The organism is Allobosea sp., assembly GCF_036675845.1.
GTDB lineage: Bacteria > Pseudomonadota > Alphaproteobacteria > Rhizobiales > Beijerinckiaceae > Allobosea.
In genome coordinates, this window is the sequence record NZ_JAKFED010000148.1 from 1 (window position 1) to 41,251 (window position 41,251).

Annotated in this window: 38 protein-coding genes; 21 read left to right on the top strand and 17 right to left on the bottom strand. The window is 68.1% G+C overall.

The window, feature by feature from the left end; genetic code table 11:
- The coding region (locus V6M56_RS16450; protein ID WP_332685233.1) for a tripartite tricarboxylate transporter substrate-binding protein at nucleotides 1-252 on the top strand (252 nt) is incomplete at its 5' end.
- Nucleotides 253-294: 42 nt separating this feature from the next.
- Here V6M56_RS16450 and V6M56_RS16455 read toward each other — a convergent pair.
- Together V6M56_RS16455 and arfB are read right to left on the bottom strand one after the other, a co-directional pair.
- Nucleotides 295-867, bottom strand: coding sequence for a regulatory protein RecX (locus tag V6M56_RS16455; protein WP_332685234.1), 573 nt, complete (start codon nucleotides 865-867; stop codon nucleotides 295-297).
- Entirely contained in the window at nucleotides 860-1,279 is a 420-nt protein-coding gene (gene arfB / locus V6M56_RS16460) for an alternative ribosome rescue aminoacyl-tRNA hydrolase ArfB (RefSeq protein WP_332685235.1), read from the bottom strand. Before arfB ends, V6M56_RS16455 begins: the two co-directional genes overlap by 8 nt.
- Before the next feature lie 159 nt (nucleotides 1,280-1,438).
- On the opposite strand from arfB, the gene mazG reads away from it, so the two are divergent.
- On the top strand, nucleotides 1,439-2,278 hold the full coding sequence (gene mazG / locus V6M56_RS16465) for a nucleoside triphosphate pyrophosphohydrolase (protein ID WP_332685236.1): 840 nt from the start codon (nucleotides 1,439-1,441) through the stop codon (nucleotides 2,276-2,278).
- 80 nt (nucleotides 2,279-2,358) lie between these two features.
- Here the strand turns inward: mazG and V6M56_RS16470 are convergent, their stop codons facing one another.
- Nucleotides 2,359-3,192 (bottom strand): invasion associated locus B family protein, encoded by an 834-nt coding sequence (locus tag V6M56_RS16470; RefSeq protein ID WP_332685237.1) that lies wholly within the window; start codon nucleotides 3,190-3,192, stop codon nucleotides 2,359-2,361.
- Between the two features lie 391 nt (nucleotides 3,193-3,583).
- Here V6M56_RS16470 and V6M56_RS16475 point away from each other — a divergent pair, with 391 nt between their 5' ends.
- Nucleotides 3,584-5,305, top strand: a complete 1,722-nt coding sequence (locus V6M56_RS16475) for an extracellular solute-binding protein (RefSeq protein WP_332685238.1) — start codon at nucleotides 3,584-3,586, stop codon at nucleotides 5,303-5,305.
- 10 nt (nucleotides 5,306-5,315) lie between these two features.
- A complete protein-coding gene (locus tag V6M56_RS16480; RefSeq protein WP_332685239.1) occupies nucleotides 5,316-6,347 on the top strand; it encodes an AMP-binding protein in 1,032 nt (343 codons plus the stop codon).
- A gap of 185 nt (nucleotides 6,348-6,532) precedes the next feature.
- On the opposite strand, the gene mfd is transcribed toward V6M56_RS16480, so the two are convergent.
- Nucleotides 6,533-10,081: a transcription-repair coupling factor gene (gene mfd, locus V6M56_RS16485; RefSeq protein ID WP_332685240.1), complete on the bottom strand. Its 3,549-nt coding sequence runs from the start codon at nucleotides 10,079-10,081 to the stop codon at nucleotides 6,533-6,535.
- Between the two features lie 121 nt (nucleotides 10,082-10,202).
- Nucleotides 10,203-10,499 (bottom strand): FAD assembly factor SdhE, encoded by a 297-nt coding sequence (locus tag V6M56_RS16490; protein ID WP_332685241.1) that lies wholly within the window; start codon nucleotides 10,497-10,499, stop codon nucleotides 10,203-10,205.
- A gap of 146 nt (nucleotides 10,500-10,645) precedes the next feature.
- Between V6M56_RS16490 and recG the strand changes: the two genes are divergently transcribed.
- Nucleotides 10,646-12,748, top strand: a complete 2,103-nt coding sequence (recG, locus tag V6M56_RS16495; RefSeq protein ID WP_332685242.1) for an ATP-dependent DNA helicase RecG — start codon at nucleotides 10,646-10,648, stop codon at nucleotides 12,746-12,748.
- A gap of 12 nt (nucleotides 12,749-12,760) precedes the next feature.
- Here the strand turns inward: recG and V6M56_RS16500 are convergent, their stop codons facing one another.
- Nucleotides 12,761-13,180, bottom strand: a complete 420-nt coding sequence (locus V6M56_RS16500) for a RidA family protein (RefSeq protein WP_332685243.1) — start codon at nucleotides 13,178-13,180, stop codon at nucleotides 12,761-12,763.
- Nucleotides 13,181-13,313: 133 nt separating this feature from the next.
- Here V6M56_RS16500 and V6M56_RS16505 point away from each other — a divergent pair, with 133 nt between their 5' ends.
- Together V6M56_RS16505 and V6M56_RS16510 are read left to right on the top strand one after the other, a co-directional pair.
- A complete protein-coding gene (locus V6M56_RS16505) occupies nucleotides 13,314-14,204 on the top strand; it encodes a LysR family transcriptional regulator (RefSeq protein ID WP_332685244.1) in 891 nt (296 codons plus the stop codon).
- Nucleotides 14,205-14,366: 162 nt separating this feature from the next.
- Nucleotides 14,367-15,170, top strand: coding sequence for an AraC family transcriptional regulator (locus V6M56_RS16510; protein WP_332685245.1), 804 nt, complete (start codon nucleotides 14,367-14,369; stop codon nucleotides 15,168-15,170).
- Between the two features lie 49 nt (nucleotides 15,171-15,219).
- On the opposite strand, the gene V6M56_RS16515 is transcribed toward V6M56_RS16510, so the two are convergent.
- On the bottom strand, nucleotides 15,220-15,948 hold the full coding sequence (locus V6M56_RS16515) for a DUF502 domain-containing protein (RefSeq protein ID WP_332685246.1): 729 nt from the start codon (nucleotides 15,946-15,948) through the stop codon (nucleotides 15,220-15,222).
- Between the two features lie 124 nt (nucleotides 15,949-16,072).
- Between V6M56_RS16515 and V6M56_RS16520 the strand changes: the two genes are divergently transcribed.
- Nucleotides 16,073-16,468: a YbaN family protein gene (locus V6M56_RS16520; RefSeq protein ID WP_332685247.1), complete on the top strand. Its 396-nt coding sequence runs from the start codon at nucleotides 16,073-16,075 to the stop codon at nucleotides 16,466-16,468.
- Between the two features lie 18 nt (nucleotides 16,469-16,486).
- On the opposite strand, the gene glmS is transcribed toward V6M56_RS16520, so the two are convergent.
- Together glmS and glmU are read right to left on the bottom strand one after the other, a co-directional pair.
- Nucleotides 16,487-18,310, bottom strand: coding sequence for a glutamine--fructose-6-phosphate transaminase (isomerizing) (gene glmS / locus V6M56_RS16525; RefSeq protein WP_332685248.1), 1,824 nt, complete (start codon nucleotides 18,308-18,310; stop codon nucleotides 16,487-16,489).
- Between the two features lie 108 nt (nucleotides 18,311-18,418).
- Nucleotides 18,419-19,774, bottom strand: a complete 1,356-nt coding sequence (glmU, locus tag V6M56_RS16530) for a bifunctional UDP-N-acetylglucosamine diphosphorylase/glucosamine-1-phosphate N-acetyltransferase GlmU (protein ID WP_332685249.1) — start codon at nucleotides 19,772-19,774, stop codon at nucleotides 18,419-18,421.
- Nucleotides 19,775-20,107: 333 nt separating this feature from the next.
- Here glmU and V6M56_RS16535 point away from each other — a divergent pair, with 333 nt between their 5' ends.
- Nucleotides 20,108-21,667, top strand: a complete 1,560-nt coding sequence (locus V6M56_RS16535; protein WP_332685250.1) for an OpgD/OpgG family glucan biosynthesis protein — start codon at nucleotides 20,108-20,110, stop codon at nucleotides 21,665-21,667.
- A 2-nt stretch (nucleotides 21,668-21,669) separates the two neighbouring features.
- Nucleotides 21,670-23,874, top strand: coding sequence for a glucans biosynthesis glucosyltransferase MdoH (gene mdoH / locus V6M56_RS16540; protein ID WP_442881176.1), 2,205 nt, complete (start codon nucleotides 21,670-21,672; stop codon nucleotides 23,872-23,874).
- A gap of 31 nt (nucleotides 23,875-23,905) precedes the next feature.
- Here mdoH and V6M56_RS16545 read toward each other — a convergent pair whose 3' ends face one another.
- From V6M56_RS16545 to V6M56_RS16560, 4 genes are all read right to left on the bottom strand, one after another.
- Nucleotides 23,906-24,784, bottom strand: a complete 879-nt coding sequence (locus tag V6M56_RS16545) for a VOC family protein (RefSeq protein ID WP_332685252.1) — start codon at nucleotides 24,782-24,784, stop codon at nucleotides 23,906-23,908.
- 97 nt (nucleotides 24,785-24,881) lie between these two features.
- Nucleotides 24,882-26,048 carry a glutathionylspermidine synthase family protein gene (locus V6M56_RS16550; RefSeq protein ID WP_332685253.1) on the bottom strand — a complete coding sequence of 389 codons (1,167 nt, stop codon included), beginning with the start codon at nucleotides 26,046-26,048 and terminating at the stop codon, nucleotides 24,882-24,884.
- Between the two features lie 2 nt (nucleotides 26,049-26,050).
- A complete protein-coding gene (locus V6M56_RS16555) occupies nucleotides 26,051-26,683 on the bottom strand; it encodes a DUF1190 domain-containing protein (protein ID WP_332685254.1) in 633 nt (210 codons plus the stop codon).
- Nucleotides 26,684-26,693: 10 nt separating this feature from the next.
- Nucleotides 26,694-27,095, bottom strand: a complete 402-nt coding sequence (locus V6M56_RS16560; RefSeq protein WP_332685255.1) for a DUF350 domain-containing protein — start codon at nucleotides 27,093-27,095, stop codon at nucleotides 26,694-26,696.
- 111 nt (nucleotides 27,096-27,206) lie between these two features.
- Here V6M56_RS16560 and V6M56_RS16565 point away from each other — a divergent pair, with 111 nt between their 5' ends.
- On the top strand, nucleotides 27,207-27,599 hold the full coding sequence (locus V6M56_RS16565; protein ID WP_332685256.1) for a GFA family protein: 393 nt from the start codon (nucleotides 27,207-27,209) through the stop codon (nucleotides 27,597-27,599).
- A gap of 12 nt (nucleotides 27,600-27,611) precedes the next feature.
- On the opposite strand, the gene V6M56_RS16570 is transcribed toward V6M56_RS16565, so the two are convergent.
- The 3 genes from V6M56_RS16570 to tpiA form a co-directional block, all read right to left on the bottom strand.
- Nucleotides 27,612-29,240 carry a CTP synthase gene (locus V6M56_RS16570; RefSeq protein WP_332685257.1) on the bottom strand — a complete coding sequence of 543 codons (1,629 nt, stop codon included), beginning with the start codon at nucleotides 29,238-29,240 and terminating at the stop codon, nucleotides 27,612-27,614.
- 193 nt (nucleotides 29,241-29,433) lie between these two features.
- A complete protein-coding gene (secG, locus tag V6M56_RS16575) occupies nucleotides 29,434-29,838 on the bottom strand; it encodes a preprotein translocase subunit SecG (protein ID WP_332685258.1) in 405 nt (134 codons plus the stop codon).
- A gap of 125 nt (nucleotides 29,839-29,963) precedes the next feature.
- Nucleotides 29,964-30,725 (bottom strand): triose-phosphate isomerase, encoded by a 762-nt coding sequence (tpiA, locus tag V6M56_RS16580; protein ID WP_332685259.1) that lies wholly within the window; start codon nucleotides 30,723-30,725, stop codon nucleotides 29,964-29,966.
- A 149-nt stretch (nucleotides 30,726-30,874) separates the two neighbouring features.
- On the opposite strand from tpiA, the gene V6M56_RS16585 reads away from it, so the two are divergent.
- The gene (locus V6M56_RS16585) at nucleotides 30,875-32,788 is read left to right on the top strand and encodes a peptidylprolyl isomerase (protein ID WP_332685260.1); all 1,914 of its coding nucleotides are present in this window, start codon (nucleotides 30,875-30,877) and stop codon (nucleotides 32,786-32,788) included.
- A 10-nt stretch (nucleotides 32,789-32,798) separates the two neighbouring features.
- The gene (trpE, locus tag V6M56_RS16590) at nucleotides 32,799-34,313 is read left to right on the top strand and encodes an anthranilate synthase component I (RefSeq protein ID WP_332685261.1); all 1,515 of its coding nucleotides are present in this window, start codon (nucleotides 32,799-32,801) and stop codon (nucleotides 34,311-34,313) included.
- Between the two features lie 112 nt (nucleotides 34,314-34,425).
- Here trpE and V6M56_RS16595 read toward each other — a convergent pair whose 3' ends face one another.
- Nucleotides 34,426-35,364, bottom strand: coding sequence for a LysR family transcriptional regulator (locus V6M56_RS16595; protein WP_332685262.1), 939 nt, complete (start codon nucleotides 35,362-35,364; stop codon nucleotides 34,426-34,428).
- Nucleotides 35,365-35,460: 96 nt separating this feature from the next.
- Here V6M56_RS16595 and V6M56_RS16600 point away from each other — a divergent pair, with 96 nt between their 5' ends.
- The 8 genes from V6M56_RS16600 to V6M56_RS16635 all read left to right on the top strand — a co-directional run.
- The gene (locus V6M56_RS16600; protein ID WP_332685263.1) at nucleotides 35,461-36,654 is read left to right on the top strand and encodes an MFS transporter; all 1,194 of its coding nucleotides are present in this window, start codon (nucleotides 35,461-35,463) and stop codon (nucleotides 36,652-36,654) included.
- 38 nt (nucleotides 36,655-36,692) lie between these two features.
- Nucleotides 36,693-37,727: an aldo/keto reductase gene (locus V6M56_RS16605; protein WP_332685264.1), complete on the top strand. Its 1,035-nt coding sequence runs from the start codon at nucleotides 36,693-36,695 to the stop codon at nucleotides 37,725-37,727.
- A 260-nt stretch (nucleotides 37,728-37,987) separates the two neighbouring features.
- A complete protein-coding gene (locus V6M56_RS16610; protein WP_332685265.1) occupies nucleotides 37,988-38,353 on the top strand; it encodes a YciI family protein in 366 nt (121 codons plus the stop codon).
- A gap of 2 nt (nucleotides 38,354-38,355) precedes the next feature.
- Nucleotides 38,356-39,618, top strand: a complete 1,263-nt coding sequence (locus tag V6M56_RS16615; RefSeq protein ID WP_332685266.1) for an RNA polymerase sigma factor — start codon at nucleotides 38,356-38,358, stop codon at nucleotides 39,616-39,618.
- Nucleotides 39,619-39,625: 7 nt separating this feature from the next.
- Complete coding sequence (locus V6M56_RS16620) at nucleotides 39,626-39,835, top strand: VOC family protein (protein WP_332685267.1); 210 nt, start codon at nucleotides 39,626-39,628, stop codon at nucleotides 39,833-39,835.
- Nucleotides 39,836-39,911: 76 nt separating this feature from the next.
- Nucleotides 39,912-40,337 carry a VOC family protein gene (locus V6M56_RS16625; RefSeq protein WP_332685268.1) on the top strand — a complete coding sequence of 142 codons (426 nt, stop codon included), beginning with the start codon at nucleotides 39,912-39,914 and terminating at the stop codon, nucleotides 40,335-40,337.
- 104 nt (nucleotides 40,338-40,441) lie between these two features.
- The gene (locus V6M56_RS16630) at nucleotides 40,442-40,861 is read left to right on the top strand and encodes a DoxX family protein (protein WP_332685269.1); all 420 of its coding nucleotides are present in this window, start codon (nucleotides 40,442-40,444) and stop codon (nucleotides 40,859-40,861) included.
- 105 nt (nucleotides 40,862-40,966) lie between these two features.
- A partial coding sequence (locus V6M56_RS16635) for a DUF1579 family protein (RefSeq protein WP_332685270.1) occupies nucleotides 40,967-41,251 on the top strand: 285 nt, incomplete at its 3' end.

The window sequence follows — 41,251 nt, forward strand, 5'->3', positions numbered from 1 at the left end:
GCGGGGCTTCCCGGCTACGAGGTCTCGACCTGGTATGCGATGTGGGCGCCGAAGAACACGCCGCCCGAGGTCGTCGAGAAGATGACCGCCGAGCTGAAGAAGGCGCTCGCTGCGCCGATGATCGCCGAAGCCTGGAAGAGGAACGGCTCCGAGATTCCCGATCTCTATGGTGCGGCGTTCGGAACCTTCGTCAAATCCGAGGTGGAACGCTGGGGCAAGGTCGTCGCCAACGCCAACGTCAAGCCCGATTGAGCCGGACCGATCAGGTTGGATCAATCTGATCGGTCCGATGTTCTAGCTTTCCTCGCCCGCGCCGTCGATCACGGCGCGGGCGATTTTCATGCTGAAGCCGGCACGGGCCAGCGTCGCGAGCTGCTTCTGGCGATCCTGCTCCCGCCCGGCCCGGCTCCAGGGCCCGAGCCGCTTGCGCCGCGCGGCGATGCGCGCCGCCGCGAGCTCATCCTCCTCGCTGTCAGGCAGGGTCGCCGCGACGATCTCGCGCGCGATGCCCTTGGCCGCCAGCCCCGCCGAGACGGCGCGCGCCGAGCGGCCCTTGCGCCGCAGGCTCTTGGTCCGCATCTCGGCGAAGCGGCGATCGTCGACCAGGCCGCTGGCGACGCAGGCCGCGACGGCCTCGGCGACCATGGCGTGAAAATCGCCGGGATCTCTGTCGTAATGGCGACAACTGCGTTCGACCTTGCGTTGCAGCACGCGCTGGAGCTGGCTCGACGAGGCGGCATAGCGGTGGAGATAGTGCAGCGCCGCCCGCTGCAGATAGCTCGGCGTGATCGGCCGCGGCGCCCGGCGCGATCCATCCTGCCGCGATCCACTTTGCCGCGATGCGCCCTCGCCTGTCGTCTCAGTCATCGCCGGGCCGGCCGGCCCGCAGGCTCTTGTCGCGGCTGCGCTTGGCCTTGGAAGCCAGACGGCGCTGCTGCGAGCCATAGGTCGCCTTGGTCGGCCGGCGGGCCTTCTGGCGCTCGGCGGCCTCGCGCAGGATCGCCAGCAACCGATCGAGGGCGTCGATGCGATTGCGCTGCTGGTCGCGAAAGCGCTGCGCCACCACGATGATGACCCCGTCCTGGGTCATCCGCCGCCCGGCGACCCGGGGGAGCTTCTCGCGCAGATAGTCCGGAAGCTCGGCCGCCGCCGCGTTGAAGCGCAACTGCACTGCCGACGAGACCTTGTTGACGTTCTGCCCGCCCGGTCCGGAGGCGCGCACGAAGCTCTCCTCGATCAGGCTCTCGTCGATCGCAATGGACGGGGTCACTTGAATCATGGGAGGACGGTAGAGCCGGATGATGCCAGATGGAATCGGATTGGCTCCATCTGACATCGAAATCCGCCGCTGACCAAAGGGTTGGAACCGGATTTGCGTGAAAGGCCGGTTCCGATCCTTTCGCGACCGTTCGATACCGCCCGCAGGAGAACTGCAGCCTTGAAGCCCGCCCGCGACATTGCCCGCCTGATCGAGATCATGGCGGCCCTGCGCACGCCCGGAACCGGTTGCCCCTGGGATCTGGAGCAGGACTTCGCCTCGATCGCGCCCTATACGGTCGAAGAGGCCTATGAGGTTGCCGATGCGATTGCCCGGGGCGATCTCGTCGACCTCAAGGACGAGCTCGGCGACCTGCTCCTGCAGGTCGTGTTCCATGCCCGCATGGCGCAGGAGCAAGGTGCCTTCGCCTTCGCCGACGTGATCGAGGCGATCACCGGCAAGCTGATCCGCCGCCATCCGCATGTCTTCGGCGATGCCCGCGATCTCTCGCCCGCCGAGGTCAAGGCGCTCTGGGGGCGGATCAAGGCGCAGGAGCGCGCCGAGAAGGCGGCAGCACGACAAGCCGCGGGACTTCCGGAAGCCGAGGAGGCGAACGGCGTGCTTGCCGGGGTTCCGACCGCCCTGCCCGCCCTGACCCGGGCCCGGAAGCTGCAGGCCCGGGCCTCGACCGTCGGCTTCGACTGGAAGGATGCCCGGCTGGTGCTCGACAAGATTCGCGAGGAGACGGACGAGATCGACGAGGCGCTGGCCGGCGGCGACAAGGCGGCGATCGCCGAGGAGATCGGCGATCTGCTTTTCGTCGTCGCCAATCTCGCCCGCCATGTCGATGCCGACCCGGAAGCCTGCCTCGCCGCCGCCAGCGCCAAGTTCGAGCGCCGCTTCGCCGGCATCGAGGCGAGACTTGCCGGCGAGGGCCGGAGCCCCGCGGAGGCATCGCTGGATGAGCTGGAGGCGCTCTGGCAGCGGGTCAAGCAGGCGGAACGCGCCAGCCAGGGCTGAGCTTCTCCGGATACGCCGTCCACGAAAGGAAAACGCCGGGCCTTTCGGCCCGGCGTCGATCTTTGGTGCCGCTGGTGCGATCAGGGCTTCGGCGCGGGAGCCGGCGCCGCGCCGGGCGCGGGCATCGTCCCCACGCCAGCACCCGGAACCGGCGACGGCGTCGTGCCGGGCGCGGCGCCGTTGCCGCCGAGGCGCTTGCGGAGCTCGTCCTGGCGCTTGGCGAGCTCGTCCTGGAGCTGCTTCTGCTGCTCCTCGAGCACCTTCGGGTCGATCGGCGCGCCGTCGAAGCCCTTGGCGAAGTCGGTCAGCGGAATCGAGAACGAGACCTCGCGGGCGCCCTGGTTCTGGACGCTGATGTTCAGGTTGGCGCCCTTCTTCATCTGGTTGATGAAGTCGTCCTTGACCTGTGCTTCGGCGAAGCAGCCATTCGGGAAGCAGATCGCGTAGCGGCCCGGGCTCGGCTGAGCGGTGTCGACACCGAAGCGGATGCCGGGCTGCAGCAGCAGGCCGAGCGGCATCAGGAAGCGCACGATCTTGTTCGGGTCGCCCTTGACGTCATAGACCGCGACGGCGAGCACCGGCTGGCCCTGATCCGAGACGAAGTCGCGCGTGGTGTAGCAGATTTCCTTGTTGGCGGCCTGGTCCTTGCCGCAGACCTTGGTCCAGTTCGTCTGCGAAGGCTCGGGCTTGACCTGGACGACCGTCGGGCCGGTCGGCGCGGCCTGTCCCTGGGCGGGCTGCTGCGCCGGAGCCGGCTGCTGAGCGGCGGGCGGCTTGGCAGCTGGACGCTGCGCCTGGGAAAAGGCGGAAAACGGCGCGATGGCAACGGCCGCGCCCAGTACGAGCGCGAGACCGCGGATCGTGCTCTTCGCGGTGGCCCCCTGGTGCAGGGGCAGGCAAGACGAAGCGGACATCTGAAGTTCCTCGAACATGCAAACTGGGTAAGCGACCCTGAAAGGCCGCGCGCAACACCGAAAGCTCAAACCGGCATGGTGCCGGAGCCGGTGGCGGCATGAGCACATCAAGCGCGATTGAGGCGTTTGAATGACGCCACGGCTTGCGTTTAGCGAGTTCCTTCATCGGTTTCCAGCCCGAAGAGCCAGGCAGGGCAAGTTTGCCTCTCATGTTCGGCTTTGGCGGCGTGCTATGGTCGGCGGGGAATCAGGGCCGCTCATGCTCCGAAATCTTGTCGCATCCGCGCGCCGGCGTTGCGTTCTCGGGCTTGCCCTCGGGGGCGCCGCTTGTCTTGCGCTGTTCTCCGACGCGCCGCGGGCCGCTGCGGGGGGAAGCGACCATGCCATCGCCATGCATGGCGAACCGGCCCTGCCCAAGGGCTTCACGCATCTGCCTTATGCCGATCCGGAGGCGCCCAAGGGCGGGCGAATCATCTTCGGCCTGCAGGGCACCTTCGACAGCCTGAATCCGCTCGTCGTGCTCGGCGTCGCCCCGGACGCGGTGCCGCGCTATGTCCAGCAGAGCCTGCTCTTCCGGTCGGCCGACGAGCCCTTCACCGCTTATGGCCTGCTCGCCCGCCGGGTCGAGCTCAACCCGGAACGGACCCGCCTCGTCTTCGAGATCGATCCGCGGGCGCGCTTCTCCGACGGGCAGCCGGTGACCGCAGACGACGTGATCTTCACCTATGAGATGCTGAAGACGAAGGGCAAGCCGTTCCACCGTTCCAGCCTGGCGCGAGTCACCAAGGCCGAGGCGCCCTCGCCCGGCACTGTTGTGTTCGAGCTCGGCGACGGTTCCAACCGCGAATTGCCGCTGGTCATCGGCGCCATGCCGATCTTCGCCAGGCATGCGACCGACGCCGAGAAGTTCGGCGAGACGAGCTTCAAGCCCGCGCTCGGCTCCGGCCCCTATCGGGTGGAGGAGGTCAAGCCGGGCGAGATGCTGGTGCTGAAGCGCCGCAAGGATTTCTGGGCCGAGGATCATCCCCTCACCCGCGGACTCTTCAACGTCGATGAGATCCGTTACGATTTCTATCGCGATTCCAATGCCCTGTTCGAAGCTTTCAAGGCTGGACTCTATGATGTTCGCCTGGAATCCGATCCGACCCGCTGGATGACCGGCTATGACGTGCCGGCCGTGCGCGAAGGCCGGATCGTGCGCGATACGCTGCGCTTCCGGACGCCCAAGGGCATGACCGGCCTGGTCTTCAACACGCGCCGTCCAGCCTTCTCGGATGTCAGGGTCCGCGAGGCCCTGGCGATCCTGTTCGATTTCGAATGGGTCAATCGCAACCTGTTCTACGGGGTCTACAAGCGCGCCGACAGCTACTTCGCCGATTCCGAACTCTCGGCACAGGGCGTGCCGGCCGATGCCCGCGAGAAGGCCCTGCTGGCTGCGTTTCCGGGCGCGGTGCGCGACGACATCCTCGCCGGCAGCTGGGCTCCGTCTTCGACCGACGGCTCCGGGCGCGACCGCGACCAGGCCCGGCGTGCCCTCGATCTGCTCGAAGCGGCCGGCTACGAGCTGCGCGATGGCGAGCTGCGCAAGCGCGGCGACGGCACGCCCTTCAGCTTCGAGATCACCGTGACCAACCGGCCGCAGGAGCGCCTGGCCCTGAACTATGCCAAGTCGCTCGGGCGGCTCGGCATCGCCGTCTCGGTGCGTCTGATCGACGATGTGCAGTACTGGCGCCGGCTCTCCGCCTTCGATTTCGACATGATCCAGTGGACCTGGCCGGCCTCGGCCTCGCCGGGCAACGAGCAGGTCGGGCGCTGGCATTCGGCCAATGCCGAGCGCAAGGGCGCGCTGAACTATGCCGGCGTCCGCTCGCCGGCCGTCGATGCCACCCTGAAGACGCTCCTGGCGGCCGAGTCGCGCGAGGACTTCACGGCAGCGGTGCGCACGCTCGACCGCCTGCTTCTGTCCGGCTTCTACGTCGTGCCGCTCTATTACCTGCCTGAGACCTGGCTGGCGCGCTCGCGCGATGTCGTGCTACCGGCCCGGCGCCCCGCGTATTTCCTCTCGAACGAGACCCTGGCGCGGGCGCCTTCCGCGCCGGCGCCGGCGAACTGAGGCCGGGCGGATGCGGGCCGATCAGGACGAGGCCTCCATCGCCGCGCTGGTCGAGGGCCTGGATTTCGACGGGCTGCTCAAGGCGCTCGCTGCCAAGCGCGGCTACGAGCCGGCCTTCCGCGACCCGCCGGGCAGGCGCGACTGGAGCGATGTCGCGCCCGGCGCCTTCGGCTTTGCCGAGCTCGACAGCCGGGTCGACCGGCTGGCAGGCCTGCTGACGCTGGCACGGCCGCAACCTGGAGCCTGCGTCGCCATCCTCGCGCCGCTCGGGCCGGAAGCGCTGATCTCGATCCTGGCCTGCCTGCGCGCCGGCCTGTCGCCGATGCCGCTTCCAGCCCATGCCGGAGAGGCCGAGCTGTTGCGCCTGATCGAACGCTCCGGTGCGATGATGGCGCTCGGCGTTGCGCGCATCGGCAGCCTCAGGCCGCTCATGCTCCTGCGCGAGGTCGCCGCACGGGCCTTCGGCATGCGCTTCATCGGCGGTTTCGGCGCCGATATTCCCGATGGCATCGCGGCCCTCGACCAGCTTCTCGGCCATGGCGCGCCCCAGCCTTTCGTTGCGGCCCCGGTCCGCTCGACGATCAGCGTCGTCGATGGCCGGAGTTTCGCAGGCCCCTTCGCGGTGGCGGAGAAGGAGGTCCTCGCCAAGGCGCTGGAGATCTCGCGCGCGCTGAAGCCCCTCGCCTCCTCGCGCGTGGTCACCACGCTGGTCGGCGCAGACCTTGCCGCGCTGGCGACCGGCCCCGGGATCGCGCTCCTGACCGGCGTCGAATTGCTGCCGCTCGGCCTGTTCGTCCTCGACGATCTGCGTGCCTGCCTGGAAGGCGGGCGCATGGTCCACCTCGTCGTGCCCGGCGCGATGGAGCCGGCATTGGCGCGCTCACGGCTCGGCGGGCACAAGGCGCTCTCCAGCCTGGTCTTCGTGCGCCGCGCCGATGAGGAGCCGGCCGCCCTGTCGATCGACCGACCGGAGATCGCCATCGTCGACGTCACGGTGCATGCCGCAAGCGCGATCGAGATTGCGCGCCGCCCCGCCGGCTGAGCGAAGCGTCAGGCTCGGGCCTGCCGCGGAGCACCCCGGCCCGAGCGGAACTCCGGCCGGCGCAATCCGGGCTGAACGCCTTATCGTCATTGCGAGGATACGAAGCCGACGAAGCAATCCAGGAGCGGCAGAGCTCTACGAGCTGGATTGCTTCGCTTCGCTCGCAATGACGAGGGAGCGTTCAGCTATGCCGCCTTCTTCCGTTCCGCGATCCGCGCCAGATCGGTCAGCAGCCGGCGCGTGCCCTTCAGCCGCTGCTCGGCGGTCTCGAAATCGTCGATGAAGACGACGCGCATGTCGGGCCTGACCTTGGCCAGCGTGCCCTGCTTGGCGACATAGCCGACGAGGCCTTCCGGATTGGCGAACTCGTTGTCGCGGAAGGCGACGATGATGCCCTTCGGCCCGGCCTCGACCTTCTCGACATTGGCGCGCTTGCAGAGCGCCTTGATCGCGACGATTCCAAGGAGCTGCTGCACCTCTTCCGGCAGGGGCCCGAAGCGGTCGACCAGCTCGGCGCCGAAGGACTGGATCTCGCCATCCTCATCCATGGTCGAGAGGCGCTTGTAGAGCGTCAGCCGCAGCGTCAGGTCGGTAACATAGTGCTCCGGGATCATCACCGGCGCGCCGATCTGGATCGACGGCGACCAGTGCGCGTCGCTCTCGATCTCGATGCCGGCCTTGAGCGCCGCCACCGCCTCCTCCAGCATCTGCTGGTAGAGCTCGTAGCCGACCTCCTTGATATGGCCGGACTGCTCGTCGCCGAGCAGGTTGCCGGCGCCGCGGATGTCGAGATCGTGGCTGGCGAGCTGGAAGCCGGCGCCGAGCGTGTCGAGCGATTGCAGCACCTTGAGCCGCCGTTCGGCCTGATCGGTCAGCTTGCGGTTGACCGGCATGGTGAAGAGCGCATAGGCGCGGACCTTCGAGCGCCCGACACGGCCCCTGAGCTGATAGAGCTGGGCGAGGCCGAACATGTCGGCCCGGTGCACGATCAGCGTGTTGGCGCTCGGGATGTCGAGGCCGGATTCGACGATCGTGGTCGAGAGCAGGATATCGTACTGGCCCTCGTAGAAGGCCGTCATCACGTCCTCGAGCTGGCCCGCCGCCATCTGGCCATGGGCGATGCCGACCTTGGCCTCGGGCACCTGCTTGTCGAGGAAGTCCTTGACCTCCGCGATGTCCTCGATGCGCGGCACGACATAGAAGGAGCGCCCGCCCCGATAGCGTTCGCGCAACAGGGCCTCGCGCACGATCAGCGGATCGAAGGGCGTGACGAAGGTGCGCACCGCCAGCCGGTCGACCGGCGGCGTCGCGATGATCGAGAGCTCGCGCACGCCAGTCATGGCGAGCTGGAGCGTGCGCGGGATCGGCGTCGCTGTCAGCGTCAGCATGTGGACCTCGGCCCGCATCTCCTTCAGCCGCTCCTTGTGGGCAACGCCGAAATGCTGCTCCTCGTCGACGATGACGAGGCCGAGATCCTTGAAGTCGATGCCTTTTCCGAGCAGCGCATGGGTGCCGACGACGATGTCCATGGTGCCGTCGTTGATGCCCTGCTTGACCGCCTTGAGATCGGGCGCAGGCACGAAGCGCGAAGCCTGGCCGACCTTGACCGGCAGGCCGGAGAAGCGCTCGGCGAAGTTGCGGTAATGCTGGCGGGCGAGCAGCGTCGTCGGGACCACGACCGCGACCTGCTTGCCGGCGAGTGCAGCGGTGAAGGCGGCGCGCAGCGCAACTTCCGTCTTGCCGAAGCCGACATCGCCGCAGACCAGCCGGTCCATCGGCCGTCCGGCGGCGAGGTCGTCGAGCACCGCGTCGATGGTGTTCTGCTGGTCCTCGGTCTCCTCATAGGGGAAGCGGGCGCGGAATTCGTCGTAGAGCCCGTCCTGCGGGACCAGCCGCGGGGCCTCCTTGAGGGCGCGGGCGGCGGCGATCTGGATCAGCTTGCCCGCCATCTCGCGGATGCGCTGCTTCAGCTTGGCCTTGCGAGCCTGCCAGCCGCCGCCACCGAGCCGGTCGAGTGCGACCTCGGTGTCCTCCGAGCCGTAGCGCGAGAGCAGTTCGATGTTCTCGACCGGCAGGAACAGCTTCGAATCGCCGGCATAGCGGATCTCGAGGCAGTCATGCGGCGCGCCGGCGGCGGTGATCGTCTGCAGGCCGACGAAGCGGCCGATGCCGTGGTCGACATGGACGACGAGATCGAGGGGGGTCAGCGAGGAGAGCTCGTTGATGAAGTCCTGTGGCCGGCGCGTCTTCTTGCGCGGGCGCACCAGCCTGTCGCCGAGAATGTCCTGCTCGCCGATGACCGCGAGCCTGCCGGCCTCGAACCCGGTCTCGAACCCCCAGACGGCGAGCGCGGTGATGCCCGGCTTGAGATCGAAGGCGGCGCGCAGGCTGCCGGTGGTCTGGACGCTCTTCAGGCCATGATCGGCCAGGACGTGAGCGAGGCGCTCGCGCGAGCCTTCGGACCAGCCGGCGAGGATGACGCGCCGTCCGTCGCCCTGCAGCGCCTTCACATGGGCGACGGCGGCGTCGAAGACGCTGCCGGCATTGTCGGCACGCTCGGCGGCGAAGCTGCGGCCCTGTTTCGCACCGAGATCGACGATCAGCTTGGCGTCGCTCTGGGGGATCTGGAACGGCGTCAGTGTCGCGACGCCGGCCTGGTCGACGATGCTGCGCCAGTCGGCCGGGGAGAGATAGAGCGCGTCGGGCAGCAGCGGCTTGTAGGGGATGCCGCCGGCGCCGGGCTGGTCGAGCGCCGCCTTGCGGGCGTCGTAATAGTCCTTGATCAGGCTGATGCGTTCACCGACCGCGTCTTCGGCCTGATGGTCGAGCACCAGCGGCACGTCCGGCAGATAGGTGAAGAGCGTGTCGAGCCTCTCCGCCAGCAACGGCAGCCAGTGCTCCAGCCCGGCCGGGCGCCTGCCCTCGCTGACTGCCTCGTAGAGCGTGTCGTCGCGGCCGGGCGTGCCGAAGGTCGCGATATAGGACTGGCGGAAGCGACGGATCGAGTCGCTCGTCATCTGCGCCTCGGACATCGGCACGAGGTCGAGCCCGCGCAACTGCCCGGTGGTGCGCTGCGTTTCCGGATCGAAGGTGCGGATCGATTCGAGCGTGTCGCCGAAGAAATCGAGCCGGATCGGTGCCGGCATGCCCGGCGGATAGAGATCGACGATGCCGCCACGCACCGCGAACTCGCCGGTCTCGCGCACGGTCGAGGTGCGCAGATAGCCGTTGACGTCGAGCCAGCGCGCCAGCTCCTCGGTGTCGACCATGTTGCCCGGCGCCGCCGAGAAGCTTTCGGAAGCGACCTTGCCGAAGGCCGGCACGCGCTGGAGCGCGGCGTTGACGGTGGTCAGCAGCAGGCGCGGCTTGTCGCCCGATTTGGTCTTGGCCAGCCGCGACAGCGTCGTCATCCGGTGGGCGACGATGGAGGGCGCCGGCGAGACGCGGTCATAGGGCTGGCAATCCCAGGCCGGGAAGCTCATCACCTCGAGATCGGGCGCGACGAATTGCAGCGCGTTCTCCAGCACCTGCAGGCGCTGGCCGTCACGGGCGACGAAGACGAGCAGCGCCGCGCCTTCTGCCTTCTTCGCCCGGGCCCGGACGAGATCGGCGAGGACGACCGCGTCGAAACCGTCGGGTACGCCCGAGAGCGTCGGCTTGTCGCCGCGATTCAGCGCCTCGAGGATGCGCTCGAGCTGCGGCTTGGCGAGTTGGGCGGGAGGCGGGATGCTCATCGGGCAATCATCTCAGGGCGTCATTCTCGGGCTTGTCCCGAGAATCTCAGGACCAGTGGGCGCTGGTTTTCCGAGATGGTCGGGTCAAGCCCGACCATGACGGCTTGGTCGCAGCGACCGTTCACACATGGATCGGCTTGCCGTGATGGTGGAAAGCTTTCAGCCGGCGAAAAACCGCACTGTCATAGTTCTCCGGCACGTCCGCCTCCCCGGTGATCCAGCTCAGCAGGTCTCGGTCGAGCACCTCGATCAGGCGCTCGAACTCGTCGAGCTCGGCTTCGCTCAACGCGGCGATCTCGGCATCGGCGAAGCGCCCCATGATCAAATCGGTCTCGCGCATGCCGCGATGCCAGGCGCGGAACAGGATCTTGCGCCGGCGCGGATCGAGATCGGCGCTGGTTCGGGTCGAGCCACTCATCCTTCATCCTCGCGCAGGCAAAAACGGAATGGGCCGGCCCCGTCGCGGAGCCAGCCTTTGCGGGCTATATAGCGAGGCAACCCGACGAAGTCAGCGGTGCAAGCGCCGCGATCCTCGCACTCCTGACATGCTGTGAGCGGCTCCCTTTGCGTCCCTCGATCCTCGATCCCCTGTTCGCGCCCGCCACGACGCTCTCCGGCGTCGGCCCCAAGCTCGGCAAGCTGCTGGACAAGTTCCTCGGCGACGAGAGCCACGCCGCCCGCGTCATCGACCTGCTCTTCCATCTGCCGAGCGGCGCCGTCGACCGCCGCCCGAGCGAGAGCATCGCCGAAGCGCCGATCGGCGAGATCGCGACCTTCTCGGCGCGCGTCACCGAGCATCGCCCGGCCCCGCCGACCAAGGCGAAGGCGCCCTATCGCATCCTCGTCGAGGACGAGACCGGCGACGTGACGCTGGTCTTCTTCCATGCCGATGTCCGGCATCTGCTGCAGACCCTGCCGGTCGGCGCCTATCGCCTGATCTCCGGCAAGCTCGAGCTTTGGGACGGCATGCGCCAGATGGTGCATCCCGACCGCATCCTCGATCCCAAGCTCGCTGCCAGCCTGCCGGAGGTGGAGCCGGTCTACCGCCTGACGGAAGGCGTCGGCGGGCGGGTCATGGCGCGGATCGCCGCCGGCGCCGCCGAGTGCTGTCCCGAGCTGCCGGAATGGCAGGATGGCGGTTTCCTGGCGAAGGCCGGCTTTCCAGCCTTCCAGCCGGCGATGCAGGCCTTGCACCACCCGCCGGACCTCAGAGCCGTCGAGGGCGACACGGTGGCGCGCCGGCGCGTCGCCTATGACGAGCTGCTGGCGAGCCAGATCGCGCTCGCTCTGGTGCGCCGCCAGCAGAAGAAGGCGGCCGGGCGGGTCACGCAGGGCGATGGAGCATTGCGCCGGGCGATCGAGGCCGCCCTGCCCTTCAGCCTCACGCAAGGCCAGCGCCAGGCGGTCGCCGACATCCATGACGACATGGAAAAGCCGGAGCGGATGCTGCGCCTGCTCCAGGGCGATGTCGGCTCCGGCAAGACCGTGGTCGCGCTGATGGCGATGGCGGCGGCCGCCGAAGCCGGGCGGCAATCGGTCCTGATGGCGCCGACCGAGATCCTCGCCCGTCAGCATGCCGAGCGGCTGGCGCCGCTGGCGCAGAAGGCCGGCCTGAAGCTCGCCTTGCTGACCGGTCGCGAGAAGGGCGCGGGCCGCCGGCAGGTGCTGGAAGGTCTGGCGAATGGCGAGATCGACATCGCCGTCGGCACCCATGCGCTGTTCCAGGAGGGCGTCGGCTTCCACGATCTCGCCCTTGCCGTGGTCGACGAGCAGCACCGCTTCGGCGTGCACCAGCGCCTGCTGCTCGGCGCCAAGGGCGAGGCGGTCGACATCCTGGTGATGACGGCGACCCCGATCCCGCGCACGCTGTCGCTGACCTGGTTCGGCGACATGGACATCTCCGTGCTCGCCGAGAAGCCGGCGGGCCGCAAGCCGATCGTGACGCGGGCGATCTCCTCCGAGCGCCATGACGAGGTGGTCGGTGCCGTCGGCCGTGCGATCGATGCCGGCGCGCAGGTCTACTGGGTCTGCCCGCTGGTGCAGGAATCCGACACGCTCGACGTCGCGGCAGCACAGCAGCGCTTCGAAGCGTTGCGGGAGGAATTCGGCGACAGGGTCGGCCTGCTGCACGGCCAGATGCCGGGCCGCGACAAGGATGCGGCGATGGCGGCTTTCGTCGCCGGGCAGACGCGGGTGCTGGTCTCGACCACGGTGATCGAGGTCGGCGTCGACGTGCCCAATGCCAGCGTCATGGTGATCGAGCATGCCGAGCGCTTCGGCCTCGCCCAGCTCCACCAGCTGCGCGGGCGGATCGGACGCGGATCGGCCGCCTCGACCTGCCTCTTGCTCTACAAGGGCCCGCTCGGGCCGGTGGCGGAGGCAAGGCTGACGATCATGCGCGAGACCGAGGACGGCTTCCGCATCGCCGAGGAGGATTTGCGCCTGCGCGGCGAAGGCGAGGTGCTGGGTACCCGCCAGTCGGGCTCGCCGGACTGGCGAATCGCCAGGCCCGAGGTTGATGGCGACCTGCTGGCGGCGGCGCGCGACGATGCCCGCCTGCTGATCGAGCGCGATCCGCAACTCGAGACGCCGCGCGGCCAGGCGGTCAGGACGCTGCTCTACCTGTTCGAGCGCGACGTCGCGATCCGGCTGCTGCGGGCGGGCTGAGGGCATTCGGTCCTATTGGGCCGGGGCGCTTCCAGCAGCGGTAGCCGGGACGCGGGCGATCACCTTGATCTCGAAATCGAACCCCGCGAGCCATGTCACGCCGACGGCGGTCCAGCTCGGATAGGGCGGATCGCCGATTTCCTTGGCTCGGACGGCCAGCACCGTGTCGAACTGCGTCTGCGGGTCGGTATGGAAGGAGGTGACGTCGATCACGTCGTCGAAGCTCGCGCCTGCCGCCGCCAGCACGGCGCGCAGATTGGCGAAGGCCCGCCGGACCTGATCCTCGAAAACCGGTTCGGGGCTTCCGTCCTCGCGGCTGCCGACCTGTCCCGAGATGAAGAGGAGATCGCCAGCGCGGATGGCCGCGGAATACTGATGGACATCATAGAGGGCATGTCGATCGGCGGGGAAAATGGCGTCACGTTTGGCCATGTTGTTTCCTTTCTTGCTTCGCGAAACGCAGGCGGGACGAAGCCGCGAGGTTTCCTGCCGCCAAGAGATAGAGGATGATCACTGTTCGGATTAGTCGTTGAAATCCACACAGGCTGATGCAGATTGGCCAGCAATGACCCGCCCATCGCTCAACGACCTCACCGCCTTCATGACCGTCGCGACGCGTCGTAGCTTCCGGCGCGCGGCGGATGAGCTCGGCACGGCGCCCTCGACGCTGAGTCATGCAATGCGCGCCCTCGAGGAGCGCATGGGCGTGCGGCTGCTCAACCGCACGACACGCAGCGTCTCGCCGACCGAGGCCGGTTTCGAGCTGCTCAACCGTCTTCAGCCAGCGCTAGCGACACTGGACGAAGCTCTCGACAGCATCGCCATCTTCCGCGGCAGCGTGGCCGGAACTGTCCGGATCAATGCGCCGCGGCTGGGGGCTTCGCTGCTCGTCCGCGACGTTCTGCCTGAGATGGCGGAACGCTTTCCCGGCGTGGTCGTCGACCTCGTCGCCGAAGGGAAGCTGATCGACATCGTCTCGGCCGGTTTCGACGCCGGCGTGCGCCTGGTCGACTCCGTTCCGAAGGATATGATCGCTGTGCCGTTCGCCGGCGCGGTCAGCTTCATCTGCGTCGCGTCACCGGCCTATCTCGAACGCTTCGGCGAGCCGGCCACGCCCGATGAACTGGAGCGTCATCGCTGCATCGGCCACCGCGTGCCCAACGGCAAACTTTACCGCTGGGAGTTCGAGCGAGCCGGGCAAGCGCTGACGATCGAGGCAGCTGGCTCAGTCATTCTCGACGACGAGGAGCTGATGGTGGATGCCGCGATCAAGGGCTTGGGAATAGCCTATGTCGCCAGCCTGGCCGCCGAGGCAGCCTTGGCCGAGGGGCATCTGCGCCAGGTTCTGACCGCGTGGACGCCCGCTCCCGAAAAGATCGCGATCTACTATCCGGGGCATCGCGCCGTGCCGCCGGCGCTGCGCGCATTCCTGGATGCCGTCAAGGCGCTGCGATAGTCGGGCGGCAAGGACATAAGTCCGAGCTGCGCGAGTCCGAGGCTGCAAGCCAGGGGCTTGGCTGGATGAAGTCAGGGAAGCGGTGGCGGAAGTCCCACAGCAATCCCGATCAAGCGTGGGCATCTTGCCTTCGCCATGGTGCCGGCGCTTCGTGAGATTGCCATGGACCCTGTCAACAAAGCACTCTGGTGCGTCGAGAGCCGCTTCGCCTCGGAGATCTCGCTCGACGAGATCGCCGAGATCAGCGGCGTCTCGCGCTACCATCTCTGCCGGGCCTTCGGGACCGCGACCGGCCAGTCCGTGATGCGCTATGTGCGCGGCCGCCGGCTGACCGAAGCGGCCCGCAAGCTGGCAGCGGGCGCGCCGGACATCCTCTCCGTCGCGCTCGACTGGGGCTATGGCTCGCACGAGGCCTTCACCCGCGCCTTTCGCGATCAGTTCGGCCTGACGCCGGATGCCTTGCGCGAGCGGCGCGATCTCGACGCGCTCACCCTCGTGGAACCGATCATGCTTGACGACACCCTCCGCACCAAACTCGAGCCGCCGCGCATCGTCCCCGGGGAGCCCCACCTGGTCGCGGGATTGCAGACGCGCTTGGACGACGGCAACACCAGCGGCATCCCGATGCTCTGGCAGCGTTTCGGCCCCCATATCGGCCATGTGCCCGGGCAACTCGGCACAACCTGCTACGGCGTCTGCCTCAACGCCGAGGATGGCAGCTTCGACTATCTCGCCGGCGTCGAGGTCCGTTCGGCCGACGAATTGCCGAACGGCTTTTCGATCGCGCGGCTCGCGGCGATGGAGCATGCCGTGTTCACCCATCGCGACCATATCTCGTCGATCCGGAACACTTTCATGGCGATCTGGCAGGATTGGCTGCCGAACTCCGGTCGCAAGGCGGCCGAGGCGCCCTGCTACGAGGTGTCTATGACGAGCGTTTCGACGCTCGCAGCGGCAACGGCGTGACGGAGATCTGGATTCCGCTCCAGCCGCTATGAACCCTGCGCCGGCGAAGTCAGCCTCGCTCCTGGGGCTCGCCATTGCCGTTGCCATTGCGCGGCTTGGACTGCGACTCGCCGGGCTGGATCAGCCCGGCGGACATGATCAGCTTGGCACCGTCCTCCACCGAGATCGCAACCTCGACGACCTCCCGCCGTGGCAGATAGAAGAAGAAGCCGGTGGTCGGGTTCGGCGTGCAGGGCAAGAAGACGCCGATCTGCTCGTCGCCATCCGGCAGCTGGCCGGCGATCTCGGGCGCCGCCTCCTGCGCGATGAAGACGATCGACCACATGCCCGGCTGCGGGAACTGCACCATGCCGACCTTGCGGAACGAGGTGCCGGATTGGGAGAAGATCGTCTCGAAGATCTGCTTCACGCTCTTGTAGAGCCCGCGCACCACCGGCATCCGATTGAGGATCGCCTCGCCGGCCCCGATCAGCGTGCGCCCGACCAGATTCGCGGCGAAGAAGCCGAGCGACGTCAACCCGATCAGGGCGATGACGACACCGAAGCCGGGCAGCGGGAACGGCAGGTAGTTTTCGGGCCAGAAAATGGCCGGGATCAATGGCCTGACCCAGCCATCGACGAGATTGATGAACCACCACGTCACCGACCCGGTGATGGCGAGCGGCGCCGCCAGCACCAGGCCCGTCAGGAAGTAGCGCCTCAGCCTGGTGGCGAAGCTCGGCCGCAACAGGTCGGGGTGGACGACGAGGCGTGGATCGGGCGGACGGGCTGCAGCCATCGACTATCCTGAACTCCAGTCTCGATCCAAGGCTTGCGGCTTCCCGAGCTTGCACCGCAATATCCGACGATAGCCGAGCATGTGCTTCTGGCTAGCCCCTGATTCTCCGGTATCGACAAGGCGCGTGTCCGAGCCTTCCAGACAGCACGGCCCCTGGCGCCGCCCCTTCTATCTCGCCGCCGGCTGGCTGCTGACCGGGCTCGGCGTGATCGGGCTGGTGCTGCCGCTGATGCCGGGCACGATATTCCTGATCGCCGCGGCCTGGTGCTTCTCGCGCTCGTCGCCGCGCTTCGAAGCCTGGCTGATCGGCCATCCCTGGCTCGGCCCGCAGGTCGTGAACTGGCGCGCGACCGGGACGATCGCGCGCCAGACGAAATACATCGCCTGCGGCTCGATGCTGGCGAGCTTCGTGCTGCTGGCGGCGACCGATGCGCCGCCGGTCGCCCTATGGGCGAGCGGCGCCTGCCTGATCGCGGCGGGCACCTATGTCGCCAGCCGGCCGGAGCCGACGGGCGAATGATTCACGAGCGGACGAGGCTCACTCGACGGTGACCGACTTCGCCAGGTTGCGCGGCTGGTCGACGTCCTTGCCCATGAAAACCGCCGTCTGGTAGGCGATCATCTGGATCGGCAGGGAATAGACGATCGGCGCGAAGAGCGGGTCCATGTCCGGCATGATGAAGGTCGCTTCCGGCACGATGCCGCATTCGGCCGCGCCCCGGGCATCGGTGATCAGGATGATACGGCCGCCGCGCGCGGCCACCTCGTGCATGTTCGAGGCGGTCTTCTCGAAGAGCGCGTCATACGGCGCGATGACGATGACCGGCATCTCCTCGTCGATCAGCGCGATCGGGCCGTGCTTGAGTTCGCCCGCCGGATAACCTTCGGCGTGGATGTAGCTGATTTCCTTGAGCTTCAGGGCTCCTTCCAGAGCCAGCGGAAAGCTCGTGCCACGGCCGAGATAGAGGACGTCCTTGGCCTTGGAGAGTTCGCGGGCCAGCGCCTCCGCCTGCGGCTCGAGCTCGAGCACCTTGGCCATCAGCCCCGGCAGGACGATCAGGTTCTGGACGTACTGCGCCTCCTCCTCTGCCGAGATCGTGCCGCGGGCGCGCGCCGCGGTCAGCGCCAGGCAGGCGAGCGTCGTCAGCTGGCAGGTGAAGGCCTTGGTCGAGGCGACGCCGATCTCGGGGCCGGCGAGCGTCGGCGCGACCACGTCGCTGTCGCGCGCGATCGTCGAGGTCGGCATGTTGACGACGGAGAGGATCGTCTGCGCCTGCTTGCGGGCATATTGCAGGCAGGCCAGCGTATCGGCCGTCTCGCCGGATTGCGAGATGAACAGCGAAAGCCCGTTCTCCGGCATCGGCGGCTCGCGATAGCGGAATTCGGAAGCGACATCGATCTCGACCGGGAGCCGCGCCAGGCGCTCGAACCAGTATTTCGCGACGAGGCCGGCATAATAGGCGGTGCCGCAGGCCGACATCGAGATGCGCGACAGCTTCGCCCAGTCGACCGGCGCCGCTTCCGGCTGCAGCGTTCCCGAGGCCATGTCGACGTAATGCGTCAGCGTGTGGCCGACGACTTCCGGCTGCTCATGGATCTCCTTCGCCATGAAATGGCGGTGATTGCCCTTGTCGACCAGCAGGGCGCCGGCCGTGACCTGGCGGGCGCGGCGCTCGACCTGCGTGTTCGAGCGGTCGTAGAAGGTCGCGCCGCGACGGTTGAGGACGACCCAGTCGCCCTCTTCCAGATAGGCGATCAGGCTGGTGAAGGGGGCAAGCGCGACTGCGTCGGAACCGAGATACATCTCGCCGTCGCCGACACCGACCGCGAGCGGCGGGCCGTTGCGGGCGCCGATCAGGAGGTCGTCCTCGCCCTGGAACAGGAAGGCGAGCGCGAAGGCGCCGCGCAGGCGCGGCAGGCAGGCCGCCACCGCCTCGACGGGCTTCTTGCCGCGGTCGAGCTCGCGCGTCACCAGTTGCGCCACGACCTCGGTGTCGGTCTGGGTCTCGAAGCCGTAGCCATCGGCCTCCAGCTCGTTCTTCAGCTCGCGGAAATTCTCGATGATGCCGTTATGGACGACGGCGAGCTTCGGCGTGGCGTGCGGGTGGGCATTGGTCTCGTTGGGGCGGCCATGCGTCGCCCAGCGGGTATGACCGATGCCGATCAGGCCTTCCAGCGGTTCGTTCGAGAGCCGCACGGCGAGGTTTGAGAGCTTGCCCTCAGCGCGGCGGCGGCTGAGCTTGCCATGCTCCAGCGTGGCGACCCCGGCTGAATCATAGCCGCGGTATTCGAGCCGCCGCAGCGCCTCGACCACCTGCCCGGCCACTGCTTCCTTGCCGAGGATGCCCACGATTCCGCACATGCTGATGCCTCTTGCGATGATCTCTTCGCCGTCCGCCATAAGGCCAGGGGACGAGAATGCGAAATCACGATGGATGACGAACTGTGAACGAACCCTGGCGAAAACCGGCTAAAGCGCGGCCTTTCGCGCCTTTGCGGTCGCCCGGAACGCAGCCGCCCAGCCCTCGCGCTCGACCTGCCGGCCGCGCGCCACCGCCAGCGCGTCGGCCGCGACGTCGCGGGTGATCACCGAGCCGGAGCCGACATAGGCACCGGCGCCGATCGTCAGCGGCGCGACCAGGGCGGAGTTGGAGCCGATGAAGGCGCCCTCCCCGATGATCGTCTTCGACTTGAAGAAGCCGTCGTAATTGCAGGTAATGGTGCCGGCGCCGATATTGGCGGCGGCCCCGATCTCGGCGTCGCCGATATAGGTCAGGTGGTTGACCTTGGCTCCGGCCCCGATCGTCGCGGCCTTGATCTCGACGAAGTTGCCGATCTTGACGCCCTTGGCGAGATCGGCGCCGGGCCGCAGCCGGGCATAGGGACCGATGGTCGCGCCCGGCCCGACCTTGGCCCCCTCCAGATGCGAGAAAGCGTGGATCACGGCGCCGTCGGCGACGGTGACGCCCGGGCCGAAGACGACATTGGGCTCGATCAGCACATCGCGGCCGATGCGCGTGTCATGGCTGAAGAATACGGTTTCGGGCGCGATCAGCGTGGCGCCGGCCGCCATCGCCTCCAGCCGCCTGCGCTTCTGGAAATCCGCCTCGGCGCCGGCCAGCTGTGCCCGATCGTTGATTCCCTGGACCTCGGCCTCCGGCGCGATCAGGGCGACCGTCGCGAGACCCTGCGCCCGGGCGACCTCGACCGCGTCGGTCAGGTAGTATTCGTTCTGGGCGTTGGCGTTGCCGATGGCATCGAGGATGGCGAGCGCTCGCTTGCCTTCGAGCGCCATCAGGCCGGCATTGCAGAGCGTGATGGCGCGGGTGGCCGCGTCGGCATCCTTGTGCTCGACGATGGCGTCGAGCTGGCCGCCCCGGGTGACGAAGCGGCCATAGCCGGTGGGATCGCGCGCCTCGAAGCCGAGTGCCGCCACGCCTGCACCCCGATGCAGCGCCCGGCGCATGTCGGCGAAGGTCTCCGGGCGCACCAGCGGCGTGTCGGCGAAGGCCACGAGCACGTCGTCATGGCCGGCGGCCAGGCTCTCGCGGGCCGCGAGGACGGCATGGGCCGTGCCCTTGCGTTCGGCCTGCACTGCGATCTCGGCATGCGGCGCGAGCTTCCTCACCTCCGCGACGACGTCCGGCCGGTCCGGCCCGATCACGACGACGAGCGCGTCGGCCCCGGCAGCGGAGACGGCCGCCAAGGCGTGGCCCAGCAGCGAGCGCCCTGCCATCTCGTGCAGCACCTTCGGCCGGGCCGATTTCATCCGCGTCCCCTCGCCGGCCGCAAGGATGATGGCAAGGCAGGTTCTGGCGGGCTGCATTTCCGTCATGATCTTCGAGTCTCATGCTGTCGGGGCAAAAATCCCGGTCGGCGCGGGTGCGCCCGAAGCCGGCCATCGATCTGGCGCAGGCGAGTGCTGCGCCGGGAGTGGATAGCCGATCCAAGGCGGATTTGGCAAAGTCGGCCGCCGAACTGAAACCGGAGCCGCCGCAGAGCCTTGGCGTGGAGGGGGCGAGCGACCCAGGGGGTGGCATCGCGTAGGGGCGGCAGCCTCTTTTTTCTCCTTTAAAAAGAGAGGCGCGCTTTTCAGCTCGCCGCAAAATGCTCTAGAAGCGCAAGGCGGTCGCTCCGCTGACGGCGCAAGTTGGAACTGATGTCGAAATCCTTGAATCGTCGTCGATTTTTAAGCGCCGCAGCGACCGGCCTCGTCGCGCAGCGGCTCGTTTCCGGAACACCGGCCCTCGCCCAGTCGAGCTGGGCCGCGCTGGTGCAGTCGGTCATCGCGGAGGGCCAGCGCTTCGACGCCTCGCTCGTCGTCGAGGCGGCGCGGATGCTCTCGCGCCGCCCGATGGTGCCGCTGACGGCGACCGACCTGCCGGAAGGCTACGCCACCCTGCCCTATGACCAGTATGTCGGCATCCGGGCCCAGCCTGGCGGGCTGATCTGGGCCGGCGAGAATCGCGGCTTCACGGTCGAGCCGATTCATCGCGGCTACGTCTTCTCGGCGCCCGTCAGCCTGTTCACGGTCGAGGACGACGTGGTGCGGCGTGTGGCCTTCGACCGCGGCAAGTTCGACTATGGCCGGGTCACCCCGCCACCGGCCGGGCTCGACCTGCAATTCTCGGGATTCCGCGTCGCCACCGGACTGGAGCGACCCTATGAGGTCGCCATCTTCCAGGGCGCGACCTTTTTCCGCTCGCTGGCCCGCGGCCAGAATTTCGGCGCACTGGCGCGCGCGCTCATCCTGCGGCCGGGCGAAACGCGCGGCGAGGAAATCCCGTTCTTCCGGGCCTACTGGATCGAGCGGCCGAGCCCGGCCTCCGGCGTCCTGATCATCCATGCGCTGCTCGATTCCGAGAGCGTGACCGGTGCGGTGCGCATGACGTTGCGCCCCGGCGACCTGACCTTCATCGACGTCGAGATGACGCTGTTCGCCCGCGCCAATCTCGAGCATGTCGGCTTCGGCTGCACCATGGGCACCTTCTTCACCGGCCCGCAGAGCCGCCGCGGCTTCGACGACCTGCGGCCCTCGGTGCACGAGATCTCGGGCGTCCAGATGCAGTCCGGCACCGGGGAGTGGATCTACCGGCCTCTGAGCAATCCCGCCAATCTGCAGGTCTCCTCCTTCCAGGATTCCAATCCCCGCGGCTTCGGACTGGTGCAGCGCGAGCGCGACCCCAATGCCTTCGTCGACGACGACCAGCGCCTGGAGCTGCGGCCGAGCGTCTGGATGGAGCCGCTCGGCGAATGGGGCCAGGGCTCGGTGCAACTGATCGAGATTCCGACCGACTCCGAACTCAACGACAACATCATCGCCTATTGGCGCCCGCGCCAGCCGATCGCGGCCGGCAGCGAGACGGCGGTGGCGTATCGCCAGGCCTGGTGCTGGCAGCCGCCGGACAAGCCCGCGCTGGCGATCGCGACCAGGACGCGCCAGGGCCGCGGCTCACAGGCCCGCCGGCGTCGCTTTCTCGTCGATTTCACCGGCGACAGGCTCAGCGATGCCGGCCTCGTCGCGGCGACCCGTGCGACCGTGACCGCGACCCCGGGCGCGGTGCATAACCTGCGTCTCTGGCCCTTTCCCGAACGCCGGATCATGCGCGTCGGCTTCGAGGTCGATCCCGGCAACGAGAACCTCTCGGAGCTTCGGCTCGTGCTCGACGCCGGCGGGCAGCCGGTGTCCGAGACCTGGCTGAACCGGTGGACGTGGTGAGCATGCAGGAGACCGCGGTGGACGAACTCGTCCGCAAGCCCGAAGCCGAGGCAGCGGCCTGGCCCGCGCCCTTCGAGGCGACGCCGCCGGAGAACCGGCTCGACATGCCGGTGCAGTCGTTCCGGCGCTGGAAGGGCTCGGAGCGTCGCGCGCCCGCCGTCCCGGCAGCATGGCGCACGCCCTGGCTGGCGCGGCTCTTCGTCTTCGGCGGCGCCTGGGTGCTGACCGGCTACGGCGCCTGGGAGATGTACAACGTCGTTTCGGTCAGCCGCACGACCTTCCTGCAGTATGTGCTGCTCATCCTGTTCACCGTGAACTTCTCCTGGATCGCGCTCGCCTTCACCAGCGCCATCCTCGGCTTCGCCACCCTGCTGCTCGGCCTGCTGAAGAGCCCGCGCGCCGAGACGCTGAGCCAGAAGACCGTGGTGGTGATGCCGATCTACAACGAATCGACGGCCCGCACCTTCGCGGCGCTGGCCGCGATCCGGGAATCGGTCGAGGCGACGGGGCTCGGCGAGCATTTCGATTATTTCATCGTCTCCGACACGACCAATCCCGACATCTGGATCGCCGAGGAGCGCGCCTTCCTGGCGCTGCGCCAGAAGCTCGGCCCGGAGGCGCGCGTCTATTATCGCCACCGGCCGAAGAACCACCACCGCAAGGCCGGCAACATCGCCGACTTCGTGACGCGCTGGGGTGGGCATTACCCCCATATGGTCGTGCTCGACGCCGACAGCCTGATGACCGGAACCTGCATCGTGCGCCTCGCAGCGGCGATGGAGGCCGACCCCGATGCCGGCATCATCCAGTCGCTGCCGCTGATCATCAACCGCAACACCTTCTTCGCGCGCCTGCAGCAGTTCGCGGCACGCGTCTATGGGCCGGTGATCGCGACCGGGCTCGCAATCTGGTCCGGCCGCGACGGCAACTACTGGGGCCACAACGCCATCATCCGGACGAAGGCCTTCGCCGACCATTGCGGGCTGCCGGATCTGAAAGGCAAGCCGCCCTTCGGCGGCCATGTGCTCAGCCATGATTTCGTCGAGGCGGCAATGATCCGGCGCGCCGGCTGGTCGGTCTACATGCTGCCCGACCTGATGGGTTCCTATGAGGAGAGCCCGCCTTCGCTGATCGACATCGCGACGCGCGACCGGCGCTGGTGCCAGGGCAATCTCCAGCATTCGCGCATCATCGGCGCCAAGGGCCTGCTGATGGCGACGCGGCAGCATTTCGCGACCGGCATGATGGCCTATCTCGCCTCGCCCTTCTGGCTGATGCAGCTCGTGGTCGGCATCCTGATCGTGCTGCAGGTCAACTACGCGCGCCCGGAGTACTTCACCCAGGAGTTCACGCTGTTCCCGGTCTGGCCGCGCTTCGACCCCGAGCGCGCGCTGAACCTGTTCGCGCTGACCATGGCGATCCTGCTCGCACCGAAACTGTTCGGCCTGCTGCTGACGCTGTTCGACAGCAAGCTCCGGCGCGCCTGCGGCGGGTCCATTCGTCTGATCCTGTCCGCGCTCCTGGAGGTGCTGTTCTCGGCGATCTTCGCGCCGATCATGATGGTGATCCAGTCCGGCTCGGTCTTCCAGATCCTGCTCGGACGCGACACCGGCTGGAACCCGCAGCGCCGCGACGACGGCTCGATCCCGTTCAGGGACATCGTGCGCCGGCACCGCACGCACACCATGCTCGGGCTGATCGCCGGCTTCTCGGCCTTCATGATCGCGACCTCGCTCTTCGCCTGGATGTCGCCGACGATCGTCGGCCTCGTGCTGGCGATCCCGCTGTCCTGGGCTTCGGGCCAACTCGCGCTCGGGCTCTGGCTGAAGCGCTACAACCTGCTTGTGACGCCGGAGGAAGGCGCGCCGCCGGCGATCGCGCTACGGGCCAACGCACTCCAGGCCGAGTTCGCCACGGCCGGTCACGACGACGCCGACGGGCTGCTCGCGCTGCACGCCGACCAGGCGCTGCGCGCCGCGCATGAGTGCATGCTGCCGCAGGTCCAGCCGCGCCGGCGTGGCGAGATCGAGCCGGAACGGGCGGTAGCGCAGGCCAAGCTGATCGACGCCGAGACCATCTCGGACGCGGCGATCTGGCTGAAGGCGAAGGAGCGCATGGTGGTGCTGCATGACCGGGCGCTGCTCGGCCTGCTCGCCAACCTGCCCGAAGGCCCGGCGCATGCCGGCGCGGATATGGTGGCCCGCTAGCGCAGGCCCCTTAGCGCAGGCCCCTGCCCCCTCAGCCCTGCTCGAAGAGGATCGCGCAGCCGAGCGCTGCGCTGGCAGGGACGACGATGCGCCCGCTTTGGCGCAGATTCCGGATAGCGTGGCGCGCCAGCAGGGCATCGACCCGCGCCAGATCGGGGACCGTCACCGCGAACCCGGCGAAAGACGGCGCGGCCCGGCCCGGCCCTTCATCGCCGAACGCCGCCCCGGCGGCACCGGACGTCAGCACCTCGATGCGGCCTCGCGGCAGATCGAGGCGCAGCCCGCCTTCCGCCGTCACGACGGCCGGTGCGCCGGCATAGGCCGACAGGAACTCACGCTGCGCTGCCGGTTCGGCCGCGAGCATGAAAACCGCGGCAAGCCCGGTCGTGCCGTTCCCATGCTGCTGGAAGGCGGGATTCCAGAAATTCTGCGGTTCGTGCTGCTGGCACAGGAAAAAGCCGCAGTCCGGCGCCGCGGCATTTTCGGCGAAGGCCAGCGAGAAGGCGACGCGAACCTGCGAGCCGTCCGGCCGCTGGGCCTGCCGCTCGAAGAAGAAGGGCTCGAAATCACCGATCCCCGCCCGCCGAAAACCTTCGGCATCGGCCCGCGAGTCGGTGCTCTCCAGCACCAGCATGGACATGCCCTCGCCGCGCGCCAGCGCGTCGCGAACGAAGGCGCCGAAGGAGAAATGGCGCGGGCCATGCGGCGGGATCGCCGTCCCGTCGCCGACCGTGATCAACTCGAGGAAGGCGCCGGGAAACTGGACGATGCGATTCTCGGTGCCCCAGGGATGACGGTTGCGCGCCCCGACGCGGAAGCCGAGGCTTTCGTAGAAGGCGCCGGCCGCGTCGAGATCGGCGACGCCGATGACGAGATGGTCGAGGCCGCGCGAAGGCGAATTCTGGTTCATGGCAGGCTGTCGGTCTCGGCAAGGGGAGGATCGGGAGCGATCGATTCCACAAGCCTACAGCATCGCAGCTGCGAAAACTTCGACTCCCGGCATTGAGCTACGGCTCGATGTAGTGCGGCACGAAGCGCGAGGTGTTCTTGGTGATCGGCGTCGCGTCCTCGCGGATGCCGAGGCCGCATGGCTGCGAGGCCACCAGCCAGGAACCCAGGACGGGGTAGTTGCCGTCGAAATTCGGCAGCATCGCGGTCGCCTGCAGGACGAAGCCCTCGGCGCCATAGGGACCGCCGTCGCTGTCGCGCACCGTGCCGCCTTCGACCAGCGTCACATTGGCGCCCTCGCGCGAATAGAGCGGCTTGCGGACATGGCTTGAGCCGAGCTCGGCGCAGCGCGGGTCGCCCTCGAAATAGGCCGGCAGCAGATTGGGATGCCCCGGCGCCATCTCCCAGAGATAGGGCAGCAGTCCCTTGCTGGAGACCAGAGCCTTCCAGGGCGGCTCGACGAAGCGGCAGCGTGAGGCGGCCAGGGCGCCGGCGTATTGTTCCCGGAACAGCCATTCCCACGGATAAAGCTTGAACAGTGTCTCGACCGGCAGGCTGGCGCCGTCGCAGAAGCGCCCATCGGCGAGCAGACCGATCTCCTCGATGAAGGTGAAGCGCGCATCGATTCCGGCCTGCGTCGCGCAGTCCATCAGGTAATCGACCGTGCCCTTGTCCTCGTCGCTGCCCTCGACACAGGTGAAATGCATGCGTTCCGGCGCCGGCTCGCGCAACGCCCCGAATGCCGCGACCAGCCTTTCATGCAGCGAGTTGAACTGGTCGCAGCCGCGCGAAATCCGCCCCTGCGCCATGGCCTGTTCGAGCCAGTCCCATTGCACCACCGCGGCCTCGAACAGGGAGGTCGGCGTGTCGGCATTGTATTCGAGGAGCCTCGCCGGCCCCTTGCCGTCATAGGCGAAATCGAGCCGGCCATAGAGGTTGCGGTCGCCGCGCTGCCAGCTCTCGCGGATCAGCTGCCATTGCGGCTCCGGCACCGCCAGCCGGCGCAAGATCTCCTCGTCGCCGATGGCCCGCTCGACGAAGGCGAAGCAGAGTTCCTCGATCGCCCCGGTCGGCGCCTCGATGTCGTCCTCGATCTGCCGCAACGTAAAGCCATAGGCGGCGCTTTCGTCCCAATAGGTTTCGCCGTCGATGGTGTGGAAGGCGAAGCCAAGACGCTCGACCTGGGCCTGCCAGTCCGGGCGCGGCGACAGCGTGAGGCGGCGCATCGTCAGGACGAGGAGTAGGAGGAATAGGAGCGCGAGCTCGAGCCGAAGCCGCCGCGCGAAGCGACGCTCGGCGTGCTCGCCATGCCCGTCGCGGAGATGTTGCGCGCCACCATCGCCTGGCCCGAGGTGGTGGTGTAGGCGCGGGAGCGACTGCTGCTGCCGCCGTAATAGCCGCCCCCGCCCGATGAGGACGAGGAGGAGCGCGCCGGCTGCTCGCATTCGGGGCGGCCGGTACCGGCCTGGCGGGTTCCCGGGGGACAAGCCGAGTTGGTCGGTGGCAGCAGCGGCTGCGCGGCGCCGCCGCCTTGCATGAACTGGCGCGCCAGCATGATGCCGGCGAGCGCGGGAATGGCGACCTGCGCATTGTTCCAGACCGCGCTCTGGCAGCCGCCGGAGCCATATTCCTGCTCGCAGCTCGCGGAGCTGGTGAACTTCTTCGCGTCGCGGAGATGGTTGGCCGATGCCTCGTTGAAGCGCTGCTCGCACTGGCTGGCGCTGAGCTGGTTGGCGGCGCGGCATTCGGCGACGTTGTTGTAGATCAGCGAATCGTCGGTTTCGCCGCCGGACAGCGACCAGTAGCTCGCCACGAGCACGACGCCCGCCGCGGCAAGGCCGATCTGGGTCGAGCGCTTCATGCCGGCCTCCTCATTCGGTCATGCTGGCAGCGGCGAGCGTGCCGCTGATGATGGCGATCACCGCCAGCATCGCTGCCGAAGGGATGCGGTCCTCCTCGATCTTGCGCGACAGGTCCGGGATCACGACGCGGGCGAAGCCATAGGCCCCGAACTGGATGAGCATGGCGATGAGCGCCCAGATCACCAGATCGGGAATGCTGCTCGCCTGTTCGATGGCCTTCTCCAGCGGCACGGAGAAGCCGACGACGTTGCCGCCGAAGGCGATCGCCGCGGAGAGGTTGCCATTGCGGATCAGGGCGATCTCGTCATGCGCGGTGAGGCGCAGATAGACGGCGGCGAAGCCCGCGATCAGCGCGAATCCGACGCAGAAATAGAGCAGGAACGCCGGCAATCCGGCCATCGAGATCGTCATGCCGCGAGCCCCCGTATCGTCCGGCGATGGGAAGCGTCACTATACGTCACTTGCACCGCTGCGCCAGAGTGTCGCAGCCGGCCGAATCGGCGTGAAGTGAAAGGAGGCGACATGGCAGCGGGCATCGTCGAGGAGAGGGTCGCGCAGTGCTCTTGCGGGCGGCTGAGCCTGAATTGCGCGGGAGAGCCGGTCAGCGTCTCGCTCTGCCATTGTCGCGAATGCCAGCGGCGGACCGGCAGCAGCTACGGCATCGCCGCCTTCTACGAGCGGGAGAAGGTCAGCGTCTCCGGCGAATTCAGGGACTATGTCCGGCAGTCGGACAGCGGCCATGCGGTGGTGCAGCACTTCTGCCCGCATTGCGGCAGCACGGTCTTCTGGGAGCCGGGACGCAAGCCGCAGATGGTGGCGGTCGCCGTCGGCGCCTTCGCCGATCCGGCTTTCCCTGCGCCCGCCAAACAGGTCTACACCGAGCACCGGCACTCCTGGCTGGTGCTGCCAGACTAAAACCCGGCTGGCTCAGACCAGCCGGCTCTGCACCACCGCCGCCTCGATGAAGCTGGCGAAGAGCGGGTGCGGCTCGAAGGGGCGCGATTTCAGTTCGGGATGGTACTGCACGCCGATGAACCAGGGATGGTCGGGATATTCGATCGTCTCCGGCAGCAGCCCGTCGGGCGAGACGCCGCTGAAGCGCAGGCCGCGCGCCTCGAGCTGCTGGCGATAGCCCATGTTCACCTCGTAGCGGTGGCGATGGCGTTCGGAGATCTCGGTCGAGCCGTAGATCCTGGCGATCTTGGTGTCGGCAGAGAGATGCGAGGCATAGGCGCCGAGCCGCATCGAGCCGCCGAGATCGCCACCGGCGGTGCGCTGCTCGATCTCGTTGCCGCGCATCCATTCGGTCATCAGACCGACGAGCGGCTCTTCCGTCGGACCGAACTCGGTCGAGTTCGCCTGCTCGATGCCGGCAAGCGAGCGGGCGGCTTCGATCACCGCCATCTGCATGCCGAAGCAGATGCCGAAATAGGGCACCTTGCGCTGCCTTGCGAAGGTCGCCGCCTTGATCTTGCCCTCGGCGCCGCGATGGCCGAAGCCGCCGGGCACGAGGATGCCGTGGACATGCTCGAGGAAGGGCGTCGGGTCTTCCTTCTCGAAGACCTCGGATTCGATCCAGTCGAGATTGACCTTGACCCGGTTGGCGATGCCGCCATGGGTCAGGGCCTCGATCAGGGATTTGTAGGCGTCCTTCATCCCGGTGTACTTGCCGACGATGGCGATGGTGACTTCGCCCTCGGGGCTCTTGACGCGCTCGGAGATGCGCCGCCAGTTGCCGAGATCGGGCTCCGGCCCGGCCTCGATGCCGAACGCCGCCAGCACCTCGTTGTCGAGGCCCTCGGCGTGATAGGAGAGCGGCACGTCGTAGATCGAGGCGACGTCGCGGGCCTCGATCACGGCGGTCTCACGGACATTGCAGAACAGAGCGAGCTTGCGGCGCTCCTCGCGCGGGATTTCGCGGTCGGTCCGGCAGAGCAGGATGTCGGGCTGGATGCCGATCGAGCGCAGTTCGGCGACCGAATGCTGCGTCGGCTTGGTCTTCAGTTCGCCAGCGGTCGGGATATAGGGCAGCAGCGTCAGGTGCAGGAAGATGCACTGGCCGCGCGGCAATTGCTGGTTGGTCTGGCGGATGGCCTCGAGGAAGGGCAGGCTCTCGATGTCGCCGACCGTGCCGCCGATCTCGACCAGCACGAAATCGTAGCCCTCGTTGCCGGAGAGGACGAATTCCTTGATGGCGTTGGTGACGTGCGGGATGACCTGGATGGTGGCGCCGAGATAGTCGCCACGCCGCTCGCGGGTCAGGATGTCCATGTAGATGCGGCCGGTGGTGATGTTGTCGCCCTTGTTGCAGGGCCGGCCGGTGAAGCGCTCATAGTGACCGAGGTCGAGATCGGTCTCGGCGCCGTCGTCGGTGACGAAGACCTCGCCATGCTGATACGGGCTCATCGTGCCCGGATCGACATTGAGATAGGGGTCGAGCTTGCGCAGGCGGACCGTGTGGCCGCGCGCCTGCAGGAGGGCTGCGAGAGCCGCCGCCGCCAGGCCTTTGCCGAGCGAGGACACCACGCCGCCGGTGATGAAAACATACCGCGTCATGGGAGGTCACCTTTAACGCCAAGATTGCGATTCGCTAAGCGCCACGACAAGGGTCGGGTGTGCGCTGCACGCTTGTCCACAAAAGAGGGATGCCGGCTGCCCGGCGCTCTCCCCTCAAAAGAGAAGGGCCGGTTTCCCGGCACTCTGCCCTCAAAAGAGAAGGGCCGGTTTCCCGGCCCCTGCCCCGTCCCGATCATTGTGCCGGCGCTGCGGGCGTCGGCGGCTGCGAGCCGCCAGGGGGGCTCTGCATCTGCCGCAGCTGGTCGAGGACGCCGCCGGCATTGGGAGCCGAGGGCGCGCTCGGCGCCGCCGGGGCAGTCGCTCCCGGAGGCGGCGCACCGTCGATGATCGAGCGCTGCGTGCGACCGTGCGTCGCGAGCACCGCCAGCGTGATCGAGGTGATGAAGAACAGCCCCGCCAGGATCGCCGTGGCTCGCGTCAGCGCGTTGGCCTGGCCGCGGCCGGTCATAAAGCCGCCGACACCACCGCCGCCACCGGAGCCCATGCCGAGGCCGCCGCCTTCCGAGCGCTGGAGCAGGACGACGCCGACGAGCGCGATCACGATGATCAGGTGGATGACGATGAGAACGTTCTGCATGGCTCACGAAATGGCTATGGCGCGGCCGTTCGCCAAGATGGGCGTGTCGGCGCGGCTCCGCGTTTCGGCGGTGCCCTTAGCATGGGCATGCGCGGGGCACCACCGGCGATTTCAACCGGCCTGCTTCAGCCGCAGGCGCGGGCAATCGCCAGGAAGTCCTCGGCCTTGAGGCTCGCACCGCCGACGAGCGCGCCGTCGACATCGGCGACGCCCATCAACTCGGCGGCGTTGGAGGGCTTGACCGAGCCGCCATAGAGCAGCCTGACGCCGGCTGCGGCGGCCTTGCCGAGAATGCGGCCGAGCTCGGCACGGATCGCCGCATGCATCTCGGCGACGTCGGCCACGGTCGGGGTCAGCCCGGTGCCGATCGCCCAGACCGGCTCGTAGGCGACGACGAGCGTCGCGCCGGTCGCGCCTTCCGGCACCGAGCCGCGCAGCTGCTTCTTGACGATGGCGAGCGCCTTGCCGGCCTCGCGCTCCTCCCTGGTCTCGCCGACGCAGACGATCGGCACCAGCAGCGCCGCCTGGGCGGCCTGCGCCTTCGCCTTCACCGTGGCGTCGCGCTCGCCATGCAGCGTGCGGCGCTCGGAATGACCGACGATGACATAGCCGGCGCCGGCATCGGCCAGCATCGAAGCCGAGACCTCGCCGGTGAAGGCACCGCTTTCGCGCAGGCTGCAGTCCTGCCCGCCGGTGGCGATGCGCGAGCCGATCAGCGCCGCCGTCATCGCAAACAGCAAGGTCGCGGGCGGGCAGATGGCGAGATCGATCGCGCCCCGCAGGGCACCGTCATGGCTCCTCGCGATCTCGGCGGCGATGCCGAGATCGGCCTTGAGCCCGTTCATCTTCCAGTTGCCCGCCACCAGCGGCTTGATGCTTGCTGTCACGCCCGTTCTCCGAATTTTCCGCATGCGGTCTAGCAATGCCGGCCAGTGCTCGCAATCGCGCGAGATCGTCGACGATTGCCGAGCCGGGCCTCTCTTCCTATAAGCGGCGCGCAAGGGCGCCGTCGGCGACAGGACAGGAAGATAGAAACATGATGATGCAGGGCATCCGCAAGGCGGGGCAGAGCCTGGTCGGCAAGCTCCTCATTGCCCTGATGTTCGGGTTCCTGATCCTGTCCTTTGCGATCTGGGGCGTCGGCGACATCTTCCAGGGCTATGGGCGCAATGCCGTCGCGATCGTCGGCAAGAACGAGATCAGCGTCGAACAGCTGCGCACCGCCTACCAGAACGAGATCCAGTTGCTGACCCGCCAGCAGCGCCGGCCGATCACCCCGGAAGTGGCGCGTTCGCTCGGCCTCGACCGGCGCGTGCTGTCGCGGCTCGTCACCGAGGCGACGCTCGACCAGGCCGCCGCGAAGATGGGGCTCGCCGTTTCCGACGAGACGATCCGCGAGCTGATCTTCAACGACCCGAACATGAAGAACGCCGCCGGCACCTTCGACCGCAACCGCTTCAACGAGCTGCTGCGGGCGATCGGGCTGAACGAGCAGGGTTTCGTGCGCGAGCAGCGCGCCGCGACGATGCGCCAGGAGATCGCCGAAATGGTGGTCGGCGGCATCACCGCGCCGGTCGCGCTCCAGGAACTCGGCCACAGGCTGCGCAACGAGAAGCGCGATGTCGACTACGCGGTGCTGCCCGACACGGCCGCCGGCGAGATCGCCACGCCGGGCGAAGACGTGCTCAAGCGCTATTTCGAGGAGCGCAAGGCCTCCTTCCGCGCGCCCGAATTCCGCAGCGCCAATGTGCTGGCGCTGACGCCGGCGAGCCTCGCCGACCCGGCCAAGGTCAGCGACGTCGACGCCAAGGCACATTACGAATCGGTCAAGACCCAGCGCTTCGGCTCGGCCGAGCGCCGCACCGTGCAGCAGATCACCTTCCCGACGCTCGAGGAGGCCCAGGCCGCCAAGGCCAGGATCGAGGCCGGCGAGACCTTCGAGGCCATCGGGGCGAGCCGCAACATCGCCGAGCGCGACCTGACGCTCGGCACCTTCACCCGCGAAGGCCTGTTCGACCCGGTGGTGCGCGACGCCGCCTTCGCCCTCGCCCAGGGCGCGGTCAGCGCACCGGTGCAGGGCGGTTTCGGGGCGGTGCTGCTGCGCGTCACGGAGATCGAGGCAGCGCGGCTGAAGAGCTTCGAGGAGGTCGCCGACGAGGTCCGCCGCGAGGTCGCGACCAGCCGGGCCGCGGCGGAGGTCACCGATCTGCACGACAAGATCGAGGACCAGCGCGCCTCCGCACGCCCGCTGCCGGAGATCGCCAAGGAGTTCGGCCAGACCATCCGGGCGCTCGGGCCGGTCGATTCGGGGCTGCGCAAGCCTGACGGCACGCAGGACGCGCTGCTCCCCGGCGGCGAAGCGACGCTGACGGCGATCTTCGGCTCGGATATCGGCATCGACAACGAGGCGGTGCGCCTGCCCAACAATGGCGGCTATGTCTGGTTCGAAGTCACGAAGATCGAGCCGCCGCGCGATCGCGGCTATGACGAGGTCAAGGCCGAGGTCGAGCGGCAATGGCGCGCCGACGAGGTCGCCTCGAAGCTCGCGGCCAAGGCGCGCGAGCTGATCCAGCGCCTCGATGCCGGCGAGGCCTTCGCCACGGTCGTGACCTCGGCCGGGCTCGATGCCGAGGAAGCGAGCGGCCTCGGCCGCCAGGACCAGAGCGAGCCCCTGCCCCGCAACGCCGTCTCGCTGATCTTCGGCACGCCGGTCGGCAAGAGCGCCTCGGCTGCGGTCGAGGGCGAGGGCCGCGTCCTGTTCCAGGTCAAGGCCGCGACGGTGAGCCCGTATATGCGCACGACCGAGGAGGCCGAGAACTTCGAGCGGCTGATCGGTTCGAGCATCAGCGAGGACATCCTGGCGCAATATGTCGGCAAGCTGCAGAAGGATCTCGGCGTCTCGTTGAACCAGGCCGCCTTCCGCAACGCGACCGGCGGCGCGCAGAACTGAGAGCTCCGACATGGCGCCGGCCTTCGACTTCGCGCGTTTCGCCGCCGCCTATGACGCCGGCCAGCCGCAATTGCTGACGCTTTCGCTCGTCGGCGATTGCGAGACGCCGGTCGCCGCCTTCATGAAGCTGCGCCATGCCGGCAAGGGGCCGGCCTTCCTGCTCGAATCGGTCGAGGGCGGGGCGGTGCGCGGGCGCTATTCGATGATCGGGCTGGAGCCGGACCTGATCTGGCGCTGCCATCACGGCCAGGCCGCACTCTGCCGGCCGGCCCTGGGCGATGCCTTCCTGCCGGATCCGCGGCCCGCCTTCGAGAGCCTGCGCGCCTTGCTGGCGGAGAGCGCCGTTCCCGACCAGGACGGGCTGCCGCCGATGGCGGCGGGCGTGTTCGGCTATCTCGGCTACGACATGGTGCGCCTGATGGAGCGCCTGGCCGAGCCGAAGGAAACTGGCGTCGGCGTGCCGGATGCGATCCTGATGCGGCCGACGCTGATGGTGGTGTTCGATTCCGTGCGCGACGAGATCACGGTGGTGACGCCGGTGCGCCAGCAGCCGGGCGTCTCCGCCCGCATCGCCCATGATCGGGCGCAGGAGCGGCTCGACGCCGTGGTGACCGGGCTGGAAGCCCCCCTCCCCGCCGAGGCCGGGGTCGGCATCGCCGGCCTCTCCCATCCCGAGCCGGTCTCGAACACGAGCGAGGCGGAGTACGAGGCGATGGTCGGCCGGGCGCAGGAGTACATCCGCGCCGGCGACATCTTCCAGGTGGTGCTGTCGCAGCGCTTCGAGGCGCCGTTCGAACTGCCGCCCTTTGCGCTCTACCGCGCGCTGCGCCGGGTCAATCCGGCGCCCTTCCTGTGCTATCTCGATTTCGAGAGCTTCCAGATCGTCTGCTCCAGCCCGGAGATCCTGGTGCGGATGCGCGACGGCACGGTCGCGATCCGCCCGCTCGCCGGGACGCGCCCGCGCGGCGCGACGCCGGCCGCCGACGCCGCCCTGGCCGAGGATCTGCTGGCCGATCCGAAGGAGCGCGCCGAGCACCTGATGCTGCTCGATCTCGGCCGCAACGATGTCGGCCGCGTCGCCGAGATCGGCAGCGTGCGCGTCACCGATTCCTTCTTCATCGAGCGCTACAGCCAGGTGATGCACATCGTCTCGAACGTCGAGGGACGGCTTGCCGCGGAGCATGACGCGCTTTCGGCACTGATCGCCGGTTTCCCGGCCGGCACCGTCTCGGGCGCGCCGAAGGTACGGGCGATGGAGATCATCGACGAATTGGAGAAGGACGGCCGCGGCGCCTATGGCGGCTGCATCGGCTATTTCGGCGCCAATGGCGAGATGGACACCTGCATCGTGCTGCGCACCGCCGTGGTGCAGGATCGGCGCATGCAGGTCCAGGCCGGCGCCGGCATCGTGTACGATTCCAATCCGGCTTCCGAGCAGATTGAATGCGTCAACAAGGCCAAGGCGCTGTTCAAGGCGGCCGAGGAGGCCGTGCGCTTCGCGGCGCGAGCGAAACGCGGGCAGTAGGCGGTACGGCGCCATCGTCATTGCGAGGAGGCATGGCCGACGAAGCAATCCAGCGGGCGGCAGAGCTCGGCGAATCTGGATTGCTTCGCTTTACTCGCAATGACGGCGAATATCAGATCCGTGATCGCGGCAGGAAAGGCTGATCCGCCCTGATCCGCACATTACGCGCCAGGAAGTCGATGAAGGCGCGCATCCGCGCCGGCACGAAGCCGCCCTGCCCCAGATAGACCGCGTGGATCGCCTCGATGTCGCCGGGGTTGAACTCGTCGAGGACGGTGACGAGCCTGCCGGCGGCGATCTCGGCTTCGACATGGAAGCGGCCCAGCCGTGCGACGCCGATGCCGGCGACCGCAAGCTGCCGCGCCGTCTCGCCATCGCCCACCTGGATGTTGCCGACGGCCGTGACGGAAGTGATCTTGCCGTCGACCATGAACGGCCAGCCTTCGACCGAGCGCGCGAAGTTGAAGCCGATGCGGTTATGGCGCTCAAGCTCGGCCAGCGTCCTCGGCTCGCCATTGCGCGCCAGATAGGACGGCGCCGCGACCACCGCGACGCCGCTTTCGCCGAGCTTGCGCGCCATCAGCTGATTGCCGCGCAGAGGGCCGACGCGGATCGCGATGTCGGCGCGCTCCTCGAGCAGGTCGACGACCTGATCGGTCAGCACGAGGTCGAGGGTGAGCTCCGGGTTCTCGGCCAGGAAGGCTGGAACCAGTGGCAGCAGCACATGGTTGCCGAAGGCGACATTGGCGTTGACGCGCACCCGCCCGCGCGGTGCCCGGCCGGCAGCAGCCTCGCATTCGGCCTCGGCGATATCGCCGAGGATGGCGATGCAGCGCTGGTGGAAGGCCTGTCCCTCGGCGGTGAGCTGGAGCTTGCGCGTCGAGCGGTTGATCAGCCGGGCGCCCAGGCGCGCCTCCAGCCGCGAGACCAGCTTGCTGACCGCCGAGGGTGTCATGGCGAAGACCTTGGCGGCCGCCGAGAAGCCGCCGCGCTCCACCACTGCGGTGAAGACCTCCATTTCGCCGGAGCGGTTGCCGAGCAGGCTTGCCATGATGATCTCAATTCACAAATGAGTTTACGGAGATCAATCTAGTTCATTCTGTGGGCAGAGGCCATTTCGGCCAAGGATTTTCCGCCGGAGCCAGCCATGCCCATTGCCGTCTACGCCCTCACCGCCGGTGCCTTCGGCATCGGCACCACCGAATTCGTGATCATGGGCCTGCTGCTGCAGGTCGGTGCCGATCTAGGCGTCACGGTCTCGGCCGCCGGCCTGCTGATCTCGGGCTATGCGCTCGGCGTCTTCGTCGGTGCGCCGCTGCTGACGCTGGCGACGCGCAACCTGCCGCGCAAGCAGGTGCTGATGCTGCTGATGCTGATCTTCACCCTCGGCAACATCGCCTGCGCGCTGGCGCCGAGCTACGGCCTGCTGATGGCGGCCCGCATCGTCACCTCGCTGGCGCATGGCACCTTCTTCGGCGTCGGCTCCGTCGTCGCCACCAGCCTCGTGCCGGCCGACAAGAAGGCCTCGGCCATCGCCGCCATGTTCACCGGCCTGACCATTGCGACCCTGCTCGGCGTGCCTGCCGGCGCCTGGCTCGGCCTGCATTTCGGCTGGCGCGCCAGCTTCTGGGCCATCGCCCTGATCGGCGTCGCCGCTATGCTGGTGCTGGCCCGCTTTGTGCCGGCCGACAAGGGGCGGCCCGAGGTCGCGCCGCTGCGCCAGGAACTCGCGGTTCTCTCCGAGCCGCAGGTGCTGCTCGGTCTTGCGATGACCGTGCTCGGCTTCGGCGGCGTCTTTGCGGTCTTCACCTATATCCAGCCGATTCTGGTCGAGATCAGCGGCTTTCCGCAGGAGGCGGTCTCGCCGATCCTGCTGCTGTTCGGCCTCGGCCTGATCGTCGGCAACATGGCGGGCGGCAAGCTCGCCGACCGCAACCTGCCCTTCGCCCTGCTGGCGACGACCGCGACGCTGACCGTCGTGCTGCTGGCGATGACGCCGGCGATCCATCATCCGGTCGCGGCCGCGGTCTTCGTTGGCCTGCTCGGCGCCGCCGCCTTCGCCACGGTCGCGCCATTGCAGATGCGGGTGCTGGACAAGGCGGGCGATGCCGGGCGCAATCTCGCCTCCAGCCTCAACATCGCCGCCTTCAACCTCGGCAATGCTCTGGGTGCCGGGCTCGGCGGTTTCGTCATTGATCATGGCCCCGGTCTTGGCGCCGTGACATGGGTCGCGGCCTTCGTGCCGCTGGCGAGCCTCGGCCTGGCGCTGATCAGCCTGCGCCTCGATCGGCGCGAGCGGGCCGCCCTGCAGGCGAAGACCGCCTCGGCCGGCTGCTCGTGACCTCTTCGGAAAATCTTTCAGAACAAGGAGTTTGGACAATGGAACACAGGCGTTTGGGCGCATCGGGCCTCAAGGTTCCGGTGCTGAGTTTCGGAGCCGGCACTTTCGGCGGGCAGGGCCCGCTGTTCGGGGCCTGGGGCACCAGCGACGCTAAGGAGGCGAGCCGGCTGATCGACATCTGCCTGGAGGCCGGGCTCAACCTGTTCGATACGGCCGACGTCTATTCGAACGGGGCCTCGGAAGAGGTGCTCGGCGCGGCGATCAAGGGCCGGCGCGACAAGGTCCTGATCTCGACCAAGATGGGCCTGCCGATGGGCGACGGGCCCAATGAGGCCGGCTCCTCGCGCAGCCGGCTGATCGAGGGCACCGAGGCCGCGCTGCGCCGGCTCGGCACCGACCATATCGACCTCTTGCAACTCCACGCCTTCGACGCCTTCACCCCGATCGAAGAGGTGCTCTCGACGCTCGACACGCTGGTGCGGGCCGGCAAGATCCGCCAGGTCGGCGTCTCCAACTTCGCCGGCTGGCAGCTGATGAAGTCGCTCGCCATCGCGGAAAAGCACGGTTTCCCGCGCTATGTCGCGCATCAGGTCTATTATTCGCTCGTCGGCCGCGACTACGAGTTCGACCTGATGCCGCTCGGGCTCAATCAAGGCGTTGGCGCGATCGTCTGGAGCCCGCTCGGCTGGGGCCGCCTGACCGGTAAGATCCGGCGCGGGCAGGCGCTTCCGGAGGGCAGCCGCCTGCACCAGACGGCCGATTTCGGCCCGCCGGTCGACGAGGAAAGGCTCTATGGGGTCGTCGACGTCCTCGACGAGATCGCGAAGGAGGCCGGCAAGACCGTGCCGCAGATCGCGCTCAACTGGCTGCTGCAGCGCCCGACGGTCGCCTCGGTCATCATCGGCGCCCGCAACGAGACGCAGTTGCGCGACAATCTCGGCGCGGTCGGCTGGGCGTTGACGAGAGAGCAGATCGCCAGGCTCGACCAGGCAAGCGCGACGGTGCCGCCCTACCCTGCCTTCCCCTATCATCGCCAGGAGGGTTTTGCCCGGCTCAACCCGCCGGCGGTGTGAAAGACGGCCTGTAAACTCTCTCAGCCCTCATCCTGAGGAGCGCCCGCAGCGCGCGTCTCGAAGGATGCTCCAGGAGGCGCCCGAGACAGCTGGAGCATCCTTCGAGACGCCGCTTCCGCGGCTCCTCAGGATGAGGGCTGAGGGGCGTTCCGCGGGCCATGGTCTCGGCGCCGCTCACCTGTCACCGACTTGATTTTTTCCGCCTCCACCTGTCGGCTGCGGGCCCGGCCATTCGTCCTTGGCCATAAGAGGAGCCGCCGATGCACTACGCCATCCTTTGCTATCATTCCGAGGAGGTCGTCACCGCCTGGACGCAAGAGCAGAACGACGAGGTGATGGGCAAGCTCGAAAAGGTCCGCCAGCGCATCGCCAGGGAGGGCAAGCTCGGCCCGGTGGCGCGGCTGCTGCCGACGACGGCGGCGACGACCCTGCGCAAGGACCGCGACCCGCCGCTGATCCTGGACGGCCCGTTCGCCGAGACCAAGGAACAGTTCCTCGGCTTCTACATCGTCGACTGCGCCGATCTCGACGAGGCGCTCGGGATCGCCCGCGAGCTCGGCGAAGCCAATCCCGGCGGCGCCTTCGAGGTGCGGCCGCTCGCCGTCTACTACCCGGCCGGGGCCTGACCATGGCCGAGATCGCCTGGATCCATGCGGCGCTGACCTCGGCGCGTCCCCAGGCAATCAGCGCACTGCTGCGCTATTTCCGCGATCTCGACCTGGCCGAGGAGGCCTATCAGGAGGCCTGCCTCAGGGCGCTCCGGACCTGGCCGCAGAACGGCCCGCCGCGCGATCCCGCCGCCTGGCTGATCTTCGTCGGCCGCAATGTCGCGCTCGACCAGATCAGGCGGCGCAGCAAGCAGGAGGCCCTGCCCGACGAGGACCGGATTTCGGACCTCGGCGATGCCGAGAGCGATGTCGCGGAACGGCTCGACGGGGCGCATTACCGCGACGACATCCTGCGCCTGCTCTTCATCTGCTGCCATCCCGACCTGCCGGCGACGCAGCAGATCGCGCTGGCTTTGCGCATCGTCTCGGGTCTGACGGTGAAGCAGATCGCGCGGGCCTTCCTGGTCGGCGAGAGCGCGATGGAGCAGCGCATCACCCGGGCCAAGGCGCGGGTCGCCGCCGCCAATGTGCCGTTCGAGACGCCGGGCCCGGTCGAGCGGGCCGAGCGGCTCGCGGCGGTGGCGGCGATGATCTATCTCGTCTTCAACGAGGGCTATTCCGCCAGCGGCGCCGAGGCCGACCGGCGCCGGCCGTTCAGCGAGGAGGCGATCCGGCTGGCGCGCCTGCTGCTCAGGCTGTTCCAGAGCGAGCCGGAGATCATGGGGCTGACGGCGTTGATGCTGCTGCAGCACGCCCGCGCCGCCGCGCGCCTCGACGCCAGCGGGACGATCGTGCTGCTCGACGATCAGGACCGGCTGCTCTGGGACCGACACCTGATCGCCGAAGGCCTGGCGCTGATCGACAAGGCGATGCGCCACCGGCGGCCCGGCCCCTACCAGATCCAGGCGGCGATCGCCGCGGTCCACGCCCGGGCGCCGCGACCGCAGGATACCGACTGGGCGCAGATCGACCTGCTCTACGCGACGCTGGAGCACATCCAGCCCTCGCCGGTGGTGACGCTCAACCGGGCGGTCGCCGTCGCCAAGCTGCGCGGTGCCGAGGCGGCTCTCGCCATGATCGAGCCGCTGGAAACGGCGCTTTCCGGCTATTTCCACTTCTTCGGCCTGAAGGGCGGGCTGCTGATGCAGCTCGGCCGCAGCCGCGAGGCCCGAACCGCCTTCGACCGGGCGATCGCGCTTGCGAACACCGCGAGCGAGGCCGCCCATATCCGCCAGCATATCGACCGGCTGATCCGCGAGAGCGAGGTTTCGGGCGCCGGCTGACCTCGCAGTGGCGCTCCGCGCGCGTCTGGCGCGTCATGGCGTCGCCGTCGTCGCTGCGGGCTCGCGCTACGGCGCCGAGGGCGAAGGCCAGGCGATCTACGTGAAGGACCCCGATGGCAACGCCATCGAGCTCAAGGGCGCCGAGTTAATCCCGGCGCCGATCGTCGGAAAAAAATCCACGACCCTTGTCGGCTCGGGCGAACCGCCAGCGTCCTAGCGTCAAGCCCGCCCGGAGAACCCGGCGGGCGATGACGAAGCCAACGTCTGCCAGCAAGAGAAGAGGGAGTTTCGCCATGTCGCAGCCTGCAGCAGTCAACCAGCCCGAAGCGCAGCCCGAAACCCGCGGCGGCGTCGTCCCCTATATCAGCGTCGATGGCGCGGCGAAGGCGTCGGAGTTCTACCAGAAGGCGTTCGGTGCCGAGGAAGTCGCCCGCCAGCCGATCGACGACAAGGGCCGCACCATGCACATCCACCTCTACATCAATGGCGGCTCGCTGATGCTGAGCGATCCCTATCCCGAATACGGCTACCCCTGGGAGAAGCCGCAGGGCTTCACGCTGACCCTGCGCGTCGACGATATCGACTTCTGGTGGAAGCGCGGTGTCGAGGCCGGCATGGAAGTCGTGACCCCGGTCGAGGTGATGTTCTGGGGCGACCGCTACGGCCAGTACCGCGACCCGTTCGGCTTCCTCTGGGCGCTGGTCTCCGCCGTCAAGTAATCGGCGCGCCGGCACGGCCGGCCCCGCAAGCTCATTCCACGACGCTTCAGCCGGCCGCCGCCCCAGGCCGGACCGGCGAAGCCATGCCCGATCCGGAGAAGACCATGCAGTCGGACACACAAATCGCCGCAACCTCGTCCACGATGCTCTGGACCGGGCGCGTAATGAGCGGGCTCGTCATCGCCTTCCTGATCTTCGACGGCGGCATCAAGCTTGCGCCGCTTCCGGTGGTGACCGAGACGATGCAGCAGCTCGGCTATTCTGGTTCGCCCGAGCTGGCGCGTGGCCTCGGCGTGATGACGCTGGCAATCGCCCTGCTCTACGCCCTGCCGCGAACCAGCATCCTCGGCGCGGTCCTGCTCACCGGGCTGCTGGGCGGCGCCATGGCGACGCATCTTCGCGTCGGCAGCCCGCTCTTCAGCCATCTTTTCTTCGGCCTCTATCTTGGCCTCCTCGCCTGGGGCGGCCTTTACCTGCGCGATGCCAGGCTGCGCCGCCTGATCCCGCTGCGCGCCGAAGCCTGACCGTTCTCCAAATGCGCGCCCCTATCCTGTCGCAAACTGACGGGAAGCCGTCGCACCTTCTTCAGCAAGCCTCCTCGGAGGCGCCAACACCGGAGGAAAACCGCCATGTCCAACATCGCAGAAGCCGATAAGGCTCAAGATCTTTCCGGATGCATGCCGGCCAAGCCGCAGCAGGAGCATGAATGGCTGCACAAGCTCGTCGGCGAATGGACCTATGAAGGCGATTGCATGATGGGGCCGGACCAGCCCCCGATGAAGTCGACCGGGACGCAGTCCACGACCTCGTTCGGCGGTCTCTGGATCGTCGGCGACGGCCGGGGCAAGATGCCGGACGGCTCGCCGGCGCAGACCCGGATCACGCTCGGCTACGATGCCCAGAAGGGCTTGTTC

Coding starts and splice junctions, on each gene's coding strand:
- V6M56_RS16455 (WP_332685234.1), bottom strand. CDS start 867: ATGACTGAGACGACAGGCGAGGGCGCATCGCGGCAAAGTGGATCGCGG.
- arfB (WP_332685235.1), bottom strand. CDS start 1,279: ATGATTCAAGTGACCCCGTCCATTGCGATCGACGAGAGCCTGATCGAG.
- V6M56_RS16470 (WP_332685237.1), bottom strand. CDS start 3,192: ATGTCCGCTTCGTCTTGCCTGCCCCTGCACCAGGGGGCCACCGCGAAG.
- V6M56_RS16475 (WP_332685238.1), top strand. CDS start 3,584: ATGCATGGCGAACCGGCCCTGCCCAAGGGCTTCACGCATCTGCCTTAT.
- V6M56_RS16480 (WP_332685239.1), top strand. CDS start 5,316: ATGCGGGCCGATCAGGACGAGGCCTCCATCGCCGCGCTGGTCGAGGGC.
- mfd (WP_332685240.1), bottom strand. CDS start 10,081: ATGAGCATCCCGCCTCCCGCCCAACTCGCCAAGCCGCAGCTCGAGCGC.
- V6M56_RS16490 (WP_332685241.1), bottom strand. CDS start 10,499: ATGAGTGGCTCGACCCGAACCAGCGCCGATCTCGATCCGCGCCGGCGC.
- V6M56_RS16500 (WP_332685243.1), bottom strand. CDS start 13,180: ATGGCCAAACGTGACGCCATTTTCCCCGCCGATCGACATGCCCTCTAT.
- V6M56_RS16505 (WP_332685244.1), top strand. CDS start 13,314: ATGACCCGCCCATCGCTCAACGACCTCACCGCCTTCATGACCGTCGCG.
- V6M56_RS16510 (WP_332685245.1), top strand. CDS start 14,367: ATGGACCCTGTCAACAAAGCACTCTGGTGCGTCGAGAGCCGCTTCGCC.
- V6M56_RS16515 (WP_332685246.1), bottom strand. CDS start 15,948: ATGGCTGCAGCCCGTCCGCCCGATCCACGCCTCGTCGTCCACCCCGAC.
- glmS (WP_332685248.1), bottom strand. CDS start 18,310: ATGTGCGGAATCGTGGGCATCCTCGGCAAGGAAGCAGTGGCCGGGCAG.
- glmU (WP_332685249.1), bottom strand. CDS start 19,774: ATGCAGCCCGCCAGAACCTGCCTTGCCATCATCCTTGCGGCCGGCGAG.
- V6M56_RS16535 (WP_332685250.1), top strand. CDS start 20,108: ATGTCGAAATCCTTGAATCGTCGTCGATTTTTAAGCGCCGCAGCGACC.
- mdoH (WP_442881176.1), top strand. CDS start 21,670: ATGCAGGAGACCGCGGTGGACGAACTCGTCCGCAAGCCCGAAGCCGAG.
- V6M56_RS16545 (WP_332685252.1), bottom strand. CDS start 24,784: ATGAACCAGAATTCGCCTTCGCGCGGCCTCGACCATCTCGTCATCGGC.
- V6M56_RS16550 (WP_332685253.1), bottom strand. CDS start 26,048: ATGCGCCGCCTCACGCTGTCGCCGCGCCCGGACTGGCAGGCCCAGGTC.
- V6M56_RS16555 (WP_332685254.1), bottom strand. CDS start 26,683: ATGAAGCGCTCGACCCAGATCGGCCTTGCCGCGGCGGGCGTCGTGCTC.
- V6M56_RS16560 (WP_332685255.1), bottom strand. CDS start 27,095: ATGACGATCTCGATGGCCGGATTGCCGGCGTTCCTGCTCTATTTCTGC.
- V6M56_RS16565 (WP_332685256.1), top strand. CDS start 27,207: ATGGCAGCGGGCATCGTCGAGGAGAGGGTCGCGCAGTGCTCTTGCGGG.
- V6M56_RS16570 (WP_332685257.1), bottom strand. CDS start 29,240: ATGACGCGGTATGTTTTCATCACCGGCGGCGTGGTGTCCTCGCTCGGC.
- secG (WP_332685258.1), bottom strand. CDS start 29,838: ATGCAGAACGTTCTCATCGTCATCCACCTGATCATCGTGATCGCGCTC.
- V6M56_RS16585 (WP_332685260.1), top strand. CDS start 30,875: ATGATGATGCAGGGCATCCGCAAGGCGGGGCAGAGCCTGGTCGGCAAG.
- trpE (WP_332685261.1), top strand. CDS start 32,799: ATGGCGCCGGCCTTCGACTTCGCGCGTTTCGCCGCCGCCTATGACGCC.
- V6M56_RS16595 (WP_332685262.1), bottom strand. CDS start 35,364: ATGGCAAGCCTGCTCGGCAACCGCTCCGGCGAAATGGAGGTCTTCACC.
- V6M56_RS16600 (WP_332685263.1), top strand. CDS start 35,461: ATGCCCATTGCCGTCTACGCCCTCACCGCCGGTGCCTTCGGCATCGGC.
- V6M56_RS16605 (WP_332685264.1), top strand. CDS start 36,693: ATGGAACACAGGCGTTTGGGCGCATCGGGCCTCAAGGTTCCGGTGCTG.
- V6M56_RS16610 (WP_332685265.1), top strand. CDS start 37,988: ATGCACTACGCCATCCTTTGCTATCATTCCGAGGAGGTCGTCACCGCC.
- V6M56_RS16615 (WP_332685266.1), top strand. CDS start 38,356: ATGGCCGAGATCGCCTGGATCCATGCGGCGCTGACCTCGGCGCGTCCC.
- V6M56_RS16625 (WP_332685268.1), top strand. CDS start 39,912: ATGTCGCAGCCTGCAGCAGTCAACCAGCCCGAAGCGCAGCCCGAAACC.
- V6M56_RS16630 (WP_332685269.1), top strand. CDS start 40,442: ATGCAGTCGGACACACAAATCGCCGCAACCTCGTCCACGATGCTCTGG.